At 65.6% G+C, this 55,296-nt stretch carries 56 protein-coding genes and 1 tRNA gene (2 of these 57 only partly in view); 39 read left to right on the forward strand and 18 right to left on the reverse strand.

Annotated features, from left to right (window positions below; genetic code table 11):
* The 5 genes in view from B0E49_RS18530 to B0E49_RS18550 are tightly spaced (at most 49 nt apart) and all read left to right on the forward strand, a layout consistent with a single transcriptional unit that may run on beyond the window.
* Window positions 1–67, forward strand: the final stretch of a protein-coding gene (locus tag B0E49_RS18530) for a putative hydro-lyase (RefSeq protein WP_286138135.1). The gene continues 713 nt to the left of window position 1, outside the view; the window shows 67 of its 780 coding nt (coding positions 714–780); its start codon lies off the left edge, out of view; the stop codon is at window positions 65–67.
* A 49-nt stretch (window positions 68–116) separates the two neighbouring features.
* Window positions 117–1,373, forward strand: coding sequence for an MFS transporter (locus B0E49_RS18535; RefSeq protein WP_077564049.1), 1,257 nt, complete (start codon window positions 117–119; stop codon window positions 1,371–1,373).
* Window positions 1,370–2,158: a 5-oxoprolinase subunit PxpB gene (gene pxpB / locus B0E49_RS18540; RefSeq protein ID WP_077564050.1), complete on the forward strand. Its 789-nt coding sequence runs from the start codon at window positions 1,370–1,372 to the stop codon at window positions 2,156–2,158. The genes B0E49_RS18535 and pxpB overlap by 4 nt, the downstream gene beginning before the upstream one ends.
* A complete protein-coding gene (locus tag B0E49_RS18545) occupies window positions 2,155–3,207 on the forward strand; it encodes a 5-oxoprolinase subunit C family protein (protein ID WP_077564051.1) in 1,053 nt (350 codons plus the stop codon). Before pxpB ends, B0E49_RS18545 begins: the two co-directional genes overlap by 4 nt.
* Before the next feature lie 37 nt (window positions 3,208–3,244).
* Window positions 3,245–4,018 (forward strand): LamB/YcsF family protein, encoded by a 774-nt coding sequence (locus tag B0E49_RS18550; RefSeq protein WP_077564210.1) that lies wholly within the window; start codon window positions 3,245–3,247, stop codon window positions 4,016–4,018.
* Window positions 4,019–4,152: 134 nt separating this feature from the next.
* Here B0E49_RS18550 and B0E49_RS18555 read toward each other — a convergent pair whose 3' ends face one another.
* The 3 genes from B0E49_RS18555 to thiD all read right to left on the reverse strand — a co-directional run bounded on the left by B0E49_RS18555 (window position 4,153) and on the right by thiD (window position 7,336).
* The gene (locus B0E49_RS18555; RefSeq protein WP_077564052.1) at window positions 4,153–5,031 is read right to left on the reverse strand and encodes a LysR family transcriptional regulator; all 879 of its coding nucleotides are present in this window, start codon (window positions 5,029–5,031) and stop codon (window positions 4,153–4,155) included.
* Window positions 5,032–5,103: 72 nt separating this feature from the next.
* The gene (gene hemL / locus B0E49_RS18560; protein WP_077564053.1) at window positions 5,104–6,414 is read right to left on the reverse strand and encodes a glutamate-1-semialdehyde 2,1-aminomutase; all 1,311 of its coding nucleotides are present in this window, start codon (window positions 6,412–6,414) and stop codon (window positions 5,104–5,106) included.
* Window positions 6,398–7,336 (reverse strand): bifunctional hydroxymethylpyrimidine kinase/phosphomethylpyrimidine kinase, encoded by a 939-nt coding sequence (gene thiD / locus B0E49_RS18565; protein WP_077564054.1) that lies wholly within the window; start codon window positions 7,334–7,336, stop codon window positions 6,398–6,400. Before thiD ends, hemL begins: the two co-directional genes overlap by 17 nt.
* Window positions 7,337–7,431: 95 nt before the next feature.
* On the opposite strand from thiD, the gene B0E49_RS18570 reads away from it, so the two are divergent.
* From B0E49_RS18570 to B0E49_RS18650, 17 genes are all read left to right on the forward strand, one after another.
* Window positions 7,432–7,605, forward strand: coding sequence for a rubredoxin (locus B0E49_RS18570; protein ID WP_077564055.1), 174 nt, complete (start codon window positions 7,432–7,434; stop codon window positions 7,603–7,605).
* 64 nt (window positions 7,606–7,669) lie between these two features.
* Window positions 7,670–8,080 (forward strand): response regulator, encoded by a 411-nt coding sequence (locus B0E49_RS18575; RefSeq protein ID WP_077564056.1) that lies wholly within the window; start codon window positions 7,670–7,672, stop codon window positions 8,078–8,080.
* The gene (locus B0E49_RS18580; RefSeq protein ID WP_077564057.1) at window positions 8,067–8,432 is read left to right on the forward strand and encodes a response regulator; all 366 of its coding nucleotides are present in this window, start codon (window positions 8,067–8,069) and stop codon (window positions 8,430–8,432) included. Before B0E49_RS18575 ends, B0E49_RS18580 begins: the two co-directional genes overlap by 14 nt.
* Window positions 8,433–8,446: 14 nt before the next feature.
* Window positions 8,447–8,977 carry a chemotaxis protein CheW gene (locus tag B0E49_RS18585; protein ID WP_077564058.1) on the forward strand — a complete coding sequence of 177 codons (531 nt, stop codon included), beginning with the start codon at window positions 8,447–8,449 and terminating at the stop codon, window positions 8,975–8,977.
* A gap of 24 nt (window positions 8,978–9,001) precedes the next feature.
* The gene (locus B0E49_RS18590) at window positions 9,002–11,260 is read left to right on the forward strand and encodes a methyl-accepting chemotaxis protein (RefSeq protein ID WP_077564059.1); all 2,259 of its coding nucleotides are present in this window, start codon (window positions 9,002–9,004) and stop codon (window positions 11,258–11,260) included.
* 44 nt (window positions 11,261–11,304) lie between these two features.
* Window positions 11,305–17,214, forward strand: coding sequence for a hybrid sensor histidine kinase/response regulator (locus B0E49_RS18595; RefSeq protein ID WP_077564060.1), 5,910 nt, complete (start codon window positions 11,305–11,307; stop codon window positions 17,212–17,214).
* A 166-nt stretch (window positions 17,215–17,380) separates the two neighbouring features.
* Window positions 17,381–17,980, forward strand: coding sequence for a YqgE/AlgH family protein (locus tag B0E49_RS18600; RefSeq protein ID WP_077564061.1), 600 nt, complete (start codon window positions 17,381–17,383; stop codon window positions 17,978–17,980).
* Window positions 17,977–18,393, forward strand: coding sequence for a Holliday junction resolvase RuvX (gene ruvX / locus B0E49_RS18605; RefSeq protein ID WP_077564062.1), 417 nt, complete (start codon window positions 17,977–17,979; stop codon window positions 18,391–18,393). Before B0E49_RS18600 ends, ruvX begins: the two co-directional genes overlap by 4 nt.
* On the forward strand, window positions 18,390–18,887 hold the full coding sequence (gene pyrR / locus B0E49_RS18610; RefSeq protein ID WP_077564063.1) for a bifunctional pyr operon transcriptional regulator/uracil phosphoribosyltransferase PyrR: 498 nt from the start codon (window positions 18,390–18,392) through the stop codon (window positions 18,885–18,887). Before ruvX ends, pyrR begins: the two co-directional genes overlap by 4 nt.
* Window positions 18,860–19,852 (forward strand): aspartate carbamoyltransferase catalytic subunit, encoded by a 993-nt coding sequence (locus B0E49_RS18615; protein WP_502688715.1) that lies wholly within the window; start codon window positions 18,860–18,862, stop codon window positions 19,850–19,852. Before pyrR ends, B0E49_RS18615 begins: the two co-directional genes overlap by 28 nt.
* Window positions 19,853–19,871: 19 nt before the next feature.
* Window positions 19,872–21,170, forward strand: coding sequence for a dihydroorotase (locus tag B0E49_RS18620; RefSeq protein ID WP_077564065.1), 1,299 nt, complete (start codon window positions 19,872–19,874; stop codon window positions 21,168–21,170).
* A 42-nt stretch (window positions 21,171–21,212) separates the two neighbouring features.
* Window positions 21,213–21,956, forward strand: coding sequence for a lysophospholipid acyltransferase family protein (locus tag B0E49_RS18625; protein ID WP_077564066.1), 744 nt, complete (start codon window positions 21,213–21,215; stop codon window positions 21,954–21,956).
* Between the two features lie 306 nt (window positions 21,957–22,262).
* Window positions 22,263–23,474 carry an amino acid ABC transporter substrate-binding protein gene (locus tag B0E49_RS18630; RefSeq protein WP_077564067.1) on the forward strand — a complete coding sequence of 404 codons (1,212 nt, stop codon included), beginning with the start codon at window positions 22,263–22,265 and terminating at the stop codon, window positions 23,472–23,474.
* Window positions 23,475–23,498: 24 nt separating this feature from the next.
* Complete coding sequence (locus B0E49_RS18635; protein ID WP_077564068.1) at window positions 23,499–24,362, forward strand: branched-chain amino acid ABC transporter permease; 864 nt, start codon at window positions 23,499–23,501, stop codon at window positions 24,360–24,362.
* Window positions 24,359–25,306 (forward strand): branched-chain amino acid ABC transporter permease, encoded by a 948-nt coding sequence (locus B0E49_RS18640; RefSeq protein ID WP_077564069.1) that lies wholly within the window; start codon window positions 24,359–24,361, stop codon window positions 25,304–25,306. The genes B0E49_RS18635 and B0E49_RS18640 overlap by 4 nt, the downstream gene beginning before the upstream one ends.
* Window positions 25,303–26,037, forward strand: a complete 735-nt coding sequence (locus B0E49_RS18645; RefSeq protein WP_077564070.1) for an ABC transporter ATP-binding protein — start codon at window positions 25,303–25,305, stop codon at window positions 26,035–26,037. Before B0E49_RS18640 ends, B0E49_RS18645 begins: the two co-directional genes overlap by 4 nt.
* Window positions 26,034–26,762 carry an ABC transporter ATP-binding protein gene (locus B0E49_RS18650; protein WP_077564071.1) on the forward strand — a complete coding sequence of 243 codons (729 nt, stop codon included), beginning with the start codon at window positions 26,034–26,036 and terminating at the stop codon, window positions 26,760–26,762. Before B0E49_RS18645 ends, B0E49_RS18650 begins: the two co-directional genes overlap by 4 nt.
* A gap of 134 nt (window positions 26,763–26,896) precedes the next feature.
* Here the strand turns inward: B0E49_RS18650 and B0E49_RS18655 are convergent, their stop codons facing one another.
* From B0E49_RS18655 to B0E49_RS18690, 8 genes are all read right to left on the reverse strand, one after another.
* Window positions 26,897–27,784 carry a DMT family transporter gene (locus B0E49_RS18655; RefSeq protein ID WP_077564072.1) on the reverse strand — a complete coding sequence of 296 codons (888 nt, stop codon included), beginning with the start codon at window positions 27,782–27,784 and terminating at the stop codon, window positions 26,897–26,899.
* Window positions 27,785–27,913: 129 nt separating this feature from the next.
* Window positions 27,914–27,988 (reverse strand) — tRNA-Arg (locus tag B0E49_RS18660).
* Between the two features lie 43 nt (window positions 27,989–28,031).
* Entirely contained in the window at window positions 28,032–31,904 is a 3,873-nt protein-coding gene (locus B0E49_RS18665; RefSeq protein ID WP_077564073.1) for a translocation/assembly module TamB domain-containing protein, read from the reverse strand.
* Window positions 31,904–33,781: an autotransporter assembly complex protein TamA gene (locus B0E49_RS18670; RefSeq protein WP_286138116.1), complete on the reverse strand. Its 1,878-nt coding sequence runs from the start codon at window positions 33,779–33,781 to the stop codon at window positions 31,904–31,906. The genes B0E49_RS18665 and B0E49_RS18670 overlap by 1 nt, the downstream gene beginning before the upstream one ends.
* 4 nt (window positions 33,782–33,785) lie before the next feature.
* A complete protein-coding gene (locus B0E49_RS18675; RefSeq protein WP_077564074.1) occupies window positions 33,786–34,988 on the reverse strand; it encodes a vWA domain-containing protein in 1,203 nt (400 codons plus the stop codon).
* A gap of 13 nt (window positions 34,989–35,001) precedes the next feature.
* Entirely contained in the window at window positions 35,002–35,595 is a 594-nt protein-coding gene (locus B0E49_RS18680; protein WP_077564075.1) for a GNAT family N-acetyltransferase, read from the reverse strand.
* Between the two features lies 1 nt (window position 35,596).
* The gene (locus B0E49_RS18685) at window positions 35,597–35,827 is read right to left on the reverse strand and encodes a hypothetical protein (RefSeq protein WP_077564076.1); all 231 of its coding nucleotides are present in this window, start codon (window positions 35,825–35,827) and stop codon (window positions 35,597–35,599) included.
* Between the two features lie 14 nt (window positions 35,828–35,841).
* Complete coding sequence (locus tag B0E49_RS18690; RefSeq protein ID WP_077564077.1) at window positions 35,842–36,684, reverse strand: AAA family ATPase; 843 nt, start codon at window positions 36,682–36,684, stop codon at window positions 35,842–35,844.
* A 102-nt stretch (window positions 36,685–36,786) separates the two neighbouring features.
* Between B0E49_RS18690 and B0E49_RS18695 the strand changes: the two genes are divergently transcribed.
* Entirely contained in the window at window positions 36,787–37,458 is a 672-nt protein-coding gene (locus B0E49_RS18695; RefSeq protein WP_077564078.1) for a c-type cytochrome, read from the forward strand.
* 181 nt (window positions 37,459–37,639) lie between these two features.
* On the opposite strand, the gene B0E49_RS18700 is transcribed toward B0E49_RS18695, so the two are convergent.
* Window positions 37,640–38,074 (reverse strand): DUF1841 family protein, encoded by a 435-nt coding sequence (locus B0E49_RS18700; protein ID WP_077564214.1) that lies wholly within the window; start codon window positions 38,072–38,074, stop codon window positions 37,640–37,642.
* A 103-nt stretch (window positions 38,075–38,177) separates the two neighbouring features.
* On the opposite strand from B0E49_RS18700, the gene B0E49_RS18705 reads away from it, so the two are divergent.
* Window positions 38,178–38,399 carry a hypothetical protein gene (locus B0E49_RS18705; protein WP_077564079.1) on the forward strand — a complete coding sequence of 74 codons (222 nt, stop codon included), beginning with the start codon at window positions 38,178–38,180 and terminating at the stop codon, window positions 38,397–38,399.
* 19 nt (window positions 38,400–38,418) lie between these two features.
* On the opposite strand, the gene B0E49_RS18710 is transcribed toward B0E49_RS18705, so the two are convergent.
* Complete coding sequence (locus B0E49_RS18710; RefSeq protein ID WP_077564080.1) at window positions 38,419–39,222, reverse strand: IclR family transcriptional regulator domain-containing protein; 804 nt, start codon at window positions 39,220–39,222, stop codon at window positions 38,419–38,421.
* Window positions 39,223–39,352: 130 nt separating this feature from the next.
* On the opposite strand from B0E49_RS18710, the gene B0E49_RS18715 reads away from it, so the two are divergent.
* From B0E49_RS18715 to pcaF, 3 genes are read left to right on the forward strand one after another with little or no spacing between them, the layout of a single operon-like run.
* Window positions 39,353–40,057, forward strand: coding sequence for a 3-oxoacid CoA-transferase subunit A (locus tag B0E49_RS18715; protein ID WP_077564081.1), 705 nt, complete (start codon window positions 39,353–39,355; stop codon window positions 40,055–40,057).
* A gap of 54 nt (window positions 40,058–40,111) precedes the next feature.
* Window positions 40,112–40,756: a 3-oxoacid CoA-transferase subunit B gene (locus tag B0E49_RS18720; RefSeq protein ID WP_077564082.1), complete on the forward strand. Its 645-nt coding sequence runs from the start codon at window positions 40,112–40,114 to the stop codon at window positions 40,754–40,756.
* Between the two features lie 18 nt (window positions 40,757–40,774).
* Window positions 40,775–41,980 carry a 3-oxoadipyl-CoA thiolase gene (gene pcaF / locus B0E49_RS18725; RefSeq protein WP_077564083.1) on the forward strand — a complete coding sequence of 402 codons (1,206 nt, stop codon included), beginning with the start codon at window positions 40,775–40,777 and terminating at the stop codon, window positions 41,978–41,980.
* 93 nt (window positions 41,981–42,073) lie between these two features.
* Here pcaF and kefC read toward each other — a convergent pair whose 3' ends face one another.
* A complete protein-coding gene (kefC, locus tag B0E49_RS18730; protein WP_077564084.1) occupies window positions 42,074–43,921 on the reverse strand; it encodes a glutathione-regulated potassium-efflux system protein KefC in 1,848 nt (615 codons plus the stop codon).
* Between the two features lie 114 nt (window positions 43,922–44,035).
* On the opposite strand from kefC, the gene B0E49_RS18735 reads away from it, so the two are divergent.
* Window positions 44,036–44,491 carry a MaoC family dehydratase gene (locus B0E49_RS18735; protein WP_077564085.1) on the forward strand — a complete coding sequence of 152 codons (456 nt, stop codon included), beginning with the start codon at window positions 44,036–44,038 and terminating at the stop codon, window positions 44,489–44,491.
* A gap of 112 nt (window positions 44,492–44,603) precedes the next feature.
* Here B0E49_RS18735 and B0E49_RS18740 read toward each other — a convergent pair whose 3' ends face one another.
* A complete protein-coding gene (locus B0E49_RS18740) occupies window positions 44,604–44,900 on the reverse strand; it encodes a hypothetical protein (RefSeq protein WP_077564086.1) in 297 nt (98 codons plus the stop codon).
* A 221-nt stretch (window positions 44,901–45,121) separates the two neighbouring features.
* On the opposite strand from B0E49_RS18740, the gene B0E49_RS18745 reads away from it, so the two are divergent.
* Complete coding sequence (locus B0E49_RS18745) at window positions 45,122–46,075, forward strand: LysR family transcriptional regulator (protein ID WP_077564087.1); 954 nt, start codon at window positions 45,122–45,124, stop codon at window positions 46,073–46,075.
* A 59-nt stretch (window positions 46,076–46,134) separates the two neighbouring features.
* Here the strand turns inward: B0E49_RS18745 and B0E49_RS18750 are convergent, their stop codons facing one another.
* Window positions 46,135–46,611 carry a tRNA (cytidine(34)-2'-O)-methyltransferase gene (locus B0E49_RS18750; RefSeq protein ID WP_077564088.1) on the reverse strand — a complete coding sequence of 159 codons (477 nt, stop codon included), beginning with the start codon at window positions 46,609–46,611 and terminating at the stop codon, window positions 46,135–46,137.
* 201 nt (window positions 46,612–46,812) lie between these two features.
* Entirely contained in the window at window positions 46,813–47,502 is a 690-nt protein-coding gene (locus B0E49_RS18755; protein ID WP_286138119.1) for a ComF family protein, read from the reverse strand.
* A gap of 76 nt (window positions 47,503–47,578) precedes the next feature.
* Here B0E49_RS18755 and B0E49_RS18760 point away from each other — a divergent pair, with 76 nt between their 5' ends.
* From B0E49_RS18760 to B0E49_RS18790, 8 genes are all read left to right on the forward strand, one after another.
* Window positions 47,579–48,493, forward strand: a complete 915-nt coding sequence (locus B0E49_RS18760; protein ID WP_077564089.1) for a methyltransferase domain-containing protein — start codon at window positions 47,579–47,581, stop codon at window positions 48,491–48,493.
* A gap of 138 nt (window positions 48,494–48,631) precedes the next feature.
* Window positions 48,632–49,108, forward strand: a complete 477-nt coding sequence (locus B0E49_RS18765; RefSeq protein WP_077564090.1) for a DUF2244 domain-containing protein — start codon at window positions 48,632–48,634, stop codon at window positions 49,106–49,108.
* A 104-nt stretch (window positions 49,109–49,212) separates the two neighbouring features.
* A complete protein-coding gene (coxB, locus tag B0E49_RS18770) occupies window positions 49,213–50,391 on the forward strand; it encodes a cytochrome c oxidase subunit II (protein ID WP_077564217.1) in 1,179 nt (392 codons plus the stop codon).
* 43 nt (window positions 50,392–50,434) lie between these two features.
* On the forward strand, window positions 50,435–52,063 hold the full coding sequence (ctaD, locus tag B0E49_RS18775; protein WP_077564091.1) for a cytochrome c oxidase subunit I: 1,629 nt from the start codon (window positions 50,435–50,437) through the stop codon (window positions 52,061–52,063).
* 10 nt (window positions 52,064–52,073) lie between these two features.
* Window positions 52,074–52,178 (forward strand): cytochrome oxidase small assembly protein, encoded by a 105-nt coding sequence (locus B0E49_RS20765; RefSeq protein ID WP_210411658.1) that lies wholly within the window; start codon window positions 52,074–52,076, stop codon window positions 52,176–52,178.
* Window positions 52,179–52,196: 18 nt separating this feature from the next.
* Entirely contained in the window at window positions 52,197–52,823 is a 627-nt protein-coding gene (locus B0E49_RS18780) for a cytochrome c oxidase assembly protein (RefSeq protein ID WP_077564092.1), read from the forward strand.
* Window positions 52,820–53,041 (forward strand): DUF2970 domain-containing protein, encoded by a 222-nt coding sequence (locus B0E49_RS18785; protein WP_077564093.1) that lies wholly within the window; start codon window positions 52,820–52,822, stop codon window positions 53,039–53,041. Before B0E49_RS18780 ends, B0E49_RS18785 begins: the two co-directional genes overlap by 4 nt.
* A 53-nt stretch (window positions 53,042–53,094) precedes the next feature.
* Window positions 53,095–53,976: a cytochrome c oxidase subunit 3 gene (locus B0E49_RS18790; RefSeq protein ID WP_077564094.1), complete on the forward strand. Its 882-nt coding sequence runs from the start codon at window positions 53,095–53,097 to the stop codon at window positions 53,974–53,976.
* Between the two features lie 61 nt (window positions 53,977–54,037).
* Here B0E49_RS18790 and B0E49_RS18795 read toward each other — a convergent pair whose 3' ends face one another.
* Window positions 54,038–54,265 (reverse strand): twin transmembrane helix small protein, encoded by a 228-nt coding sequence (locus B0E49_RS18795; RefSeq protein WP_174571110.1) that lies wholly within the window; start codon window positions 54,263–54,265, stop codon window positions 54,038–54,040.
* 18 nt (window positions 54,266–54,283) lie between these two features.
* Between B0E49_RS18795 and B0E49_RS18800 the strand changes: the two genes are divergently transcribed.
* Together B0E49_RS18800 and B0E49_RS18805 are read left to right on the forward strand one after the other, a co-directional pair.
* Window positions 54,284–55,024 carry an SURF1 family protein gene (locus B0E49_RS18800; protein WP_077564096.1) on the forward strand — a complete coding sequence of 247 codons (741 nt, stop codon included), beginning with the start codon at window positions 54,284–54,286 and terminating at the stop codon, window positions 55,022–55,024.
* Window positions 54,963–55,296: the 5' portion of a redox-active disulfide-containing membrane protein gene (locus tag B0E49_RS18805; RefSeq protein WP_077564097.1), read on the forward strand. It continues 401 nt past the right edge of the window; 334 of the gene's 735 nt are visible here — the first part of the coding sequence; its start codon is at window positions 54,963–54,965; its stop codon lies beyond the right edge, outside the window. The genes B0E49_RS18800 and B0E49_RS18805 overlap by 62 nt, the downstream gene beginning before the upstream one ends.

Below are 55,296 nucleotides of genomic sequence, written 5' to 3' on the forward strand. Positions count from 1 at the left end.
CATCACGCACGCACCGGGCTACATGCTGATCACGGACCGGCTCAACAGCGACCTGCCGTTCGCCTGAGCCGGCGGCCCCCTTCACGCCAGATTACATCTACAACAGGAGACAAACCATGTGGCTACAGGAAACCAGCAAGGCCGAGCGCAAGACCCTGGTCGCGGCGTTCGCCGGCTACGGCGTCGATGCGTTCGACTACATGATCTACACCTTCATGATTCCCACGCTGATCGCGCTGTGGGGCATGACCAAGGCCGAGGCCGGCTACATCGCCACCGGTGCGCTGATCACCTCGGCGATCGGCGGCTGGCTCGCCGGCATCCTGGCCGACAGGTACGGCCGCGTGCGCATCCTGCAGCTGACCGTGCTGTGGTTTACCGTGTTCACCTTTCTGAGCGGCTTCACGACCTCGCCCGAACAGCTGCTGGTCACGCGCGCGCTGCAGGGCCTGGGCTTTGGCGGTGAATGGTCGGTCGGCTCGGTGCTGATCGCCGAGATGATCCGGGCGCGCCATCGCGGCAAGGCGGTCGGCCTGGTGCAAAGCAGCTGGGCGGTGGGCTGGGGCGTGGCGGCGATCGCATTCTGGGCCGCGTATTCGCTGTTCGCGCCCGAGATGGCCTGGCGTGTGCTGTTCTGGCTCGGCATCCTGCCAGCGCTCCTGATTCTCTACATCCGGCGCCAGATCAAGGACCCCGAGGTCTATCACGCCACGCGCGCGCAGATGAAGAAGGACGGCGAGAGCAGCAACTTCCTTGAAATCTTCTCGCCCGCGCTGTTGCGCACGACGGTGTTCGCGAGCCTGCTGGCCACCGGCATGCAGGGCGCCTACTACGCCGTGACGACCTGGCTGCCGACCTTTCTGAAGACGGAACGCCATCTGTCGGTGCTGAACACCAGCGGCTACCTGCTGGTGCTGATCGCCGGCTCGTTCGCCGGCTACCTGACCAGCGCCTGGCTGTCCGACCGTCTCGGCCGGCGCCAGTGCTTCATCCTGTTCGCGATCAGTGCCGGCGCGCTGGTCGTGGGCTACACGCTGGTTCCGGTGACCGACGCGCTGATGCTGGTGCTGGGCTTTCCGCTGGGCTTCTTCCTGTCGGGGATTTTCTCGGGCATGGGGGCCTACCTGAGCGAGCTGTTCCCGAGCCGGGTGCGCGGCTCGGGCCAGGGCTTTTGCTACAACTTCGGGCGCGCGGTGGGCTCGGTCTGTCCCGCGCTGGTGGGCTACCTGAGCACGTCGATTCCGCTTGGCACGGCGATCGGCTACCTCGCGGGCGCGGGCTACCTGCTGGTCGTGATTGCCGCCCTGGCGCTGCCTGAAACGCAGGGGATGGAACTGAGCGCCGGCGACGAAGCGCTGGCCGCCAAGGCATGAGCGCTGCTGTCCGGCCAGCGCTGCCCGAGGCGCGCCTGCTGCCGCTCGGCGACGCCGCGCTCACGGTGGAGTTCGGCAGCGCGATAGCGCCTCAGATCCACGCCCGGGTGCTCGGCTTCGCCAGTGCGCTGGAAGCGCTCGCCGCGAGCGGGCGCATCGACGGCGTGATCGAATGGGTGCCGACCTTCCGCTCGGTCACGGTGTATTTCGATCCCGACCGCATCGACGCCGACACCCTGGCCGCGGAACTGCAGGCGCTCGCGCGCACCAGCAGCAGTCTCACGGTGGCTGGCGCGCACTGGCGCATCCCGGTGTGCTTCGACCCCGAGTTCGCGCCCGATCTGGACGAGCTCGCCAGCGCCCGGGCGCTGCCCCGCGAGCGCGTGGTCGAGCTCATGACGCAGACCGTGTTCAGCGTTTACATGCTGGGCTTCCAGCCCGGCTTCAGTTACATGGGCGGCCTGCCCGAGGCACTGGAAATGCCGCGCCTGGCCTCGCCGCGCAAGCGTGTGCCGGCGGGCTCGGTCGCGGTGGCGCAGCGCATGTGCGCCGCCTATCCGTGGGACAGCCCCGGTGGCTGGCGGCTGCTCGGGCGCACGCCGGTGCCGCTGTTCGATGCGGCCGATGCCGAGCGGCCGGCGCTGCTGGCGCCCGGCGACCAGGTGCAGTGGCAGGCGGTCGATCGCGCAGCCTACGAGGCGCTGCAGGCGTGCTGCGCGGCCGGCACTTTCGAGCGCGCGAGCCTGCGCCTCGACGCAGCGCAGGGTGCGGAGGTGACCCGATGAGCGCGCAGCTTGAAGTGGTGGAGAGCGGGCTGGCCGTGGCGGTGCAGGATCGCGGCCGCTTCGGCTACCGGCGGCTCGGCGTGCCGGTGTCGGGCGCGCTCGATCCGGTGCTGCTGGCGGCGGCGAACGCGCTCGTGGGCAACGCGGCCGGCGCCGCGGCGCTGGAGATCCTGCTCACGGGTCCCGCGCTCAAGGTGCGCGCGGGCCGCGTGCGCTTCTCGATTGCGGGCGAGATAGTCGCCAGGCTGCAGAGCGCCCAGGGCAAGCTGCTGCCGGTGGAACCCTGGTGCACGGTCACGCTCGGGCCCGGCGACAGCATCCGGTTCGGCGCCGCCGCCGCGCCCAAAGCGGGCGGCCCGGGCATCGCCTATGTGGGCATCAGCGGCGGGGTCGAGGTGCCGGCCGTGCTGGCCAGTCGTTCGACCTACGCGCGCGCCGCGCTTGGCGGCGTGCGGGGACGCGCCATCGCCGCGGGCGACCTGCTGCCGTGCCGCAGCGTGGCGGGCGATGCGCCGCTCGAATTCCGTGGCGCCGGACCCCTCGTGCACCCCGAGGGACCGATCCGCGTCGTGCCCGGGCCGCAGGCCGACCATTTCACCGACGAGGCGCTGCAGGCCTTTTTCAGCCAGCCGTTCACGGTCACGCGCGACAGCGACCGCATGGGCATGCGGCTAGCGGGCCCGGTGCTGACCCACAGTGCGCTCGGCGCCGACATTGCCTCCGACGGCGTCACGCCGGGAGCGATCCAGGTGCCGGCGAACGGTCAGCCCATCATCCTGATGGCCGATTGCCAGACCGTGGGCGGCTACCCGAAGATCGCGACCGTGATCCGCGCCGATCTGCCGCGGCTGGCCCACGCCCGGCCCGGCGCGCAGTTGCGCTTTGCGCGCGTGAACCTGTTGGAGGCCGCGGCCGCGCGCGCGGCGCAGGCGCAGCAGCTGGCGCTCTGGGTCGGCCGCATCGCGGGCTTTCGGCCGGCCGGCGTCATCGATGATGCCGCGCTGTACGGCGGTAACCTGGTCAGCGGCATGATTCGCGCCGATGCGTAGCATGGAGCCGCCGCCTTACTTTTCGGGAGTCACCACCATGTCGAACATCATCAACCTCAACGCCGACCTCGGCGAGAGCTTCGGCGCCTGGACCATGGGCTCGGACCGCGAGATCCTGCAGTCGGTCGGCTCGGCCAACGTGGCCTGCGGCTTTCATGCGGGTGACCCGCTGGTGATGCGCAACACGCTGCGGCTGGCCAGGGCGGCCGGGGTCAGCGTCGGCGCGCATCCCTCGTTCCCCGACCTGCAGGGCTTCGGGCGCCGGCGCATGCAGATCGAGCCGGCCGAGCTGGAGGCGCTGCTGATCTACCAGATCGCCGCACTCGACGGCATGGCGCGTACCGAAGGTATGCGCGTCGGCCACGTCAAGGCGCACGGCGCGCTCAGCAACATGGCCTGTGCCGACCTGGCGCTGGCGCGCACCGTGGCCGGCGCGGTCAAGGCCTACGACCCGGCACTGATCCTGCTCGCGCCCGCGCTGTCGTGCCTGTGCACCGCAGGGCGCGAGGCCGGGCTTGCGGTGGTGGAGGAAATCTTCGCCGACCGCGCCTACCTGGACGATGGGCAACTGGTGCCGCGCAGCCGCGCCGACGCGATGATCCACGGCGCCGCGCGCTCGCTGGCGCACGTCGAGGCCATGCTGGACGCGCAGGCGCTGATCTCGGTCAGCGGCAAGCGCCTGCCGACGGCCATCGGCAGCATCTGCGTGCACGGCGACGGCCCCGAAGCCGTCGCCACCGCGGCCTATCTGCGCGCCGAACTCGCTCGCAAGGGTTACCAGCTGCGGCCGCTCGGCGCACTCGCGGCGTAATACCGCGATGGTGTGCGAGGGTTATCGATCGCTACAAATAATATAGCTGACAGCGTACGGAGCGAAAGGGCTTCGGCTCGATTTGATTCAAAACAGCCAGCGGCGCACCAGGCCGCGGCCCGATAACCATCAGGCTACTGCGCCCGCACAAACGCCAGCGCTTCGTGCAACGCCTTCGAGAGCCCCGGCGCCACCGGGCCGCTCCAGTAGCTTGCCACCATCGGCAGCGGCGCCAGCGCGGCGTCGCAGCGCAGGATCGCGATCCGGTTGCGCGACTGCAGCTGTTCTGCTGCGGCGCGCGGCAGCGTGGCGATGCCGAAGCCGCTCTCGGCCAGCCGCACCAGCGCCGAGATCGACGACACCGTGTGCACGCGCTTGTCTGCTGCGCCGAGCGAGCGCAGCAGATCGAGCAGCGCGACGTGCGGCGCCGAGCCGCGCTGGAAGGTCATCAGGTCACGCGCCAGCAGCTCGTCGACGCTCAGCGGTCTTTTTCGCGCCATGCCCAGGGGGCCGACGAACACCATCTCGAGCGGCGCCAGCACCTCGTTGGCAATCTGTTCACCAAGCGCGGGCAGCGCGGCGAACGCCAGGTCCAGGCTGCCGCGGCGCAGCTGCTCGACCAGCACCGGCGTGGTCTCGATGGTGAGCTCCAGTTCGAGCTGCGGATTCGATTTTTTGAGCTGATCGACCATCGGGATCAGCCAGGTGTGCAGCGCGGTCTCGATGCCGCCGATGCGCAGCGACAGCGGCAACTGCTCCGGGCTGCCCAGCTCGGTCTTCATTTCTCGCTGCAGCGCCAGCAGGCGCTCGGCGTACTGCAGGAAGCGCGCGCCCGCAGGGGTCAGCTTGAAGCCGCGTTCACGCCGGTCCAGCAGCGTGATCCCGAGTTCCTGCTCCAGCGCGGCCACACGGTTCGACACCGCCGACTGCGTCAGGCACAGCTTTTCGGCGCCGCGCGTGATGCTCTTGAGCCGCGCGACCCAGACGAAGGCTTCGACGAAGCGCAGGTTCATGGCGCCGCTCTCATTCTCCGAAAATCAAGCAGAAAGTGCCCGTAGCCTTTGGGGGGTGGGCACTGTGCGCTGCTATTTTGATAGCGACCTGAACACGTCGTGGGCCACGCTAACCGTCTCGGCAATATCCTGCTCGCTGTGCGCGGCGCTGACAAAGCCGGCCTCGTAAAGGGCCGGCGCGATGTAGATGCCGCGATCGAGCAGGCCATGGAACAGGCGGTTGAAGCGCGCGCCGTCGCTCTTCATAACCTGCGTGTAGTTCTGCGGCAGGGCATCCAGCAGGAAGAAGCCGAACATGCCGCCCTCGCTGTCGGCGCTGAAGGCCACGCCCGTGTCGCGCGCGGCGCCGGTGAGGCTGTCGACCAGCGCGCGTGTCTTGCGCGACAGGTCTTCAAAAAAGCCCGGCCTGGCGATCTCCCGGAGCGTGGCCAGGCCGCAGGCGGTGGCCACCGGGTTGCCCGACAGCGTGCCGGCCTGGTACACCGGGCCGAGCGGGGCCAGCTGTTCCATGACGGCGCGCGAACCGCCAAATGCGGCCAGCGGCATGCCGCCGCCGATCACCTTGCCCAGCACCGTCATGTCCGGCGCGAACCCCGGGATACTTTGCGCATAGACGCTTTGCGCGCTGCCCAGCGCGACGCGGCAGCCGGTCATCACCTCGTCGAATATCAGCAGGGCGCCGTACTGGCTGCACAGTTCGCGGCAGCGCTGCATGAACGGCACCGAGGCGCGCACGAAATTCATGTTGCCCGCAATCGGCTCGATGATCAGGCAGGCCAGCTCGCGGCCGTGCAGCGCGAACGCTTCCTCCAGCTGGTTGACGTTGTTGTACTCCAGCACCAGCGTGTCCCGCACCACCTCGGGCGGCACGCCCGCGCTGGTCGGGTTGCCGAAGGTGGCCAGGCCCGAGCCGGCCTTGACCAGGAGCGCGTCGGCATGGCCGTGGTAGCAGCCCTCGAACTTGATGAACTTGCTGCGGCCGGTGGCGCCGCGCGCCAAGCGGATCGCGCTCATGCCGGCTTCGGTCCCCGAGCTGACCAGGCGCAGCATCTCGATGGAGGGCACGAGGCGGATGATGGCTTCGGCCAGCTCGACCTCGCGCTCGGTCGGTGCGCCGAACGAGAAGCCTTCCAGCAGCGCCTTTTGCACCGCCTCCAGCACCGCCGGGTGGCCATGGCCCAGGATCATCGGGCCCCAGGAGCCGATGTAGTCGATGTAGCGCTGGCCGTTGGCATCCCAAAAATGGGCGCCTTGCGCGCGCTGCACAAAACGCGGCGTGCCGCCCACGGCCTTGAAGGCGCGCACCGGCGAGTTCACGCCGCCGGGGATGAAGCGTTTGGCGCGCTCGAACAGCGCTTCGTTGTGATCAGTGTTTGGTTTCATGGGGAGGCATGGCAAAGCCTTGCAAATCGCCGGTTTCGGCTTCGGTCACATCATCGGCATCGGCCTCGGGCTGGGCCCAGAACAGGCGGTCCGGCAGCACATTGCCCATGCCGGGGCGAAAGCCGCCATCGAGGCAGCGGTCCAGATAGCTCAGCGCCTCGCTGGTCGCCGCCGCCAGGTCGCTGCCGCTGGCAATCAGGGCCGCGAGCGCGGCGGCCAGCGTGTCGCCCGCGCCGCAGAAAGTGGCCTCGAAACGCTCGAACTTCTCGCCGCCGAGCACGGCCTGCGGCGAGGCCAGCACATTGTCGATGAACTGCTCGGGCAAGGGGATGCCGGTGACCAGTGTGTACGTGACGCCCATCGCCGCCGCCGCCCTGGCAATATCGCGCGCGCCGGGGCTTTCGTCGCCGCTCCAGTCCGGCAACAGCCAGCGCCACAGCGTGCTGTGGTTTCCAACCAACACGGTGGTCTGCGGCAAAAGCAGCTCACGAAAGGCATCGAGGTACAGGTCGATCTGTCCCTCGTCCCACCACGACAGGTTGGGCATATAGGCCACAAGTGGTACATCGGCGTAGTCCGAAGCGATTTCGGCGATGGCGCTGAGGTTCTCGGGGCTGCCCACAAAACCGACCTTGATCACCTGCACCTGGATGTCTTCGAGGATGGTTCGGGCCTGCTCGGTCACGGCTTCCTCGTCGAAGGCGATGTGCTCGAAAATCTCGGCCGTGTCTCGTATATAGGCGCCTGTCACGACGGGCAAGGCATGTGCGCCGACCGACGCGATGGCGCTCACATCGGCCGCCAGGCCGCCCGCGCCGCTGGGATCGCTGGCGTTGAACACCAGCACGCAGGCCGGGCTCGAATCTTCGTCCTCGTCAGCGAGGGTGGTTGGGGATAAATCCTGGGGTTTGTGGTTTGTCATAGGCCAAGTCTCGACAAATATCGGCTGATGGTGCTAACTTGGTCACATGAAGCCTAGATACAATTGTTGCATTCTATTCGAAGGCCCCTTAAGCTGTGACTGACTTTAAAACGTGGATGTGTTTGATTTGCGGATGGATTTATGACGAAGCGGCCGGAGATCCCGACCATGACGTTGCGCCCGGGACCGTCTGGGCACAGGTTCCCATGAACTGGACCTGCCCCGAGTGTGGCGCGCGCAAGGAAGACTTCGAAATGGTCCAGATATAAAACATATCGCGCGCAAGGCCTATCGGCCAAGGTCGTTGAAGAAATAATTCGGGAGCAGCTGCCAATGATCACGACTGGATCGGGTTTCAAAGTTCTGGTAATCGATGACAGCAACACCATTCGGCGCAGCGCCGAAATCTTTCTCAAGCAGGGTGGCCACGACGTGGTACTGGCAGAGGATGGTTTCGATGCACTGGCCAAGGTCAACGACCATCAACCCCAACTGATTTTCTGTGACATCCTGATGCCGCGGCTCGACGGCTACCAGACCTGCGCCATCATCAAGCGTAACGCCAGGTTTGCCGGCGTTCCGGTGGTCATGCTGTCGTCCAAGGATGGCGTCTTCGACAAGGCGCGCGGCCGCATGGTGGGCTCGCAGGACTATCTGACCAAACCATTTACCAAAGACCAGCTGCTGCAAGCCGTGCAACAGTTTGGCGAAGCCCGTTCAGGAGTGATTGATGCCGGTTCATAAAGTGTTGGTGGTGGACGATTCCAAAACCGAGTTGATGGTGTTGACCGAGATGCTGGAAAAAAATGGCATGTCCGTGAAAACCGCCGAGAACGCCGAGGAGGCCTTTCGCCGGCTCGCCCAGGAAAAGCCGGACCTGATTTTGATGGATGTCGTGATGCCCGGGAAAAACGGATTCCAGGTGACGCGCGCGATCTCGCGTGATCCGCAGTACGCGGATGTGCCCATCATCATGTGCACCAGCAAAACCCAGGAAACCGATCGGGTCTGGGGCATGCGCCAGGGCGCACGGGACTACATCACCAAGCCGGTGGATGCCAGCGAGTTGATGGCCAAGATCAAAGCCTTGAGCTGACGCACATCACCCGCATGGCCAATCGCGAAGCCCTCCGACAATTTCAGAGCCATTTGGCGAGCCGCTTGAGCGCGGCCCGGACCACGGGCGTCGCCGCCTCCTGGCTGGCGGTGGAAGCGGCCAATGTGAAGTATCTTTTTCCATTGAGTCAGTCGGGGGAGATCTTCCCCTGGGCCAATACCCAGCCTGTACCTTACACCCAGCGCTGGTTTCTCGGCGTTGCCAATTTGCGCGGCGGCCTTTACGGCGTGATTGACCTGGGCAGTTTTGTCGCTGGCACGGTGCCCGCCTCCCGCGCGGAACCGGTCCGTGATCAGGCGCGGCTGGTGGCCCTGAATTCGGTGCTCGACGTCAATTGCGCGTTGCTGATTGACCGCCTTGTTGGCCTTCGCAGCATGGATTCATTTATTGATTCTGCGCCTGCCCCCGACACAGCGCCCGGCTATTTCGGCAGCGGGTACACCGACGCCGATGGCGCGCACTGGCAGGAAATCAACCTGCAGTCGCTCTCGCAACAACCCCGATTCCTGAGCATCAGCGCTTGAATGTCTTCGCAAGGTCGCACTACCATGTCCCTCGTCAATCAAATTGAAAAACCGTTCCAGGCCAGCGCTTCGGCAGTGATCGACGTCACCATGGCGGGTAGCGTGGACATGAGGGCGGACCGGGCCGAAGCCGTGGCGTCGGAACACGCTCATTCCGAAGACTTCAGCGACAGCCGCATGCCGCCCGGGGACGCGGAACAGGAGTCTTCGGACGCAGGGCTGCTCAGCATTCCCTTGCTGGGGACTCGCACTGCGGCGCAGCACCAGCGGATTCTTGCGATATTGCTGGGCTTGGCCTTGGTGGTGCTGGCGCTGGTCACTTTCTTCGCACTGAACCAGGCCGACAGGGTGGCCCAGCAGGTGGCGGCCACCGGCCAGTCACTGATGCAGTCGCAGCGCCTGGCCAAGTCGGTGTCACAGGCGCTGGTGGGCAGCGCGCCGGCATTTCCGGATGTGAAGGAAAGCGCCGATGTGCTGGCCAAAACGGTGCGCGGGCTCAAGAGCGGCAGCGACTCGATGCGGCTGACCGCGGTGAGCGAGGCCGACGCATCCGAGCTTGACAAAATTACTCCCTTGATGGAGCGCGCCGAGAAGAACGCCAAGATCGTGCTGGGCCAGCAAAAGATTCTGACCCAGGTCGGCAGCGCGCTGCGGACCATCAATCGGCAGTCTTCCGATCTGCTGGAAATCGCCGAGACGGTTTCATCGCTCAAGCTGCAGCAAAATGCGCCCTCGACGGAAATTTCCGCCGCCGGCCAGCTGGTGATGCTGACCCAGCGCATTGGCAAATCCGCCAATGAGTTCCTGACTACCGAAGGGGTGAGCCCCGAGGCGGTGTTTCTGCTCGGCAAGGATTTGAATTCCTTCAAGGAAATTTCACAGGGCCTGCTCGATGGCAGCCCGGAGCTGCGCCTGACGCCAGCGAAGGACCCGCAGACCCGTGAGCAGCTCGCGGCCCTGATGAAGCTGTACGAGCAGACGCGCACCGAGGCCGGCGCCATTCTTGGCAATTTGCAGGGGTTGGTGGCGGCGCGTGAGGCGCAAGCGGCCATCATCTCCGACAGCGAGCCCCTGCGGCGCGATCTGGAAGGCCTGCAGAGCCAGCTTTCGTCCCGCAGCGGGCTCAGTTCGGGCTCCCTGGTGGCACTCATTTTGTCTGCACTTTTCGCTTTGGCCTGTGCGGCCGGGCTGGCTTACGTTCAGCTGCAGGACAGTCGTCAGCGCCAGGGGCTGGCCGACCAGCAACGGCTTGAAGCCGAGCGCCAGGAGCAGGAGGCCAAGCGCATCAACGATGCCAACCAGGCGGCGATTTTGCGGCTCATGAACGAATTGCAAACCGTGGCGGAAGGCGACCTGACCCAGGAAGCCACCGTGACGGAGGACATCACCGGGGCCATCGCCGATTCCGTCAACTACACCGTGGAGGAGTTGCGTTTGCTGGTGGGCAACGTGCAGACCACGGCGTCGCGTGTCGCCCAGACCACCGCCCAGGTGGAGAACACTTCCACCGAATTGCTGGCGACTTCCGGCGAGCAGTTGCGCGAGATTCATGCGGCCGGCCAGTCCGTGCTGGACATGGCCGGCCGGATTAACCAGGTGTCTTCGCAGGCGCAGGAGTCGGCCTCGGTGGCCCGGCAGTCCTTGCAGGCGGCCGAGTCGGGTCTGATGGCCGTGCAAAACGCCATCGGGGGCATGAACTCGATCCGCGACCAGATCCAGGAAACCTCCAAACGGATCAAGCGGCTGGGTGAGTCCTCGCAGGAGATTGGCGAAATCACGGAGCTGATCTCCGACATTACCGAGCAGACCAACGTGCTGGCCCTGAATGCTGCCATTCAGGCGGCCTCGGCGGGCGATGCCGGTCGCGGCTTCTCGGTGGTGGCAGAAGAAGTGCAGCGCCTGGCGGAGCGTTCCGCCGACGCGACACGCCAGATCTCCGCACTGGTCAAGGCCATTCAGACCGATACGCAGGATGCGGTCGCCGCGATGGAGCGTTCCACCCACGGTGTGGTCGAGGGCGCCAAGCTGTCCGACAACGCCGGCACGGCGCTGTCGGAAATTGACCGTGTGTCGCGCAGGCTGGCGGAGCTGATCGAGCAGATCTCGCATGCGGCGTCGCAGGAGGCAGCGTCCGCCAACGTGGTGGCGGGCAACATCCAGCATATTTTCGCGGTGACGGAGCAGACCGGTGAAGGCACGCGCTCGACGGCACAGCAGGTCCGTGAGCTGTCCCGCATGGCCGAGGAACTGCGCCAGTCCGTGTCCCGATTCAAGATCAGCTGATTTCTGCCCTTCACGTATCCGTTATTGCCCGAGTGGATCCCTCCATGCAGTTCAACCAAGCCGGTTCCGCAGCCCTCGCCACCGATCCCGACCAGGCGGCCCACGATCTCGGGCCGCTGGCGTGGGTGCTGGACGAGATTCGCAAGTCGCTGGATGGCGCCACCCGATCCCTCAAGCGATTTGCACGGGAGGCCGAAACCGCCAGAGGATCGAATCTCGCCGACATCGATACCGGCCAATTGCGCATTGCACGCCAGCAACTTCATCAATCCGTGGGTGCGATGGAGATGGTGGGCCTGGGGGCGCCGGCCCATGTGCTGCGCGCCATGGAGGCCGCCGTACAAAGGTTCTTCCAGCATCCGGAGTTGTGCACCGACGAGGCAGCCACCAAGGTCGAGCGTGCCGGCTTCGCACTGACCGAGTATCTGCAAGCGGTCTTGAGCGGCAGGCCGGTATCGTCCGTGGCCCTGTTTCCCCAGTACCGGGACGTGCAGTTGCTGGCCGGCGGCGATCGCGTGCATCCGGCCGACCTGTGGCCGATGCAGTGGCACTGGACGGACCCCGTTCTGGCGCCCGGCCAGCCGGCGCGCCACTACGACGCGGTGGCCCGCAGCGAGGTCGATGAAGCGGTACTGAAGATCATGCGGAGCGGCGACGTGGCGGCCGCACAGGGTTTGCGCGACCTCAGCCTGAGCCTTGCCGCCGCGCAAACGGCGCCGCAGCCGGCGTCTTTCTGGAAAATTTGCGCTGCGTACTTCGAAGCCCTGGCGGCAAAGCTGGTTCCGGTCGATATCTATGTCAAGCGGGCCGCTTCGCGCATCCTGCTGCAGTACTCCACGCTCGCGCGCGGTGATCAGGGTGTGTCGGACCGGCTGGCGCAGGACCTGCTCTTTTTCTGTGCGCAGGCCGTGCCGACCCGTCCGGATGAGGCGCCGGCGCTGTCGGCCGTTCGTCTGGCCTATGGATTGGCGCATTTCGAGCCGGTCGACTATGAGGTGCGTCGGTTTGGCCGCTATGACCCGGCGTTGCTGGGCCAGGCCCGCAAGCGTATTGAGACGGCCAAGGAGAGCTGGTCGGCGTTGTCCGGCGGCGATGTCAGCAAACTCAGGAATGTGGCCGACCACTTCAATCTGGTGAGCGAGTTGCTGGTCAGGCTGCACCCGGTCAGCGAGTCGATGGCGCAGGCCCTGGTAAACACCGTCGACGCCACGGTTCGTTCCGGCAGACCCCCGGCCACCGAGCTGGCGATGGAGGTGGCCACCTCCATCCTGTATCTCGAGGCGGCCTTTGAAGATATGGAGCTCGGCGAACAGGAACTGGGCGCCCGGACGGCCCGGTTGGGCGACCGGCTCGAGCGCGTGCGCAATGGCGGACAGCCCGAGCCGCTGGAGCCGTGGATGGAGGAGCTGTATCGCCGCGTCAGCGACCGCCAGACCATGGGGACCGTGGTCGGTGAACTGCGCACGGCATTGTCCGAAATCGAGAGGGCACTCGACCAGTTCTTCCGCGACCCGCGCGACAAAACGGTGCTGCGGGACGTGCCCGGCCAGTTTGCGCAAATGCGCGGCGTGCTTTCGGTTCTGGGCCTGGAGCAGGCGTCGCTCGCGGTGCTGCGCATGCGTGACAGCACGGAGCAGATGCTGGTCACCGATATCGACAAGGCACACGTCCACGCCGCAGGAACCTTCGACAAGCTGGGCAACAATCTGGGCGCGCTCGGCTTCCTGATCGACATGCTGAGTTACCAGCCGGCGCTGGCCAAGAAGCTGTTTGTCTACGACGACATAGGGGGTGAGCTCAAGCCCCTGATGGGGCGCGCCGCGCCGCCGGCCGCGGTGGCGCCGGCCGCGGCGTCCGCCCCCGTCAGCGCCGACTTGCTGTCGCAGGAGTTGCGCTTGGTCGTGAGCGGTGCGGGTCCGGACCTCGCGCAGGCGGGCCTGACGGCCAAACTCGATGCGCTGGCGGCCCGCGCCGCACTGGCCGAGCAGCCGGGTCTGGCCAGGTCGGCACGCAATGCGTCAGCTGCGATGTCGGCACAGGATGGCAGCGCTGCCGCGGATGCCATGGCGCAGCTGGCTGCGGCCGCGAGCCCGGCACCGGCAATGGACGCGCCCGCCGTGGCGCAGCCCGATATCGAAGAGGACGATCTGCGCGGCATCTTCCTGGACGAGGCGCGCGAGGTCCTGCAAAGCGGTCTGGCAGCAGTGGGGTCGCTGGCCGAGGACACCCACGACCAGAGCCGGCAAACAACGCTGCGCCGCGCCTTCCATACCCTCAAAGGCAGTTCGCGGATGGTCGGATTGCATGAATTCGGCGAAGCCGCCTGGGCAATGGAGCAGTTGTTCAACACCCGGCTGGCCGATCACACACCCGTCGACGCTGCACTGCAGGATTTGTCCCAGGACGTGCTGCTGGGTTTTGGCCGCTGGGTGGAAGCGATCGCCACCCAGCACGACACCGCCTGGCGGGCCGCAACTTTTGTCACCGCCGCAGATGCGCTGCGAACCGAAAATCGGCACCTCGCACTGGTGCTGCCTGGCGATGCGGCGGCTGCGGCCACCCCGCAGCAGGCGGCAGTCCCCGAGCTGGTGGCGCCCGAGGTGGATCCAGATGTCGAGAACACGCAGTCTGCGCAAGAAGCCGCCGGGAGCCTGCCTGCCGAATCGACACGCGCACCGCTGACAGATTTTGGCGAGATTGACTTTGCCGGCCTCATGTCGGTCTCCGAGGCGACGCTGCCCGCGCCACTGGCGGGAGAGGCTGTCCCGTTCGATCTGGACAGCCTGTTCTCCACCGAGCCCTATCGGGAGACCCAGCCACCCGCAACAACCGCTGTGCCGGAGCCCGACGAGTGGGTCGCTTTCGCGACCGCTTTGGAAGCTGGGCTGCCCGCGGTGCCCGCGCATGAACCGGCGTTGACGGGTGCGCCTGCCGAGCCCGAATCGGCCCGGCCGGAACCACCTTTGGGGTCGGAGCCTGAGAGTCCGGCGGGCGCGGCCAGCGACGAGCCGGTCAAGGTGATTGGTCCGCTACGCATCGGTATCCCGCTGTTCAACGTTTATCTGAACGAAGCCGACGAGTGGTCGCGCCGGCTGGTCACCGAGTTGGCCGAGTGGGCCATGGAATTGCACCAGCCGCTCCCCGATTCCACCGTCGCGCTGGCGCATTCGCTGGCGGGCAGCTCTGCCGCCGTCGGTTTCCATGCGCTGTCGGAGCTCGCGCGTGGCCTGGAACATGCGCTGTTGCACGTGCAGTTGCAGACGCGCGGAACGCCCTGGCAGGGCAAAGTCTTCAACGACGCCGCCGATGACATCCGGCGCTTGCTGCATCAGTTCGCCGCCGGTTTCCTGAAGGATCCCAATGAGGAGGTGTTGTTGGCGCTCAGCGGTGTTCTGGCTGCGGAGCCGCCGGCCGAGGCCGCCGTTCAGGACACTGCGCAAGAAGAGACGCCAGCGCAGGATGCCGCGCCCCTCACCAATGTGGTTGAGCTGGGTCGCCTGGCCCCGGTGCCGATGCGATTTTCGGCGCCCCCGCAAACACCTGCCGAAACCCGCACGATCACGCAGGAGCGGCACGACGATATCGACGCGGTCGACGCCGTAGACCGCGATTTGTTCCCGATCTTTGAAGAAGAAGCGGCGGAACTGCTGCCCCAGTTGGGCGGAGCCTTGCGCCAGTGGTCGGCCCGCCCCGCCAATCAGGGTGCGCGCAGCGAAGTGCTGCGCACCCTGCACACGCTCAAGGGCAGCGCGCGGCTGGCCGGTGCGCTGCGGCTGGGCGAAATGGCCCACCTGCTGGAGTCCGACATCGAGCATCTCGGCACGGACGAACTGCAAACGCAGCAACTGGAGCCGCTGCTGGCGCGTTTTGATGCGATGCAGGGTATTTTTGACCACTTGCGGCAGGCGCAGGCCATGGCCGAGCCCGCGCACCTGTTGCCATTGGCAACAACCCTGCAGGAGGCGGCGCCGCCGGCCACGCCAGCCGCCGCGACTGCCGTCGAATCCGGTACGGCGGCAGCGCCGCCAAAGCGCGGCGTGATTGCCTTGCCGGCCAGCAACGTGCTGGCGCCGCTGCGCCAGGCCTCGAATCACGCCGTGCGGGTGCGCTCCCAGTTGCTGGACCGGCTCGTGAACCAGGCCGGCGAGGTCATGATCACGCGCACGCGGCTGGAGTCCGAGATCGGCCAGTTGCGCGCCTCCCTGGGCGACCTCACAGGCAACCTGGACCGCTTGCGCCAGCAGTTGCGCGACATCGAGTTGCAGGCAGAAACGCAGATGCAGTCGCGTCTGGCCCAGGCCAAGGATTCGCAGCAGACCTTCGACCCACTGGAATTCGACCGCTTTACCCGGGTGCAGGAACTGACCCGCATGATGGCCGAATCGGTGAACGACGTCGCTACCGTGCAGCGCAGCCTGCAGCGCACGGTCGAGGCCACCGAAGATGATTTGAATGCCCAGGCGCGCCAGACCCGCGAGCTGCAGCGCGACCTGCTGCGCACGCGCATGGTGGAGTTCGAGGGCATTTCGGACCGCCTGTACCGTGTGGTGCGGCAGGCTTCCAAGGAAACGGGCCGGCAGGTCAAGCTCGACATCATGGGCGGCTCCATCGAGATGGATCGCGGCGTGCTGGACCGCATGACCCCCGCGTTTGAACACCTGCTGCGCAATTGCGTCGCGCACGGCATCGAAGACGCCGAGGTGCGCACCCGGCTCGGCAAGGATCCTGTGGGCACCATCACGATTGGCCTGCATCAGGCCGGCAACGATGTCTCGGTCGAATTTCGCGACGATGGCGCCGGGCTGGATGTTGCCGGCATTCGCGAAAAAGCGCTGGCACAGGGCCTGATTTCGGCGCACCAGGCGCTGTCGGATGCAGAGGCCGCCGATTTCATTTTCATGCCGGGTTTTTCCACGGCGGCCCAGGTGAACGAGCTGGCCGGGCGCGGTATCGGCATGGATGTCGTGCGTGCCGAAGTCAACGCACTGGGCGGGCGCATCGAGACCACGACCGAGGCGGGCAAGGGCGCCGGCTTCAAGCTGGTATTGCCTTTGACCACGGCGGTCACCCAGGTGGTCATGCTGCGCACGGGCAGCCAGTTGATCGGCGTGCCTTCCAACCTGGTGGAAATTGTGCGCCGTGCCACCGCCAGAGAATTGCAGCAGGCCTACAACAGCGGCACGTTCGATTTTGGCGGGGAGTCGATCCCGTTTTTCTGGTCGGGCGCGCTATTGCAGACCTCCGGCAGAAGCAGCGAAACCCAGGGCAAGACACTGCCGGTCCTGGTGCTGCGCAGCGCGGCGCAGCGTGTGGCGCTGCACGTCGATGAAGTGCTGGGCAACCAGGAGGTGGTGGTGAAAAACCTTGGGCCGCAGCTGTCCCGCTTGCCCGGGCTGGCCGGCATGACTGTACTGGCCTCGGGTGCGGCGGTACTGATTTACAACCCGGTAGCGCTGGCCTCGGTGTATGGCGAGCAGGCCCGGTCGATGAGCGCCGACCAGGCGCAGCCCGACATTCTGGAGCACGCGGGCTCGGGTGCTGCGGGAGGGGCCGCTGCGCTCGCGTTGCCACCCCAAGTCCCCTTGATCCTGGTGGTCGACGATTCCATCACGGTGCGCCGTGTGACGCAGCGCCTGCTGCAGCGCGAAGGCTATCGGGTGGCGCTGGCCGTGGACGGTTTGCAGGCGCTGGAGCGGCTGGCCGAGGAGCGTCCGGCGCTCGTGCTGTCCGACATCGAAATGCCGCGCATGGATGGTTTCGATCTGGCGCGCAACATCCGGGGCGACCAGCACATGCACGATTTGCCGATCGTCATGATCACCTCGCGCATTGCCGAGAAACACCGCGAGCACGCCAAGCAACTGGGCGTCAACCACTACCTGGGCAAGCCCTATTCGGAAGAAGAGTTGCTGAGCCTGGTGCGGCGCTATTGCGCCACGGAAATTCCGGCCTGATCAGCGTGTAACACAGGCATATGGGAGGCTCTTCGCTATTTAATTGATAGCGACCGGGTGACCCTCGAATCGCGCGGTGAGCTGCGCGCACCTGCTGCACGGCCAGCCAGCCCCGGGCCTTTGCAGGAAGGGGCGGCGTCCTGACGGCGAGGGTAAAATTGGCGTCATGCCCGCGGACTCTGCCCCCATCAACCTGACGCATCACTTCCTGATCGCCATGCCGGGGTTGCGCGACGCGACATTTGCCAAAAGCGTCATTTACCTGTGCGAGCACAGCGAACGCGGCGCGCTTGGGCTGATCATCAACAAGCCCAGCGACCTCAACCTCAAAAACCTGTTCGACAAGGTCGAGTTGTCGCTGCAGCGCGACGACCTGGTCGAGGTGCCCGTGTTCCAGGGCGGACCGGTGCAGACCGAGCGCGGCTTTGTGCTGCACGAAACCATGCTGACGGGCGACGCCAGTTCCAGCGAGACCGCCTATGCCTCCACCATGTCGATTCCGGGGGGGCTGGAAATGACCACCTCGAAGGATGTGCTGGAGGCCTTGTCGACGGGCGCCGGGCCGCGCCGCGTGCTGGTTTCGCTGGGCTACTCGGCCTGGGGCGAGGGCCAGCTCGAATCGGAACTGGCCGAGAACAGCTGGCTCACGGTCGGGGCGGACACCGCCGTGATTTTCGATACCCCGGTGGAGCAGCGCTACGACCGGGCGCTGGCGCTGCTCGGCCTTGAGGCCTGGACGTTGTCGCCTCAGGCGGGGCACGCATGAGCTCGTTGGTCCGACCCGACGTACCTCCCCATCTGCAAACGTTTCTGGCTTTCGATTTTGGACTCAAGCGTACCGGCGTGGCCGTCGGCAACCGGCTGCTGCGCAGCGCACAGCCGCAGGCCACCATCAAGGCCGAAGGCGACGCACGTTTTGCGCTGGTACAGGCGCGCATCGAAGAGTGGCAACCCGATGCACTGGTGGTCGGCGTTCCCTTTCACCCGGATGGCGCCGCCCATGAGAACACCGCACGCGCGCGCAAGTTCGCGCGCCAGTTGCGGGGCCGCGTCAAGCTGCCGGTCTTTGAAGTGGATGAGCGCTACAGCACCACCGAAGCGCTGGCGGCCGGTGCCAAAGACGCCGACGCGGCGGCGGCCTGCATTATTCTGGAGCAATTTTTGAGGAGCATTCCATGAGCACTCTCGCGCTCAATGCCGAAGCGCTGTACCGCGAACTGCTGCGCGGCGTGGGTCATTTGTGCAATCCGCAAACCCGGCTCGTGGGCATCACCTCGGGCGGCGCCTGGCTGGCGCAGCGGCTGCAAAAAGACCTGAACTGGCCGCATGAGTCCGGTGTCATTTCGTCGGCCCTGCACCGCGACGATTTTGCGCAGCGCGGCCTGTCGTCGGGTGGACAGACGGTGCTGCCGTTCGATGTGAACGGGGCTGACATCATCGTGCTCGACGACGTGCTGTATACCGGCCGCACCATCCGCGCGGTCCTCAACGAACTTTTTGATTTCGGCCGCCCTGCCAGCGTCCGGCTCGCAGTGCTGGTGGACCGGGGCGGGCGCGAGTTGCCGATCCAGGCGGACTTTGCGGCCGCGCGGGTCACCCTGCCAGCCTCCCAGTCGCTGGCGCTGGCGCGCGACGAGGCCGGCGTATTCAGCTTTCATGTGGAGGACCACTGACCGTGCAGAACCAACGCAATCCGCAACTCAACAAGAACGGCGAGCTGGTCCATTTGCTGTCCATCGAGGGGCTTCCCAAAAGCACCCTGATGCATATTCTCGATACCGCGGCCAACTTCGTCAGCGTGAGCGACCGCGAGGTCAAGAAGGTCCCGCTGCTGCGCGGCAAGAGCGTGTTCAACCTGTTCTTCGAGAACTCCACGCGCACCCGCACCACCTTCGAGATCGCGGCCAAGCGCCTGTCCGCCGACGTCATCAACCTCGACATCGCGCGCTCCTCGGCGTCCAAGGGCGAGTCGCTGCTGGACACGATTGCCAACCTCAGCGCCATGGCGGCTGACATGTTCGTCGTGCGCCACAGCGAATCGGGTGCGCCGTACCTGATTGCCCAGCACGCGGCGCCGCATGTGCATGTGGTCAATGCGGGCGACGGGCGCCACTCGCATCCGACGCAGGGTCTGCTGGACATGTACACCATCCGGCACTTCAAAAAGGATTTTTCCAACCTCACGGTGGCCATCGTCGGCGACGTGCTGCACTCGCGCGTGGCGCGCTCCGACATTCATGCGCTGACCACGCTGGGCTGCGCCGAGGTGCGCGTGGTCGGCCCCAAGACGCTGGTGCCCGCGGACATGGCGCCCATGGGCGTGCGCGTGTGCCACACGCTGGAGGAAGGCATCCGCGGCTGCGATGTGATCATCATGCTGCGCCTGCAGAACGAACGCATGAGCGGCGCGCTGCTGCCCTCCAGCCAGGAGTTTTCCAAGAGTTACGGACTCACCACCGCCAAGCTGGAACTGGCCAAACCCGACGCCATCGTGATGCACCCCGGGCCCATCAACCGCGGCGTGGAGATCGACTCGGCCGTGGTGGATGGCCGGCAAAGCGTGATCCTGCCGCAGGTGACCTTTGGCATCGCGGTGCGCATGGCGGTGATGAGCATCGTGGCCGGCAACGAGGCATGAGCGATAAGGCGGACACAGCATGAAGATATTGATCAAGAACGGCCGGGTCGTCGACCCCGCCACGAATTTCGATGAAATATGCGATGTGGCCATTGCTGCAGGCCGCATCATAGCTATTAAAAATGTAGCGGACAGTTTCTTGCCAAACCGGATTCTGGATGCGTCGGGCTGCGTGGTGGCGCCCGGCCTGGTGGACCTGGCCGTGCGGCTGCGCGAGCCCGGCCATGAGCATGAAGGCATGCTGGAGTCCGAAATGGCCGCGGCCGTGGCCGGCGGCATCAGCAGCCTGGTGTGCGCGCCCGATACCGATCCGGTGCTCGACGAGCCGGGCCTGGTGGAGATGCTGAAAATGCGCGCCGAAAAGCTGCACCAGGCCCGCGTCTTTCCGCTCGGCGCCCTGACGCGCAACCTGCAGGGCGAGGTGCTGACCGAGATGGTCGAGCTGACCGAGGCCGGCTGCGTGGGCTTCGGGCAGGCCGAGGTGCCGCTGGCCAACACGCAGGTGCTGCTGCGCGCGCTGCAGTACGCCGGCACCTTCGGCTACACGGTCTGGTTGCGCCCGCAGGAGCTGTATCTGGGCACGGGCGTGGCGGCCAGCGGCCCGCTGGCCACCCGCATGGGCCTGGCGGGCGTGCCGGTGGCGGCCGAGACGATTGCGCTGCACACCATCTTCGAACTCACCAAGGCCACCGGCGCGCGCGTGCACATTTGCCGCCTCAGCAGTGCGGCCGGCGTGGCCCTGGTGCGCCAGGCCAGGGACGAAGGCCTTGGCGTGACCTGCGACGTCAGCATCAATTCGCTGCATCTGACCGACACCGACATTGGCTACTTCGACAGCCGGGCCCGCCTGAACCCGCCGCTGCGCCAGCAGCGCGACCGCGACGCGATCCGCGAGGGCCTGGCCGACGGCACCATCGATGCCCTGGTGTCCGACCACACACCGGTCGATGAAGACGCCAAGGCGCTGCCATTTGCCGAGGCCGAGGCCGGCGCCACCGGCGTCGAGTTGCTGCTGAGCCTGGCGCTCAAGTGGGGTCAGGAAAGCGGCGTGGGCCTCACGCGCGCGCTGGCGGTGCTGACCAGCGAGCCGGCGCGCGTGCTGGGTACGGCACTGGGCACCTTGCAGGCCAGCGCCGGCCAGCTGGTGGCGGGCGGCGTCGCCGATGTCTGCATCTTCGACCCCCAGGACGAATGGACGGTGCGGCCCGAGGCGCTGTGCAGCCAGGGCAAGCACACGCCGTTTTCCGGTTACGCGCTGCCCGGGCGGGTGCGCTGCACCATCGTGGGCGGACAGGTGGCATTTGAACGTGCCGCCTAGAGCCGCCACGCTGCGGCCCAGCCCTGCGCAGCGTTCGCGGGCATGAACCAGCTCAGGGCGGGGTGGAAACTGCTGCGCGGGCTGGTTCATGTCCTGGCCGGCCTGTGCACCATCGTGCTGCTGTTCCCGCGCCTGTCCCAGTCGCAAAAAGATGTGCGCGTTCAGGCCTGGGCCCTTGAGCTGCTTGAACACTTTGCCATCAAACTGGTAGTTCGCGGGCAGCCGCCCGCCATCGGGCCGATGCTGCTGGTGTCCAACCACATCTCGTGGCTGGACATCGTGGTGATGCATGCGGCGCGCCACTGCCGCTTTGTCTCCAAGTCCGACGTGCAGGGCTGGCCGCTGGTGAGCACCCTGGCCAACGCGGCCGGCACGCTCTACATCGAACGCGCATCGCGGCGCGACGCGATGCGCGTGGTGCACCACATGGCCAAAGCCCTGCGCGCCGGCGACGTGCTGGCGGTGTTCCCCGAAGGCACGACCGGCGACGGCGGGCAGCTGCTGCCGTTTCATGCCAACCTGATTCAGGCGGCCATTTCAGCGCAGGCGCCGGTACAGCCACTGGCGTTGCAATTCGTCGACGCGGCCAGCGGCCGGCCAAGCCGTGCGCCGAGTTATGTTGGTGACGAGACGCTGGGCGGGTCCATCTGGCGCACGCTCAGTGCACGGGGCCTGGTGGCCGTGGTGTCGTTCGGCGAGCCGCAGCGGGCGCACGGCCGGGACCGGCGCGCCTGGGCGGCCGATTTGCGCGCGGCGGTCGCCGAGTTGCAGAAAATCCGGCGTTAAAACAGCGTCGCAAGACACCGGCGCCCTCCATGTTTTCCCTGATAGGCGAGGGGTTTCACCGCATGGTTCTTGACGTTGCTTCAAGCTTGGAGTGCTATAAAAAATATAGCTTATGGTGAATAACTGGTGCGGGCTACAGCCATTATTTTTTTAAAATCCGAATAAATGAGAGGCATTTTCCGATGTCGCCGAATGGCCCTCAACACGGCTGGATCGTTTGCATTCATATGATTGAAAGCGTAAGCTCGCCTCCCCGGAGTGCCGTGGGTGGCAACTCCTACAGAATCCAACCAGAAAGGATGCGCCATGTCGCCAAACCGTTCGCGCCTGCTGTTCAGTCTTCTCGCCGCCTGCATTGCCGCGGCTCCCGCAGGTGCGGCACTGGCCCAGGATGTCGTCCTGGGCGCCTCGGTGCAGTTGACTGGCCCGGTCGCCAACACCGGCCGCTATTACCGCGATGCCTATCAGCTCGCGATCGACAAGATCAATGCGGCGGGCGGCGTCAAAATTACAGGCCAGTCGCACAAGCTCGCGCTCAAGCTGTACGACAACCAGTCCGACGTGAACCTGAGCGTGCGCCAGTACACGCAACTGGTGTCGCAGGACAAGGTCAATCTGCTGCTGGGCCCGTTCGCCAGCAATTTCGCGCTGGCCGACTCGGCCGTGTCGGAAAAATACAAGGTACCGATGGTGCAGGGCGGCGGCGCGTCGGACCAGATCTTCGCGCGTAATTTCAAGTACGTCTTCGGCACGCTGGCGCCGGCCAGCAACTATTTTGGCAGCACCATCGACATGCTGAAGGCGCTCAAGACGCCGCCCAAAACCGTGGCGCTGCTGTACGCCGATGACGCCTTCGATGTGTCCGTGGCGGAAGGCACCCGGCCGATGCTGAAAAAGGCCGGCTTCGACGCGGTGATGGACGAACGCTACAGCAGCAACACCAGCGACTTCAATTCGCTGCTGTCGCAGATCAAGAGCAAGAACGTCGACGTGGTGCTGGTGGCGGGTCACGAAACCGAGATCCTGAATTTCGTGCGCCAGGCCAAGAGCCTGGCCGTGGCGCCCAAGATGTATTCATTCACGGTGGGTGTGCCGAGCGAGGACTTCCGCAAGGCCCTGGGCAAGGACGCCGACTATGCGTTCGGCATGACCGCCTGGCTGCCGACGCCGGCCCTGAAGGACCGCTGGTTTGGCGACGCCGAGCAGTTTGCCAAGGAGTACAAGGCCAGGTTCGGCTACGACCCCGACTACCATGCCGCCTCCGGCGTGGCTGACGTCGAAGCGCTGGTGCAGGCGATGGAAGACGCCGGCAGCATCGAGCCGCAAAAGGTGCGCGATGCGCTGGCCAAGATCAAGTTCGACAGCCTGTACGGTCCGATCGCCTTTGCCGCGAATGGCCAGATCAACTTGCCCCAGGTGGTGATTCAGGTGCAGGGCGAACACCTGGCGGAAATTTACAACGCCAAGGGATTTGTGAAACAGCCGAAGTATCCGATGCCGGCCTGGAACGCGCGTTAAGCCCCCAGCCGCTCGGAACTTCAGGTGGATCTGCTCGCACAAATCCTCGTCAACGGGACTCTCCTGGGCGGGCTGTACGCCGTGATGGCGCTCGGCCTGGCCCTGGTCTGGGGGGTGCTCAACATCGTCAATCTGGCGCATGGCGCCTTCATCATGGTCGGTGCCTATGTCTCGTGGCATCTGTACACCTACCTGCACATCGATCCGTTCCTGGGGCTGCCCATCACCGCCGTCGTCATGTTCGCGCTGGGCTACGCGCTGCAGCGCGGCCTGCTGAACCTGGTCGTGCGCGCACCGATGTTCAACACCCTGCTGATCACCTTCGGTCTCGAGGTGGTGCTGACTTACCTTGCGCAACTGGCGTTTTCGGCGGATTTCCGCACCATCAACCCGCCTTATGCCGGTAACAGCCTGGCCTGGGGGCCGGTGGTGTTGCCGGTGGCGCGGCTCGGCGCGTTCTGCATGGCGATTGTGCTGACGCTGGGCATGTGGCTGTTTTTGCTGCACACGCGGCTCGGGCGCGCGATCCGTGCCACGGCGCAGAACCTGGTGGCGGCGCGCCTGTACGGCGTCGAGCCGCGGCACCTGTACGCCGTGACCTTCGCCATCGGCATCGCGCTGGCGGGCGCGGCCGGCGGGCTGTATGGCACGGTGTCGCAGATCAACCCGTACATCGGGGCCTCGCTCACCGCCAAGTCGTTTGCCATCGCCATCATCGGCGGGCTGGACAACCCGCTGGGCGTCATCGTCGGTGGGCTGTTCCTGGGCATCGTGGAATCGTTGACCACCCTGTACATCGGCCCCACTTTCGCCGATGTCGCCAGCTTCGGCATCCTGGTGCTGGTGCTGATCGTGCGGCCCACGGGCCTGCTGGGGAAAACCGCATGAAGGCGTGGCACATCGGCTTGATTGGGGCCGCGGTGCTGGTGCTCGCTGGCGTGCCCTGGTATGGCTCGGACGTGCTGATCCAGTTCGGCATCAACGCACTGCTGCTGGCCGTGCTGGCGCAGGGCTGGAACATCATCGGCGGCTACACCGGGTACGCCTCGTTCGGCAATTCCGTGTTTTACGGACTGGGCGCCTACGGCGTCGCCATCGCCATGGTGCAGTGGCATTTGCCGTTCGAGGTCGGCATGGTGTTCGGTGTGCTGCTGGCGGTGGTTTTTGCCGTGCTGCTGGGGATTCCCGTGCTGCGCCTCAAGGGCCATTACTTTGCGATTGCCACACTGGCGCTGTCGCAGGTCATGGCAGCCATTGTTTCCAACATCCCTCTGGCGGGCCAGAACATCGGCCTGGTGTTGCCGCCGCTGAACAACGACCGGCTGTTCTACGAACTGTCGCTGGGCCTGCTTGTCATCGCCACATTGACCATCTTCTGGCTCACGCGCAGCCGCTTCGGCTTCGGGCTCATCGCGATTCGCGAGAACGAGGAGGGCGCGGCCGTGATGGGCGTGAACACCACGCTGTACAAGGTCATGGCGTTTGCGCTCTCGGGCATTTTCAGCGCGCTGGCCGGCGGCATCCACGCCTACTGGATCACCTTTCTGGACCCGGACAGCGCCTTTGACATCAGCCTGAACGTCAAGATGATCATCATGGCCGTGTTCGGCGGCGCGGGCACAGTACTCGGACCCATTGTCGGGGCGCTGTCGCTGTCGGCCATTTCCGAATTCCTGTCGAGCGAGGTGACCAGCATTGCCGGCCTGTTCTTCGGCATCGTGATTGTTGCGGCCGTGGTGCTGATGCCGCGCGGCCTGGCCGACATGCTGCGGCGCTTTCGGAAAACCGGCTGGCGCTATTTCAGCGAAAACATCCGGGCACACCGTCTATGACCGCGCTACTCGAAGTCCGCCACGCGACCCGGCGCTTTGCCGGGCTGGTGGCCGTCAGTGACGTCAGCTTCACGCTCGCGCCAGGCGAAATCCTGGGGCTGATCGGCCCCAACGGCGCCGGCAAGACCACGCTGATCAGCCTCATCAGCGGCACGCTGGCGCCGAGCGAGGGCGAGGTGCTGTTCCAGGGCGAATCGATCAACCGCCTGCCGGCGTTTCGCCGCGCGCGCTTAGGGATCGGCCGCACGTTCCAGATCATGCGGCCGTTTCCCGGCCTGTCGGTGCTCGACAACGTGGCGGTCGGCGCGCTGTTCGGGCGCGGCGGCGGCCAGGCGCAACTGGCCAAGGCGCGCGAGCAGGCGCGCAGTTGCCTCGAATTCGTGGGCCTGGGCAAATTCATAGCCCAGCGCGCCGATGAGCTCGGTGGCCCGGGCCGCAAGCGGCTGGAGCTGGCCAAGGCGCTGGCGATGCAGCCCAAGGTGCTGCTGTGCGATGAAGTCATGGCCGGCCTGAACCACGTCGAGATCGACGAGGTCATCGACGTCATCCGCAAGGTGCGCGACCAGGGCATCAGCGTGCTGGTGATCGAGCACGTGATCAAGGCCATCAAGAGCCTGTCGGACCGCCTGTTGGTGCTGCACCACGGCGAAAAGATCGCCGACGGCACGCCCGATGAAGTGCTGGCCAACCCGACCGTGGTGCAGGCTTATCTCGGAAAGAAACGCACATGAGCGCTCCAGCAGGTCGCACGCCCTTGTTGAAGGTCGAAAACCTTGGCGCCGGCTACGGCGGCATGCCCGTGCTGCACGAGGTGGCGCTGGAGGTGTATCCGGCGGAGATGGTGGCGCTGGTGGGCAGCAACGGCGCCGGCAAGACCACGCTGCTGCGCGCGCTCTCGCGCATGTTGCCCTGCACCGGCAGCATCGTCCTGAACGGGCAGGAGATCGCCGGCATGACGCCCGACCAGGTGTTCGGCCTGGGGCTGGTGCAGGTGCCCGAGGGGCGCCAGCTGTTCGACCGCATGACCGTGCAGGACAACCTGCTGATGGGTAGCTACCGGCGCCACGACAAGGCCGCCGTCGCGCGCGACCTCGACAAGATGTATGCGCTGCTGCCGCGCCTGGCCGAGCGCCGGCGCCAACTGGCCGGCAGCATGTCGGGCGGCGAGCAGCAGATGTGCGCGATGGCGCGCGCGCTGATGGCCGCGCCGGTGCTGATGATGGTCGATGAAATGAGCCTGGGCCTCGCCCCCGTCGTGGTGGACCAGCTGATGGAGGTGCTCGCCGCCATCCAGCGCGACGGCGTGACCGTGCTGCTGGTCGAGCAGGACGTGCAGCTCGCGCTATCGGGTGCCGACCGCGGCTACGTAATGGAAACCGGCCGGGTCGTGCACAGCGGCCTGGCGAGGGACCTGATCGATGACCCGGCGGTGCAGCAGGCTTATCTGGGGTTGTAGCGGTCGCTCTTGAAAAGATAGCGACTTGTGCAGGATGGATAAGGGCTTACGCGCTATTTCATGCTGAATGAAGCCAAGCCATGATGCCTGGTTTCCGGACAGGAATCGCGCGCGCAAGGGCCCTGCGCGCGGGGTCAGCGTTGCCGCGCCCCCACGCCGCTGACGGCCAGCAGCCCCAGCAGCACGAAAACGATACCGAGCAACTCCATGGCCGACGGCTGCTCATGCAGGATCAGCCACGCCAGCAGCACGCTGACGATCGGCACGCCCAGGCTGGACACGCTGGCGGCTGTGGTGGACAGCCGTTGCAGCACGATCGCCCATAGCCACCACGCCAGGCTCGATGCCAGCACGGCGCTGTAGGCGAGCGCGCCGATGAACGGCCAGTCCCAGTCGATCGGCCGCTGCGGCACCGCCAGCGCGACGAGGCCGAGCGCGGCGCCACCGATCAGCATCTGCCACGCGGTAAGACCCAGCACGGACACGCCTTGCTGCTGGCGGAACAGGCGCTTGCTCAGCACGGTGCCCGCGGCCCAGGCGGCACCACCGGCAATCGCCAGCGTGGTACTCAGGACGCTGCCCATGGCGTGCCACGGCGCGATGATGCACAAGAGCCCGAGCGCAGCCAGCACCAGGCCGAGCCAGTGGCGCGCACTCGGCTTGTCGCCGAGCAGCAGCCACGCCAGCAGTACCGCCCAGAACGGCATGGTGTAGGCCAGCAGCGCCACGTGGCCCGCGCCGCCACCCAGCAACGCCAGTTGTTCCAGCCCCTGAAACGCGGCGGTCTGGCACAGCCCGATCAACACCGTTGGCAACAGCGGTGGTGGCCGCAGGGATTGCCGGGCGAGCAGCAACACCGCAAACAGCCCCGCCGCCCCGAGCAGGTAGCGCAGTGCCGCAAAGTCGAGTGGCCCGGCATGCGCCAGCACCTGCTTCATCACGACCCAGCTGTACGCCCAGATCAAAATGGTGGCCAGCAGCGCAGACAGCGCGCCGCGCCGGGATGATGCAAGAGATGCCATGGGGCAATGTCGGGCTGGTGAAGGGTATGAAGGATGTCGTGAATCTGCTATGGGAAAAATAGCAAGCCACGCCCGATTGACAATGGCTTGAGGCTGGTTTCCCGTGTAACCCGGTGCCACGCCAGGCCCTGGTCCCCTCGACAGGAATCGGACCTGTATCTGGCGCTTAGGAGGCACCCGTTCTATCCATTGAACTACGAGGAGGCAGCCGGAATTGTAGGGCCAGCAGGCGTTTGGTTCGGGGCGCTCAGTCGTACGGCACCGTGAAAATCAGGTCGATCGCGCTTTGCTCGCCGGTCTGCGCGCGCAGGGTGAAGCGCCGCGACAGATCGTAGAAGATGGAGAAGGTGCCCACTGCGCCGGCCAGACTGCGCTCGTAGGCCACGTAGAAGCCGCGCGACAGCCGCTTGCCGAGCGTGACGGCCGCGGCGCTGCTGCTGCCGTCGGCGTTGCTGGCGGCGCCCCGAAACGACAATTCATCCAGGCCGAGGGACTGCGCCAGGCCGCCGGACAAGCCTTTGCCATTGCCGCCCAGGAGGGCCAGCGCAGCCTGCTGCAACATCACGGTTTCGGCGCCGCCTTCGGCGCCCGAATGGCCGAGCACCAGCCAGGCCAGCTTTTCCGCGTCGGGCAGGTCGGGGTCGGCGTACAGGCGGATGCGCGGCGACAGCGCCGTGCCGCCGATTTGCACGCCGACCCGCACCGTCAGATTCGGCCGGATCGCCAGAATGTCGAGCGCCGGGTTGTCATAGGGGCCGGTAAAGCGCAGCACGCCTTCTTCGATGTCGAGCTGCTGGCCATAGGCCCTGTAGCTGCCGCGCACGGTGCGCACTTCGCCGGTGAGCCGGGGCGGCGCTTGCGTGTTGCCGGCACTGGCGAGCTGCAGCGTGCCCGCGAGCCGTGTATCGAGTCCGCGGCCCTGCACGCGAAAGTCGCCGCCCAGGTCCAGCGTGATCGCCACGTCGGTCGCAAGGCGCGACCCGGGCGGGGCTGCGGCGGGTGGGGCGGCCGCGTTGTCGGGGCCGCGGGCGGCTCCCTGCGCCGCACTCTTGCCTGAGGATTTGACCACCACGTCGCTGCCCAGCGTCGGCGCCGTATCGTCGGGCACGACAAACAGCGCCTGATCGGCCTTGAGCGCGCCGCGGATCTCCAGCGTGGCGTCGCTCAACCCGGCTTGCAGTGTCCCCGAAACGGTCAAGCGCCGATCGGTGCGGGACAGGACGCGCAGGCCTTGCGCCTGGGCCTGCAGCGTCATGCGGATTTTGGACAGGCCGGGCTTCGCGGCAGTGCTGTCCGGCAGCCATTCGGCGAAGCCCTTGAGCGTGAGCTGGCCGCCGCTGCTGGTGCCCACGCTGGCGCCCTGCAGGCTGAATTCCTGGATGTCCATGCGTTGGCCGGTGAAGCTGGCGCGCAACTTGCCGTGGCTGAACTCGATGCCATCGACCACCGAGCGCAGCGCCAGGTCGTCGGCCGTCAGCGTGCCGCGCCATTGCGGCGATGCGCGGGTCCCGGCCAGGGCGACGTTGGCGTCCAGCGTGCCGCGCACGCGCCAGCCCGGCGGCGCCAGCACCGACCAGACGCCGACCTGCGGCAAGCGCGCCCGTACGCTGCCCGTCAGGGGCGCATCGGCCGGCCAGCGCCAGCCCTCGCCCGTGTGCGCGTTGCCGCGGCTGAGCCGGGTGGCGAAGTCGGCCTGGACCTGCCCCGCGCGCTCGCTGTCCCAGCGCAGGGCGCCGTGCAGGGCCTGGCCATCGGCCGTCACGGTGATGGAGGCTTGCTGCACGCCCGCGTCAATGCCTTGCAGCGCGCTGATGCTCCCTTTGACCGCGACATTTTCATCGGCCTGGACCCGGATGTCACCGCTGCGCCGCAACAGCGAGGCCCGCAGCTTGAGGGTGTCGGTGGCCTGCACATCCCAGTCCCCGTCAAACAACATCGTGCCGCGCAGGCCCAGCTTGGCCAATTGTTCGTTGCCGAGCAGGTCGAGCCAGGCCAGAGGCAGCGCGCGCAACTGGCCCTGCGTCTGGAGTTCGCTGTGAGACCCGTCAACACGCCAGCGCACGGGCTGCCAGCTGAGCGTGGCCGCGCCCGGCAGCGGGCTGCTCAAGCTGGCCTCGCCCGCGCCGAGCGTGCCTGCGCCGTTGCCGGGGCTCCAGCCGATGGTGAGCGGCTCGCGCAGCTGCACCGTCCAGTGGCCGGGTTGCGGGCTGTTCTGCGCCTGCAGCGTGGCCGACTGGATCCGTGCCTGCCAGTCGCCGTTGGTGCCGCGGCCGCCGGTGGCCCGGGTTTGCAGATTGAAGCGGCGCGTGCCCGTTTGCAGCCCGCCGCTGGCGTGCAGGTTCAGCGCGCCGAGGTGCCCCGCCAGATCGGCATTGAGTTCACTCAGGTGCAGCGCCTGCTCAGGCGTTTGGTCGGGAGCCCGCAGGTCCATCCGGGGCACGCGCAAGGCGGCCTGCAACGCCAGTTGCGCACCCCGGTGTTGCCAGCCACCCTGCCAGTGGCCCGTGAGCTCCCCGTGGCCCTGCACCGACGTGCTTGAGAGGGATGGGGGCAGGCCGGGCAGCTTCGCGAGCCAGCGCGAGGCCTTGTCGACATCCGCGAGGTGCAGCGCAAAGTCGCCGGCGCCCGCCTGCGCGCTGAGATGACCGGCGATATCGGCTTGCCCGCCCGGCAGGCTCAGGTGCAACTGGCCGCGGCTCGCCTTGCTGGCCAGTTGCACATCCAGCTGGCCTTGCAGCAGGGCGTCGTCTGTCTGCACTTTCAGGGTTTGCAGGCGCAGCGTGCCATCGGCCCATTGCCCCCCGGCTGACGCGCTGCGCAAGTGCAGGCCCTGCAGGCGTGATGCGGCGGGTTGCTTGCCCGATGGCTGCAACTGCGCGTCGAACGCAATGGCCTGGCCCACGGCCCTGGCGTCGAGCTTGCCGCCCAGCCGCGCGGCGGCCAGCGACGAGTACAGCGCCGCGGGGTTGATGTTTTGCAGCTGTGCGCTGCCTTGCCAGCCGGGTGCAGCGCCCGCCGTGCCAGAGCCGGCAAATTGACCCTGCATCTGCAGGCGCCCGCCGGCGAGGTCGGCCGCGAGCGATTCGATGCGCCACTGGCCGGCGTCGAAGCGGACCTGGCCCTGCGCGCCGTCCAGCGGCAGGCGGCCCTTGTCCCAGGGGCCGCTCAGCCGATTGGCAACGCGCCCCTGACCCCGCCAGCCGTTGCCGTCGGGCTGGACCTGCGCGCTTCCCGTCAGCAAGGTTTGGGGTGCCTCGGGCCACAGCACGGAGAGGTTCAAGTCGCTAAACGTCGCATCGGCGCGGGCCACGGGTTGCGTCGCCCAAGGATTGATTTGCGCTGACACCGTGGCCTGCATGGCTAGGCGGGCCGCGTTCCCGGTGCCGGGCGGGGCAGCAGAGGGCGCCGGTTGCAGCAGGGCCTGCACGTTCAGCAAGGCATCCGGGCCCGCGAGGTCGCCGCTCGCAGAGGCATCCGCCACCAGCGGCAAGGCCTGGGTGCTGCCCGGCACGGGGGCGGTCAACGTGCCGTGCACTTGCAGCGCCAGCGTCAACGGCGCGCGCGCCAGCAAACTGGCCTGGGCGCGGTACTGGCCGGCTGCCACCTGGACACCGTCCACGCTCAGTTCGTGGCGGCTGCCGTCGAACCGGTAGCGGCCCGCTAGATGGCTGGCCTGCAGCGCGGGCGAGCCGTTCCAGTGCAGCGCATCGATGGCAAAGGCCAGCCCGACCCGAAACGGCAACACGACGCTTTGCGGCGTTGGTGCGGCCGTCGCCGGACTCTGGTCGTCGATGCTGAGCTGCGCGATGTGCAGGGTGTCCAGCTGCAACCGCCGTTGCAGCAAGGCCGCCGGCTGCCAGGCCAGCTCGATCTGGCGGGCTTCGACGACCAGGCCCTTGCTTTCCCAGCGCAGGTGTCCGATGCGCCCGCCCCGGCGCACGGAGCCCTGCACCTGCTCGGCGACCAGAGTTTGCCCGGCCGGCAAATAGCGCGATGCCTGCTGCAGCGCGCTGGCCAGCGAGGTGTCGGTGCCGCTCCAGACCCACAGGCCCGACAGCAGGCCCGCCACCACGAGCAGCGGTGCCAGAACCAGCCATAGGATGATGCTGCGCAGCTTCATCAAAAGGTAAACCCCACGCTCAGGTGCAGACGCAGGCGCCGGACGGCCACGCCATACGCCAGATCGATCTGCAGTGGCCCCACCGGGCTTTTCCAGCGCACGCCGGCGCCGATGCCCACCTTGCCCCGGAGTTCGGCCGGTTTGTCGGCGACGGCGCCTGCATCGACGAAAACGGTGCTCTCCCAGTCGGTGAGCTGGTCGTTGACGGTGATGGGGTGCTGCCATTCAACGCTGCCCACCGCAAGGTAACGCCCCGCAACGGTCTGTCCGTTGGGCAAGGTGGTACCAATGCTGCGATAGTCGTAGCCGCGCACCGTGGTGCCGCCGCCGGTCAGGAACAGCTGGGTGCTCGGCAGATTGGCCTGCTCACGCGCCAGCACGGCGCCGCCCTCGGCCCGCAGTTCGATGCGCCCGGCGCGCATAGCTGCGGGGGTTCCGTCCTGGCTGCTGGCCAGCGGCACATAGCCCAGCCAGCGGATGTCTGTGCGCACGAACGGTTGCCGGTCTGCGCCCAGCGTGACGCCACCGCCCAGTTCCACCCCCAGCCCGTAGCCACGCGAGGGGAAGGGCAGGGCGTCAAAATTGCGCTGGGTCCAGGCGTAGTTGGCGCTGAGGGCCTCTGCCGTGGTGGGGGTACCCACATCGTTGGGCTGGGCCCGGTCGTATTGCAGGTAGTAGCTGCGGTCGATGCGCTCACCGCTTTGGGTGCGGCCCGCGCGCAGGCGCTGGCTGGTGACTTCAAAACTGCCCGACTCTTCCCGCTGCACCAGTGCCGAGGTGACCCAGCGCCAGTTGTCGTCGTCGGGCGGTGAGGTGAGCTCGGTTCCGATCGATTTGGTGACGCGATCGAGCGAGAGCTTGGAGACGGCGCGCCAGCCGATGCCGGGCAGCTGCTGGTTCGTATGCTCCACCGACAGACGCGCTCCGCTGTCGGTGCTGGCGCCGATGCCGAGCACGATTTTTTTCAGTTTGGCCTCGCGCACCTGTACCAGTACGGGCGCCGCGGCCGGGTCGCCCGTGGTGTCCAGCGACACCACCGCCGAGTCAAAATAACCACTGTCGGTCAGGCGTCGCTGCGCCTCGACCAGCCGGGTTTGGTCGTAGTCGGCGCCCGGTGCCAGGCGTGCCAGCCGCCGCACCAGGTCGTTGCCGTAGCGCTGCGTGCCGCTGATCTGCAAAGCGCCCAGCCGGTACAGCGGGCCGGAGTCGAGCGTTACGCTCAGGCGCGCGGTCTTCGTCTCGGGGTCGATGTCGGCGCGGGTGCTCGAGAGCCGGCCCACCGGATAGCGCCGGGTGGTGAGTTCGCGCAGCGCCTGCGTCTTGGCGGCGTCCCACGCCGCCTGCGTGAACGTCATGCCCGCGCCGAGCAGCCAGCCGGCCTGGATGGCCCGGCGCTGCGCCGCTGCCGCCTCGTCGGTCGCGATCGGGCCGGCGAATTCGAAGCTGACGCCGCTCACCCGGACCGGCTCACCGGGTTGCACCGTGATGACGACCAGGCGCGGTGAGCGGGGGTTGCCCCGCGTCTCGCGCAACTCCAGATGGATGTCGGGCGAAAAATAGCCCAGGGTGCCCATGAGCTCGCGCACGTTCGGCTCGGCCATGCCGACCAGGCGCGCCAGTTCGCTGTCGTCCAGATCGGTGAGGCTTTGGTAACGCCGCAGTTCAAGGTGGCGCAGCAGGTAGTCCTGCACGGGTTTGGGCGCCTGGACTTCAATCTCGAACGCGTGCGCGGTGCTGTCGCCGGCAGGTGCAGCTGGCGCCCCCTCAGACGGCAGCGTCTGTGCCTGCGAGCCTGCCGCAGCGACGGCCATCAAAATAAAAAAGGCTGGCACTAACACCAGCCTTTCGAGCAGTTTGCCCACCCAGCGCTTGATCATCCGGCTATTTTGACAGCAGGCGCATGGCCTCTTCGAGTCCCTTGAGGGTCAGCGGAAACATGCGGTGGTTCACCAGCTGCTGGATCACGCTGATGCTCTGGCGGTATTGCCACACGCCCTGCGGCTCGGGATTGATCCAGACGAACTTGGGGAAGGCGTTGGTCAGGCGCTGCATCCATTCGGCGCCGGCTTCCTCGTTGTTGTATTCCACGCTGCCGCCCGGTTGCAGGATCTCGTACGGGCTCATGGTCGCGTCGCCGATGAAGATCAGCTTGTAGTCCTTGTTGTACTTGCGGATGATGTCCCAGGTGGCGAACTTTTCGCTGAAGCGGCGCCGGTTGTTCTTCCACATGAAGTCGTACACGCAATTGTGGAAGTAATAGAACTCCATGTGCTTGAACTCGGTCTTGGTGGCCGAGAACATTTCTTCCACGCGCGCGATGTGCTCGTCCATGGTGCCGCCCACGTCCATCAGCAGCAGCACCTTGACATTGTTGTGGCGCTCGGGGCGCATCTTGATGTCGAGCCAGCCGGCGTTGGCGGCCGTCTTGCTGATGGTCTCGTCCAGGTCCAGCTCTTCCTCGTGGCCTTCGCGCGCGAACTTGCGCAGTCGCCGCAGCGCGATCTTGATGTTGCGCGTGCCCAGCTCCTGCTGGTCGTCGTAGTCCTTGTAGGCGCGCTGGTCCCAGACCTTGACGGCGCTCTTGTTGCGGCTCTTGTCCTGCCCGATGCGAATGCCCTGCGGGTTGTAGCCATAGGCGCCGAATGGCGAGGTACCGCCCGTGCCGATCATCTTGCTGCCGCCCTCGTGCCGCTCTTTCTGTTCTTCGAAACGCTTCTTGAGCGTTTCCATCAGCTCGTCCCAGCCCATCTTCTCGATCCTGGCCTTCTCTTCGGGGCTGAGTTCGAGCTCCAGGTTCTTGCGCAGCCACTCGAGCGGGATGTCCTTGGTGAAGTCGGCAATCAGCTCCACGCCCTTGAAGTAGGCGGCAAAGGCGCGGTCGAACTTGTCGTAGTGCTTCTCGTCCTTCACCAGCGTGGTGCGGCTGAGGTAGTAAAAGTCGTCGATCTTGTAGCCGCTGCCGTCCGCGTTGTCGCTGGCCGGCCCCACGACCCCCATCTGCAGGGCTTCGAGCAGCGTCAGGTATTCCTTGACCGAGATCGGCAGCTTGGCCGAGCGCAGGGTGTAGAAGAAGTCGATCAGCATGGTGCCTGTCCTCCTAGCGCGGCTTGTCCAGCAGGTACAGCAGTTGGGTACGCACTTCCGGCCACTCGCCGCTGCGCAGGCTGTACATCACGGTGTCGCGGATGCTGCCGTCGCGGCGCAGCGCGTGGCCGCGAATCACGCCGTCCTTGCGCGCGCCCAGGCGTTCGATGGCGCGTTGCGAGGCATGGTTGAAGTTGTCGGTGCGCCAGCCCACCACATGACAGTGCAGCGTCTCGAAGGCGTGGGTCAGCATCAGCAGCTTGCAGGTGGTGTTGACATGGGTGCGCTGGCAGCGTTTTGCGTACCAGGTCCAGCCGATTTCCACGCGGCGCACGGCGGGCAGGATGTCGTGGTAGCTGGTGCTGCCCAGCACCGTGCCGGTGGCTTCGTCCGTCACGGCAAAGGCGAAGCGATTGCCGGCCTCGCGCATGGCCAGCGCCTCCGCAATGTACTGGCGCGTCTGGCCCGGCTCCGGCACGGACGTGACGCGGATGCGCCAGAGTTCTCCATCTGCGGCAGCAAGGCGCAGGCCTTCTTCATGCTCCAGCGACAACGGCACCAACCGGATGCCGCGTGCCGCCAGCGTGGTGGGTTCCACGAATGCCATCTCAGTTCTCCGGGGCTTTCGGGTTGCGGGGGGCGCCGCGCCAGCGCCGCGTCAATTGCAGTCCAATGCCGCCACCCAGACCTACCAGCACGATGCCGAAAACGGTCGCGGTCTCATAACCCGGTGCCAGCGGGTCGAGGCCGATCACCCTGGCCAGGCCGTAGCCCAGCAGCGCGCCGGCGACAAAGCCGATGGCGTCCGACAGGCCTTCGATCCACAGCGACTTGTGCATGGCAGCGCGGGTGCTCAGCGGTTGTGCCGCTGCATGAACACCAGTTTCTCGAACAGGGTCACGTCCTGCTCGTTCTTGAGCAGCGCGCCCACCAGCGGGGGCACCGCCACCTTGTCTTCCTTGCTTTGCAGGGCTTCGAGCGGAATGTCCTCGGCCACCAGCAGCTTGAGCCAGTCGAGCAGCTCGCTGGTCGAAGGTTTTTTCTTCAGGCCCGGCAGGTTGCGCACGTCGTAGAAGGTTTTCATGGCGGCCGTGAGCAGCTCTTTCTTGAGGCCGGGGAAGTGCACGTCCACGATCAGCTTCATGGTGTCGGCGTCGGGGAACTTGATGTAGTGGAAGAAGCAGCGGCGCAGGAACGCATCGGGCAACTCCTTCTCGTTGTTCGAGGTGATGAACACCAGCGGGCGGTTTTTCGCGCGCACCAGTTCGCGCGTCTCGTAGCAATAGAACTCCATGCGGTCGATCTCGCGCAGCAGGTCGTTCGGGAACTCGATGTCGGCCTTGTCGATTTCGTCGATCAACAGCGCCACCGGCTCATCCGCCGTGAAGGCCTGCCACAACACGCCCCGAACGATGTAGTTGTGGATGTCCTTGACCTTCTCGTCGCCGAGCTGCGAGTCGCGCAGCCGACTGACCGCGTCGTACTCGTACAGGCCCTGTTGCGCCTTGGTCGTGGATTTGATGTGCCACTGCAGCAGCGGCATGTTCAGGGCCTGCGCCACTTCTTCGGCCAGCATGGTCTTGCCGGTGCCGGGTTCGCCCTTCACGAGCAGCGGGCGCTTGAGGGTGATGGACGCGTTGACGGCCAGCATCAGGTCCTGGGTGGCGACGTAGTTTTGGGAGCCTTGAAACTTCATGGGGTGTGCCGGGGCGAAGGTGTTGAATGGGGGTGGAGCTTGTGCCGCATATAATCGTTCGCTGATTACAGGCCCGAATTCTTACTGGATTGTGCGCGAAAAATGAACAAGTTGTTGACCGCCGTATTTGCCCTTGCTGTCGCTTGCGTGACCGCCACTGCCTCTGCCCAGGAAATCAAGGGCGATGCCGTGGCCGGCTCGAAAAAGGTGGCCATGTGCGTTGGCTGCCATGGCATTGCGGGCTACAAGACCAGCTTCCCCGAGGTCTATCAGGTTCCGAAGATCGCAGGGCAGGGTGCCCAGTACATCGTGTCCGCCTTGAATCAGTACAAAAAAGGCGACCGCAAATTTCCCAGCATGCGCGCCATCGCAGCGTCGCTGAGTGACCAGGACATCGCCGATGTGGCGGCTTACTACAGCACGCTGGGTGTGGTGGCCGGCGCCACACTGCCCGACAAACCCAGCATTGAACCCAGCCCGAAAGTGGCGGCTATCCTGGCCAAGGCCAATTGCATTGCCTGCCATGGCGCCAATTTTGCCAAGCCCATCGATCCGACCTACCCGCAGCTCGCCGGACAGCATGCCAGCTACCTGTACGTGGCCCTGAAGGAGTACAAGGAGGGCAACAACAACCCCCACTTCGGCCGCGCCAACGCCATCATGGCAGGCATTGCCAAGCAGTTTTCCGATGCCGACCTCAAGGCGGTGGCGGAATACGTGGGCTCCCTCGACGGCGACATCAAGACGGTGTCGGAATCCAGATTCATCAAGTAGCCGCGTCCCGCCGTCAGAAAAAAGCCCGCAGTAGCGGGCTTTTTTACGGGTCATCGTTGACCCCCGCTCCTGCCCTTCCCCCCAAAAGGGGAGGGAGTCAGGTCCGGCGGTTCTCTCAAGTGCCGCGCGGTCTTGCTCTTGCCCCTTCACCCTCTGGGGGAAGGCGGGGATGGGGGCCGGACTAATCCCGGGTCGCGCGCCGCTGCACGCAGTCGATATAGGCCGCGCCATCGGGGGGGCGGCCCGAACGCTGGCTCTCCCACATCATCCGGCCCAGGCATTCCATGGCCTCGTGGTGCGCGTCGTGCAGAGACTGGCGCCGCCGGCTGAGCAGCTCCACCGCCTGGCGGATGCCGCGCGGCTGGTCGATGGAGCACTGCTCGCTGATCGACAGGTGCATCGACAAATGCAGGAACGGGTTGCTCTTGCCGCCTTCCACGTCGTAGGTTTTCTCCAGCGCGGCATCGGCATCGGCCAGGTCGGCATGGTACTCGGGATGCTCGTCGATCCACTGGCTTGCTATGATTTCAATAGCTTCCAGTGCATGTCCCTGCAGGGCTTTGGCATAAACCGAGCAAAAGAAACGGCGGACATCGGCTTGGGACGGGCTGAACATGGGCAAAGCGTATCACGCACGAAGGCCCGGCGGCCGGCGCCATGACGCGCGGGTTTGCGGTTACCCTTGCCAGCTACCCCAACAACAAAACGAGGAGCTTCAAATGAACGTGGCGCGTATCGCAGGTATCGTCTTGATCGTGGCAGGTGTCGCGGGTCTTCTGTGGGGCGGCTTCAGCTACAACCAGGACACCACGGCGGCCAAGCTCGGCCCCTTGCAGCTGACGGTCAAGGAGCAAAAGACCGTCGATATTCCCAAGTGGCTGAGCCTGGGCGCGATTGCGCTCGGCGCCATCGTGCTGGTGCTGGGCGCGCGCAAGCCCTGACCCCCGGCGGCCTGGACGTTCAGGCGCGCCGGCTGCTGAGCAGGCGCGAGATCGCCTGGGCCGCTTCCAGCAGGGCCGGGCGCATGCTGTCCTGCATCACGCGCGCAGAGGTCCGGTTCGCCTGACCGCTGATGTTCAGCGCCGCGACCGTGCGGCCGGCCTGGTTGGTGATGGGCGCCGCGATGGAGATCAATCCCTCTTCGAGCTCCTGGTTCACCAGACACCAGCCCTGCCGGCGCGCCTGGTCGATTTGCGCCAGCACGTCGTCGATGTCGGTCAGCGTGTGCCGGGTCAGTGGCTGGATCTTCGAGGCGGCCAGAATCTTGCGCACCTGCGCCTGTGGCGCATCGGCCAGCAGCATGCGCCCCATAGAGGTGCAATAGGCCGGCAGGCGCGAGCCCACGCCGAGCGAAATGCTCATGATCTTGTGCGTCGATACGCGCAGCACATACACGATGTCGGTGCTTTCCAGCACGGCGGCAGAGCTGGACTCCTTGATCTGCTCCACCAGGCCTTCCATCACCGGCTCGGCCAGGTTCCAGATCGGCATCGACGACAGGTAAGCAAAGCCGAGGTCGAGAATGCGCGGCGTCAGGCTGAAATATTTGCCGTCGGTCTCCACATAACCCAGGGTCAAAAGCGTGAGCAAGATGCGCCGCGCCCCGGCGCGCGTGAGCCCGCTGCGCGCGGCGACCTCGGTCAGCGTCTGCTGCGGCGCCTGCGCGCTGAACGAGCGGATCACCTCCAGCCCGCGCGCGAACGACTGCACATAGCTGTCGCCGGGCTGCGGTGTTTTCGCGGCGGCGGATTGAGTGGTTGCCATGCTCGTGTAAATCTCCTAGAATTCATTATACGAACACTTGTTCTTATTATGAACAAATAATGAGCCCTCTCGCCAGATTGGCGAAGCGGGTCAGACCGGCCACCCTTATTCCCTGTTTTGGAGATTTTTCTTGATCAACAAGATTGCTGCCTCTGTGGCCGACGCGCTGGCGGATGTGCAAGACGGCGCCACCGTCATGATTGGCGGCTTCGGCACGGCCGGCATTCCCGATGAACTCATCAACGGCCTGATCGCGCAGGGCGCGAAGGATCTGACCGTGGTCAACAACAACGCCGGCAATGCCGACGTCGGGCTGGCGGCGCTGCTCAAGGCGGGCCGCGTGCGCAAGGTCATCTGCAGCTTTCCGCGCCAGGCCGACTCGTATGTGTTCGACGCGCTGTACCGCAGTGGCAAACTCGAACTCGAACTGGTGCCGCAGGGCAACCTGGCCGAGCGCATCCGCGCGGCGGGCGCGGGCATCGGCGCCTTCTTCACGCCCACGGGCTACGGCACCGAGCTCGCCAAGGGCAAGGAAACCCGCGAGATCAACGGCAAGCACTACGTGCTGGAGCTGCCTATCTACGGCGATGTGGCCCTGATCAAGGCCGAACGCGGCGACCGCTGGGGCAACCTGACCTACCGCAAGGCCGCGCGCAATTTCGGCCCGGTGATGGCGACCGCCGCGAAGAAAACCGTGGCCACGGTGCACGAGATTGTCGAGCTGGGCGAGTTGAATCCGGAGCATATCGTGACGCCCGGCATCTTCGTGCACCAGATCGTGAAGATCGACCGCGTCGCGACGCAGGCCGGCGGCTTCAAGCAGGCCGTGGCGTGAACATCCTCCATCCATATATGAATCAAATCGGCCTGTAGCCCAAAGAGAATCCGCATGAGTAGCTATCAAAAACGCAGCAAAGACCAGCTCGCCGCGCGCGTGGCGCAAGACATTGACGAAGGCGCCACGGTGAATCTCGGCATCGGCATGCCGACGCTGGTGGCCAACCACATCCCCGCCAGCCGCGAGGTCATCCTGCACAGCGAGAACGGCATTCTCGGCATGGGCCCGGCGCCAGCCGCAGGTGAGGAAGACTACGACCTGATCAACGCCGGCAAGCAGCCGGTCACGCTGCTGCCCGGCGGCGCGTTCTTCCACCATGCCGACAGCTTTGCCATGATGCGCGGCGGCCATCTGGACATCTGCGTGCTGGGCGCGTTCCAGGTCAGCGCCACGGGCGACCTGGCGAACTGGCACACCGGCGCGCCCGACGCCATCCCCGCCGTCGGCGGCGCGATGGACCTGGCGATTGGCGCGCGCCAGACCTGGGTCATGATGGACCTGCTCACCAAAAAGGGCGAGAGCAAGATCGTCAAAACCTGCACCTATCCGCTGACCGGCATCGCCTGCGTGAAACGGATTTACTCCGAACTCGCCACGCTGGCCTGCACGCCGCAGGGCCTCAAACTGATTGATAAAGTCGAAGGCCTGGCGCACACCGAGCTCGAAAAGCTGGTCGGCCTTTCCATCCAGCCCTAACCCAACCAGGAGATCCCCATGTCAAACCAGGCCTTCATCTGCGACGCCATCCGCACCCCCTTTGGCCGCTACGGCGGCGCCCTCTGCAGCGTGCGCACCGATGACCTCGGCGCGATTCCCTTGAAGGCGCTGATGGCGCGTAACCCGACGGTGGACTGGCAGGCCGTCACTGATGTCCTCTATGGCTGCGCGAATCAGGCCGGTGAAGACAACCGCAACGTGGCGCGCATGGCCAGCCTGCTGGCCGGCTTGCCGATCGAGCTGCCGGGCGCCACCATCAACCGCCTGTGCGGCTCCGGGCTCGACGCGCTGGGCAGCGCGGCGCGCGCCATCAAGGCGGGCGAGGCTTCGCTGATGATTGCCGGCGGCGTCGAGAGCATGAGCCGCGCGCCCTTCGTCATGCCCAAAGCCGAGAGCGCCTTCAGCCGCGCCAACGCGGTGTACGACACGACCATCGGCTGGCGCTTCGTCAACAAGCTGATGAAGGCGCAATACGGCGTGGACTCGATGCCCGAGACGGCGGAGAACGTCGCCACCGATTACAAGATCAGCCGCCAGGACCAGGACAAGATGGCGCTGGCCTCGCAGCTCAAGGCCGTGGCGGCGCAAAAGTCGGGCTATTTCGACGCCGAGATCACCCCCGTAACCATAGCCCAGAAAAAGGGCGACCCGGTCGTGGTGAGCCGCGACGAGCACCCGCGTGACACCTCGATGGAGGTGCTGGCCAAACTCAAACCCATCGTGCGTGCCGACGGCACCATCACCGCGGGCAACGCCAGCGGCGTCAACGACGGCGCCTGCGCGCTGCTGCTGGCCGACGAGGCCGGCGCCGCCAAATATGGCCTCACGCCCAAGGCCCGCGTGGTCGGCATGGCCACGGCCGGCGTGGCCCCGCGCATCATGGGCATGGGCCCCGCGCCGGCCTCGCAAAAGGTGCTGGCCTTGAGCGGCCTGACCATCGCGCAGATGGACGTGATCGAACTCAACGAAGCCTTCGCCGCGCAGGGCCTGGCGGTGCTGCGCCAGCTCGGCGTGCCCGACGACGACCCGCGCGTCAACCCGAACGGCGGCGCCATTGCGCTGGGCCATCCGCTCGGCGCCTCCGGGGCGCGCCTGGCGACCACGGCCGTCAACCAGCTGGTCAAGAGCGGTGGCCGCTACGCGCTGTGCACCATGTGCATCGGCGTGGGGCAGGGCATTGCGGTGATCCTGGAGCGGGTCTGAGCCGACGCGCAACGAGAGATTGGCGTTGCTCTTAATTCAGGAGCAATAAGCCAAGGTGGCGTATGGGCTGCAGTGTGATTTGGTTTGAATTCTTCAACTGCCAGCCACCCCTTGCACCTCACGCTGCGCCTGTTGCTCGCGCTGTGCCTGCTGCTCGCGCTCCGCGGCCAGCTGTTCCTCGAACTGCTGGCGCCCGCGCTTGACCACCGCGATCAGCTTGGCGCGGTCCTTGTAGTACGGGTGCATCTCTTCGAACAGCGCCAGGTTGTGCTGGCGAAAACGCCGGGCGCTCTGGCGCGCCGCCTCTGAAGTCTGGCCCAGCAGCTCCAGCACGGTGCGCGCGCTGCGCAGGCTGGACTCGAACAGCTCGCGCTCGACCCGCATCACGCCGCGGTCGCGCAACTGGTTCCAGTGCGTGACGTCTCTGGCCCTGGCCACCAGCTCCAGATGCGGGAAGTGTTCGTGCACCAGATCGACGATTTCCAGCGACTGCTCCACGCCATCGACCGCCAGCACGAAAATCTTCGCCTGGGCCGCGCCGGCGGTGCGCAGCAGGTCGAGCCGGGTCGCGTCGCCGTAGAACACCTTGGAGCCGAACGCGCGCGCCGCCTCGATCATCTCGGCATCGTGGTCCAGCACGGTGGCGGGGATGCCTTCGGCGGCCAGCACGCGCCCGACGATCTGCCCGTAGCGGCCGAAGCCCGCGATGATGATGGGCGCGTTCTGCGGCTCCGAGATTTCTTCCAGCACCGGCACATTGCAGTTCGCGTAGCGCGGCAGCAGCCATTTGTCGACAGCCACCAGCAATAGCGGGCTGATCAGCATCGACAGCGCCACGGCGCCGATCAGGAGCGACGCCGTCTCGGGTGGAAACACGTTCGCGCCGGCCGCGGCCTGGAACACGACAAAGGCAAACTCGCCGCCCTGCGCCAGAAGGAGCGTGAACACCGGGCGCTCCTGGAACGGCACGTCCATGGCGTGCGCCAGCGCATAAATCACGACCAGCTTGAGCGCCAGAAAGCCGAACAGGATGGCCGCCATCAAGTCTGGCGATCTGATGAGCACGCCAAAGTCGATGCTCATGCCCACCGCCATGAAGAACAGCCCGAGCAGCAGGCCCTTGAATGGTTCGAGGTCGGTTTCGAGTTCGCGCCGGTACTCGCTCTCGGCCAGCAGCACGCCGGCCAGAAAGGCGCCCAGCGCCATGGACAGGCCGACGAACTGCATCAGGGCCGCGATGCCGACGACCAGCAGCAGCGAGGCTGCAGTAAAAATCTCGGGCGTCTCGCTGCGTGCGATCCAGCGCAAGAGCGGGCGCAGCAGCAGCCGGCCGCCGAGGATGATGCCGCCGATAACTGTTACTATTTTGATAGCTTCCAGAGCACGATGAGTCGCGACCACAGCCTCGTTCGGCTCCGTTACCACGGCGAGCAGCGGCAGCAGCGCCAGGATCGGGATGGCAGCCACGTCCTGAAATAGCAGGATGGAGAAACCGGCCTGCCCGCTGGTGGTGCGCAGCAGGTTGCGCTCGCCCATCACCTGCAGCGCAATCGCCGTGCTGGACAGCGCCAGTCCCAGCCCGATCACCACGGCCGTCTGCCAGCGTACGCCGAAGGCCACGGCCGTGGCGCCGATGGCCAGCGCACAAATCAGCACCTGGGCGCTGCCCCAGCCGAAGATTGGGCGGCGCAGGCTCCACAGGCGATCCGGTTCGAGTTCCAGCCCGACCAGGAACAGCATCAGCACCACGCCGAATTGGGCAAAGCCCAGGATGTCCTGCACATTCGTCACCAGCCCCAGTCCCCAGGGACCGATGGCAATGCCCGCGACCAGGTAACCGATGATGGCGCCCAGGCCAAGCGCCCGCGACAGCGGCACCACGATGACGGCGGCGGCCAGGTAGATGAAGCTGTTGGTGAGCCAGGCGGGCGCGTGTTCCATGGGGTGTTCCGGTTTTGTTGGGATGGGCGCTATGACTGCGGATTAAGCCACTGCCCGCCCCGGCGTGTCACGGGCTGGACATCGCGGGCACGCCCCAGCCCTTACAGTGGCGCCATGAAAACCTTCCAAACCCTTTCCGAACTGGCGTCCCTGGTGGGCCAGGAGGTCGCGGTCAGCGACTGGATCACCATCACGCAGCAGCAGGTCAACCTGTTCGCCGAGGCCACCGGCGACCACCAGTGGATTCATGTGGACGTGGAAAAAGCCAGGGCGGGCCCGTTCGGCGGGCCGATTGCGCACGGGTTTTTGACGCTGTCGCTGCTGCCGAGGTTTTTCGAGTCCTCGTTCGAGGTCGTGCAGTCGCGCATGGGCGTGAACTACGGGCTCAACAAGGTGCGCTTCATGGCGCCGGTGCCGGTCGGCAGCCGCTTGCGCGCGCGCATGAAGTTGCTGGCGTGCACGCCGATCGACAACGACGGCATCCAGATGACCTGGGAGGTGGCGATCGAGCGCGAGGGGCACGCCAAGCCGGTGTGCGTGGCCGAGTCGCTGTCGCGGCGCTATCCCTGAACCGCCAACGCAGGTCTGGTTGCCGGTAGCCGGAAAGAAAAAGCCCGCAGCGGTTTCCCGCTGCGGGCTTTGGTGCTGGCGCACCCGTCAGGGCGCGCTGGCAGCCACCGGCTTACATGATGCTGGCTTCGCCGTGGGCGATCTGGCCGGCGCGCAGCGCGATAGCCGTCTCATTGCGCACCGTGGCGCGGTCAACGCCCGAATTCACCAGGGCAGCCACACGCGAGCCAGCCGGTTCGAATTGGGCGCTGTGGGCCGCTTGCACGGCCTCGGCCTTGACTTCCGCCACGGGGCGCGTGGAGTTGAACGTGCTGCGGTTTTGCAGGTCGAAGTCGGCGCTGCCGGCATGAGCGCCCATGCTGGCCAAGGCGGCAAAAGCGGTAGCGGCGAAAATCTTGGTGGCATTCATGATGAATTTCCTTTGACAGTAGTTAGACATTTCCGGGCAGGGCGGGCTCTATTCGATTTGTCCCGTCTCGTCCAGCCTCGGTGAGTCGCCTATTGGGGTTCCGGCTCATCGATGGGTGAACTATAGGGTAAGTACTGACGTCAAAAAATAGCATAGTTGTTAATTAACAATTGTTAAAACTGGAATAATAGGTGCCTTGAAGCAAGCTTTCGGGGGCATATATGGACCGACTTCTATCGATGCGGGTGTTCCAGCAGGTGGTTGATCAGGAGGGTTTCGCCGCGGCGGCACGCTCGCTGGACCTGTCTGCGGCCGCCGTGACCCGCTTGATCACCGATCTGGAGCAGCACCTGGGCACCCGGCTGCTGCAGCGCACCACGCGCAAGCTCTCGCTCACGGACGCCGGGCAGTCCTACCTCACGCGGGTGCGCAGCATCCTGAGTGCGGTGGACGAGGCCGAGGCATCCGCGCGTGAGCAAACCGGCGAGATGGCGGGGTTGCTGCGCATTCACACCCAGCCGGTGATGGCCGTGTACATCCTGGCGCCACTGGTGACCGAGTTCCGCCGCCGCTACCCGAAGGTGGTGCTGGACATCACGGTGGATTCGGTCGCGATGCCGCCGATCGAGGAGTTCGATCTGACGATCCTGGGCGCGGGCGCGCATTACGACGCCAACGTGGTGGCGCGGCCGGTGATCGTCTCCGAAGGTCTGCTGTGCGCCTCGGCCGCTTATTTGCGTCATGCCGGAACACCGCGCCAGCCCGAAGACCTGCAGCAGCACGCCTGCCTGCGGCTGCGCCAGACGGGCGCGCGGCAGCACACATGGCGTCTGATCAACCCGCAGGAGGCCGACCGGGAGGTGAGCGTCGAGGTCACGCCGGCGCTGGTGGCGAATCACACCGACACCTTGCTGCGCGCGATGCTGGACGGGGCGGGCATCAGCGCGCAGCCGCTGGACCTGGTGGCCAACTACCTGCGCGACGGCCATCTCAAGCGCGTGCTGGCGCCCTGGATTACCGGGCGCTTCACCCTGTACGCGGCGCTACCCAGCCGCAAGTACGTGCCGGCCCGCGCCCGGGCCTTCATGGAGTTCCTGATCGAGCAGACGCGCCTGAAGGCCGCGCAGGCCGAGCAGACGGGGCCCGTGGAGTCAGGCGACTCGGCGCCGCCGTGACATAGGCGGCCGGGATGTGGCGACGGCAGTATGGGGCGGCTGGTGCCCGCCCGCCGCCGTCAACCCCCGGCGGCCATCGCGAAGCGGTTTTGTCGCCAGGCCTCGAACACCGTCACCGCCACGGCATTCGACAGGTTCAGGCTGCGCTGGCCGACCCGCATGGGCAGTCGCAGGCACTGCGCCGGGGCGAAGGATGCACGCAATGTCGGCGTCAGGCCCCGTGTTTCCGAGCCGAACACCAGCCAGTCGCCGGACGCGAAAGCCACGTCGTAGGGGCTGCGCGTGGCGTGCGTGGTCAGCGCGAACATGCGCCCGGGCGCCGGCTGTTCTGCGGCCACGAAGCTGGCCCAGTCGGCGTGCCGGCGCACCTGCGCGTACTCGTGGTAGTCCAGTCCGGCGCGCCGCAGCAGCTTGTCGTCCATCGAAAACCCCAGCGGCTCGACCAGGTGCAGGCTGCAGCCGGTATTGGCCGCCAGCCGGATGATGTTGCCGGTGTTGGGCGGAATTTCGGGCTCGACCAGGACGATGTGAAACATGCGGTGATGTTAAGCCGCCGCCGGCCGCCGCGACGGGCCGCCCCGAGCAAGGCCAGCCCCCTCGGGGGCCGGGCCGAAGCGTGATGCCTCGGCACGTGCATAGCGTAGGCCCGGCATGGGCTCGCTGCGCTGTACAGCTGCGCGCACGGACGCTATGCGAGCCCAGCGCAGTACGCGAAGCGACAAGCGTGGGGGCCACCTTCAGCCCGGGTCATCAGTGCGGGCGACCACCAGCGCCGTGATGTGGGCGGCACCGGCCTGGCGCAGGGCGTGCGCTGCGGCGAACAGCGAGGCGCCGCTGGTCATCACGTCATCGACCAGCACCACCCTTTGGCCGTGCACGCGCGCAGCGCGCAGCGGCTCCAGCGCGAACGCCCCCGCGACGTTGCGCTGGCGCTCGGCGCGCCCCAGCGGGCGTTGCGACGGCGTATCGCGAATGCGCAGCAGCAGCGCGCCATCGGTTTTGCCCGGCGCGAGCTCGCGCGCGAGCGCCAGCGCCTGATTGAAGCCGCGCTCGCGCAGGCGCTGCCTCGACAGCGGCATGGGCAGCAGCAGATCGCAGCCTTCCAGCGCGGGCTCCACCCAGGGTGCGCTGCGCAAGAGCGTGGCAAGCACCGCCGACAAGCCAGGGTTGCTATTGAATTTATAGCTTGTGATGCAGTCCGACCAAGGATAAGCGTAGGAAACGGCGGCGAGGCAGGCATCCAGCGGGGGTGGCGATTTGAGGCATGCGCCGCATTGACGCGGTGGCCCATCGCGGTACGGCGGCACGGGCAGCGCACAGGTGGGGCAACGCGGCACCGGCTGGGCGAATCGCACCACGCAGGCTTCGCACACCGGCTGCGCGGGCCAGGCGCGGCACACCATGCACTGGCTCGGCAGTGTGGTCATTGCCCTGGTGAACAAATCGCGAAACATCGAATCAATATACTCGCGACGCTGCCGCCTGCGCGGCGCCCACGCCGCCATGTCTCAAGAACAATCACGCCCCCCCACGATCGACCCGCCAGCCGCCGCGCGCTGGGCCAGGGCCGCCCCCGCGCTGTCGCCCTGGCTGCACGAAGAGGTGGCGAGCCGCATGGAAGACCGCCTGCAGTGGATCAAGCTGCAGCCCACCCGGTGGGCGCACTGGGCGCCGGTGCGCGGCGGCTTGCAGGCGCACGCGCTGCTCGCCCGCCGCTATCCGGGTGCTGAATGTTTTGTGGTTGAAGCCCAGGAACGGCGGGCGCAGGTAGCTATGAAATCAATAGTAAAACCGTGGTGGAATCCCGCCGGCTGGGCGGCCGCGCCGACCCGCTTCGAGATGCCGCTAGATGCCAGTGTGCAAATGCTCTGGGCCAATATGGCGCTGCACGACGTTTGCGCACCCGAGGCGCTGATCGCGCAGTGGCATCGCGCGCTGGCAACCGACGGGTTCCTGATGTTTTCCTGCCTCGGGCCGGACACCCTGCGCGAACTGCGCGGCCTGTACCAGGCGCTGGGCTGGCCCCCCGCGGGCCATGAGTTCACCGATATGCACGACTGGGGCGACATGCTGGTGCATGCCGGCTTTGCCGAGCCGGTGATGGACATGGAGCGCATCACACTCACCTACGAAACCCCGGCGCGGCTGTTGCAGGACTTGCGCGAACTCGGCCGCAACCTGCATCCACAGCGTTTTGCGGCGCTGCGGGGACGGCGCTGGCAGCAACAGCTGGAGCGCGAGATGGCTGCACGGCTGGCCGATCCGCAGCACGAGGGCCGGCTGGCGCTGACCTTCGAGATCATCTACGGCCATGCCCTCAAGCCGGCGCCGCGCCTGACGATCCGGCCGGAAACCTCCCTCTCGCTCGATGAAATGCGCGCGGCGCTGCGCCAGCGCAAAAAGGCGGCCCAGGCTTGACCGCAGCGCGCTCTACCGACGCAAGGGTTACAAGTGTGTCGGCTACAATCGTCGCGAGTTGATTTTTAAGGGAATGTCCCCGGATTTCCTGCTGCGCTGGCGGTATCTGGCGAGGCGGCAGGCAGATGGACTTGGCGCGTGTCAAACTTGGTGTTTCGCTTCGCGACGATTCAGGGCCAGAACATCCACTGGTTCCTGAAACGCAACTGCTCGGTGTCCCCGGCCCAGCTGGCTTGGGTGTACCTGTCGTTGTGCGTGGTGTCGCTGGGTATCGGTGCGGTGTTCTGGTTCCAGGGCGCCACGCTGGTCATGCCGTTTGCCTGGGTCGAGTTGCTGGTGGTGGGGGTTTCCTTTTGGGTTTACGCCCGTCATGCCACCGATGGCGAGAAGATCTCGCTGCAGGGTGCGCAACTGGTGGTTGAACTGGAGAGTGCCGGCAAGCTGGAGCGCGCGGAGTTCAATCGCGAGTGGGTGCGGGTCGAGCCCCGCACCGGTGACAGGTCGTTGATCGAGGTGTCGGGTCAGGGGCGGACGGTTCAGGTGGGGCGCTACGTGCGCCCCGAATTGCGTCCGGCGCTGGCGCGCGAGATCAGGATGGCGTTGCGTGGTGCCTGAAGCGGGTCCGCTGGAGCCCGCAGGCTGGACAGGCGCCGCAGACAGGGCGTCGGGGCAAGAGAAAACAAGATTGGTTTAATTGAGGCAATGAAGAAGTGAACATGATCAAAAACATTTTCAGCAAGTTGGCTTCAGGCCTTCGAATCCCCGGCCTCTGGCTGGCAGCCTGGGCCAGCACGGCGGCTTATGCGGCCAAAGATCTCCCGGGCGGCCCGTCACTGTGGGAGTTGAACCTGCAGCCCGCGGTCACCAGCATTGCCGAAGAACAGCGCTGGCTCCATGACGGCTTGATGATCGTGTGCGCCGTGGTCTTCGTGGGCGTGTTCGGCGTCATGTTCTATTCCATCTGGAAGCACCGCAAGTCCGTGGGACACAAGGCTGCCAGTTTCCACGAGTCGGTCACGGTCGAAATGGCCTGGACGATCATCCCGTTCGTCATCCTCATCCTGGTAGCGCTGCCGGCGACCAAGGTGATCGTGGCGGAAAAAGACACCACCAATGCGGATCTGACCGTCAAGGCCACCGGGTACCAGTGGAAGTGGGGGTATGACTACCTCAACGGGGAAGGCGAGGGCATTGGGTTTCTCTCCACGCTGAATCCGACGCACCGCGAGATGTCGAGCAATGGCGCCAAGGGCGTAATACCGGACAACTACCTGCTCGACGTGGACAACCCGCTGGTGGTGCCGGTCGACAAGAAGATCCGCATCATCACCACGGCGAATGACGTGATTCACTCGTTCTCGGTGCCGGCTTTCGGCATCAAGCAGGATGCCATCCCTGGTTTTGTCCGCGACACCTGGTTCCGGGCCAACAAAGTCGGCACCTACTACGGCGAATGCACCGAATTGTGCGGCAAGGAACACGCCTACATGCCGATCCAGGTCAAAGTCGTGAGCGCGCAGGATTATTCCAAATGGGTCGATGGCGAGAAAAAGAAGATGGCCGCAGCGGCGGACGATCCGAACAAGGTCTGGACGCTGGCCGATCTCGTGAGCCGGGGTGAAAAGGTGTATACCGCCAACTGCGCGGCCTGCCACCAGGCCAACGGCAAGGGTGCGGGGCCGATCAAGCCGCTGGACGGCTCGCCCGTGGTGCTCGACGCCGATAAAAACGCCCAGATCAAGACGGTGCTGGAAGGCCGCCTGAATGGCGCCATGCCTTCGTGGAAGGCGCTCAGCGACACCGATATCGCCGCCGTGATCACGTATACCAAGAACCACTGGTCGAACAAGACCGGGCAGGTGGTGCAGCCGACGGACGTCAAGGCCGACCGTAGCTGAAGTCGCCGGAAATCATTGAAGAAGTATTGAGAAGGAAATCCCGATGAGTGCAGTTCTTGACAATCACGGACACGGCGACCATACGCTTGACGACCACCACGCTCATATCCCGACGGGCTGGCGCCGCTGGGTCTTTGCGACCAATCACAAGGACATCGGCACGATGTACCTGCTGTTTGCTTCCACCATGCTATTGGTGGGTGGCGCGATGGCCATGGTGATCCGCGCCGAGTTGTTCGAACCGGGCCTGCAATTCGTCACCCCCGAGTTTTTCAACCAGCTCACCACCATGCATGGCCTGATCATGATTTTCGGCGCCATCATGCCGGCCTTCGTGGGTTTTGCGAACTGGATGGTGCCGCTGGAAATCGGTGCCTCCGACATGGCGTTTGCGCGCATGAACAACTTCAGCTTCTGGCTGTTGGTGCCGGCGGCCGTGATGTTGGTAGGGGGGTTCTTCATGCCTGGCGGTGCGCCGTCGACGGGCTGGACGATGTATGCCCCGCTGTCGCTGCAGATGGGCATGTCCATGGACTCCACCATTTTGGCGATACACCTGATGGGCGCCTCGTCCATCATGGGTTCGATCAACATCATCGTGACCATCCTGAACATGCGCGCGCCGGGCATGACACTCATGAAGTTGCCGATGTTCTGCTGGGCCTGGCTGATCACCGCCTATCTGCTGGTTGCCGTGATGCCGGTGTTGGCCGGAGCGGTCACCATGACGCTGATGGACCGCCACTTCGGCACCAGCTTCTTTAATTCGGCCAACGGCGGCGACCCGATCATGTACCAGCATATCTTCTGGTTCTTCGGCCACCCCGAGGTTTACATCATGATCCTGCCGGCCTTCGGCATCATCAGCATGGTGATACCGGCGTTCGCGCGCAAGAAGCTGTTTGGCTACGCCTCGATGGTGTACGCCATTGCGTCGATCGCGATCTTGAGCTTCATCGTCTGGGCGCACCACATGTTTGCCACGGGCATGCCGGTCACGGGTCAGTTGTTCTTCATGTACGCCACCATGCTCATCGCGGTGCCCACGGCGGTCAAGGTATTCAACTGGACCGCCACCATGTGGCGCGGCTCGATGACTTTCGAGACCCCCATGCTGTTCGCCGTGGGATTCATTTTCGTGTTCGTCCTCGGGGGCTTCAGCGGCCTGATTCTGGCGCTGGCACCGGTCGACCTGCAGCTGCATGGCACTTACTATGTGGTGGCCCATTTCCACTACGTCCTGGTGGCGGCCGCCCTGTTCGCCATGTTCGCCGGCTACTACTACTGGTGCCCCAAGTGGACCGGCGTGATGTACAACGAAACGCGCGGCAAGATTCACTTCTGGTGGTCGCTGATCTCGTTCAACATCGCGTTCTTCCCGATGCACTTCCTGGGGCTGGCGGGCATGCCGCGCCGCTATGCGGACTACCCGATGCAGTTTGCCGACTTCAACATGGTGGTTTCCATCGGCGCGCTCTTCTTCGGTGTCGCACAGGTGTATTTCTTCTTCTTCATCGTATTGCCGACCATGCGCGGCAAAGGCGAAAAAGCGCCGCAAAATCCGTGGGAAGGCGCCGAAGGCCTCGAGTGGGAAATTCCCTCTCCCGCCCCGTTCCACACCTTCGAGACACCGCCCAAGCTCGATGCGACGGCGACCCGCATCATCGGTTGAGTGACGAGCCATGACGCCTGAGCAAAAGAAAAACAACCTGCGCCTGGGGCTGATCCTGGCGACGGTCGCTTTGGCGTTTTTTGTCGGCTTGCTCGTCAAGACCGCCTATTTCTGACGTAGCGCGCCACCCGCCATGAGCATTCGACGTGAAAACCTCAAGATGATGGCCAAACTGGCCGTCGTCACTGCGGTGATGTTCGGCTTTGGCTTTGCGCTGGTGCCCTTGTACAAGGCCATCTGCGAGGCCACGGGCGTCAATATCCTGGCACGCGGCGAAAATGATGTGCCCACGCCCCTGAATGCCGGCGGCAAGGGTGCCAGGGCGCTATCGAACAGCCAGGCCGACCTGAGCCGCACCATTACCGTGGAGTTCGATGCGAATGCGCGCGGACCATGGTCGTTCAAGCCGGCCGAGCGTTCGATGCAGGTGCACCCGGGCGTGCTGACCACCGTGATGTACGAGTTCCAGAACACGCAGGACCGGCGCATGTCGGCGCAGGCCATTCCGAGTTATGCGCCGCGCCAGGCCGCCGCGTACTTCAACAAGATTGAGTGTTTCTGCTTCAGCCAGTGGACCCTGAATGCGGGCGAAAAGAAGGACTGGCCGGTGGTCTTCGTGATCGACCCCAAGCTGTCGAAAGACGTGACCACCATCACCTTGTCCTACACGTTTTTCGAGGTGGGCGCAAAAACGCCCCCGCCTCCGGCAGATTCCGCCGATGCCGCCGGGCAGGTTGATGTGAGGCCGAAGAACTCATGAGCGCCCCTGTCGTCAAGCCTGCTGCGCCGCGCAAGGGCTCGTTCTGGCACAGCGTCAAAACCATCGGCTGGGCGTTCCTGGGCATCCGCAAGAAAAGCGGCTACCAGGAAGACCTGGCCAGAGCCAACCCCTTTCACATCGTTGCGGTGGCGATCGGGGCGGTCGCGATCTTTGTCATCGTGCTGATCAGCATCATCAAATGGGTCGTGCTCAAGTAGTCCGGCCCGATCATTTAAAGTCCAAAGAAAACTCGAGAGATTCAGGAGCAGACATGAGTTCAACACCCACCAGCACGGCCCCTTATTACTTTGTGCCAGCGCCTTCGCGTCATCCGGCCATGGCCGCGCTTGGCCTGTTCTTTGTGATCCTGGGGGGCAGTCAGTGGCTCAATGCTCATACTTGGGGGATGTACCTGTTCATTTTCGGCATTCTGTGGTGGCTGGGCGTGCTGTACCAGTGGTTCCACGATGCCGTCCATGAGAGCGAAGGCGGCAGTTATGGCCACAAGGTGGACTTGTCTTTCCGCTGGAGCATGAGCTGGTTCATTTTCTCGGAAGTGATGTTCTTCGGCGCTTTCTTTACCGCCCTGTGGTGGGCGCGCGCGCACTCGGTGCCGGCGCTGGGCAATGTGGAAAATGCCCTGTTGTGGCCCGACTTCAAGGCGGTCTGGCCCAGCATGGCGGCGGGCACCACGGCGTCTCCGGCGAACCTCGTCGCACCCTTTGCCACCATGACGCCCTTCTGGCTGCCGACCATCAATACCGCGCTGCTGCTATCGTCGGCCGTCACGGTGACCATCGCCCACCATGCGCTGCGCGCCGGCCATCGCGGACGCACCATTGCGTTCATGTGGGTCACCGTGCTGCTGGGGGCAACCTTCCTGTGCGTGCAAGGCTACGAGTACTTTCATGCCTATACCGAGATGAACCTCAAGCTCACGTCCGGTGTCTATGGGTCGACCTTTTTCATGCTCACGGGTTTCCACGGCTTCCATGTGTTCGTGGGAATGCTGATGCTGCTGTTCATTACCTTGCGTTTGATGAAAGGCCATTTCACTGCGGAGCGGCACTTCGGCTTCGAAGGAGCGGCCTGGTACTGGCACTTCGTTGACGTGGTCTGGCTCGGTCTGTACACGCTGGTGTACTGGCTGTAACGCGCGCCAGTCGAAAAAAGCGCCGTGAGGCGCTTTTCTGCTTTGCTGGGGGGTTGGTCAATTATTGGCCGGGAGCAATGCCGGTGGGCTGGATGTACCCGAGCTTCCAGGCAAGCAAAATGCACAGGAACAGCAGGATGGAAAACCCGATGCGAAACGCCAGTGCGCGCGCCATGTTGCGGCCCCGGCGTTTATCGTCTTGCGCCGTTCCCCCGCGCATCATGAAAAATAATGCGGAGCCCAGGCTGCCAAGAATGGCGACGAATGCGAGGATGACAAGGTATTTCATGGAGCCCATTATCCTGTGATGGCACGCTCTTCGCTGTTGCGGTTCTGGCTGTTGAGCCTGTGCGCGCTGATCGGCATCGGCGTCACGCTGTCGCTCGGCCGCTGGCAATTGTCCAGGGCGGCCCAGAAGGAGGCGCTGCAGAGACAAATTCACCAAGGAAAAATACGCGAAACCATTGATACACGGGAGCTTCTTGCTACGCAAAATATAGCATCCGAGTTGTACCGGCCGGTCACACTGCGCGGTACCTGGCTGGCGCAGCGCACGGTATTCCTCGACAACCGGGAGATGGATGAAAAAGCCGGCTTTTTTGTGATCACGCCCTTGCGGCTGGAGCACAGCGAGGCGGTGATTCTGGTGCAGCGGGGCTGGGCCATGCGCAACTTCCTCGACCGCACCGCGCTGCCCCGGATTGATACACCGGCCGGCACGGTGCAGGTGAGCGGCCGGATTGCCCCGCCGCCTTCCAAGCTTTTCGAGTTCAAGGGTGCCGATACGGGTGTCATACGGCAAAATCTGGATCTGCCGCAGTTTCGTATTGAGACCGGCCTGCGGCTGCTGGACGTCACGGTACTGCAGACCGGTGCCCCGAGCGAGGGTTTGCAGCGTAACTGGCCGCCGGTCAATTCGGGGGTTGAAACCAACTACGGTTACGCATTTCAATGGTTTTCCCTGAGCGCCCTGATTGCAATTCTTTATGTCTGGTTCCAAATTGTCCGACGCTTTATCGCCCCCACTCGCCGGCGCCCCCCGGTCTGAGTCCCATGACCAGCCGCTGGGGCTGACCGTGCACTCGATGCCGACGCCACAGGAGTCGATGCCGACCGATGCACAGCGCACCAGGCGCGGCCGCTGGCAAATGATGGCCGTCATGCTCGTGTGCGCGGCGCCGGTGATCGCTTCCTACTTCACCTACTACGTGATCCGCCCCCAAGGCCGGGTCAACTTCGGTGCGCTGATCGAGCCGCAGCGCCCGATACCTGCGGTAACCGCCCGCACACTGGCCGGCCAGAGCGTGCCGCTGCGCTCGC

This window comes from Polaromonas sp. C04 (assembly GCF_002002705.1).
GTDB lineage: Bacteria > Pseudomonadota > Gammaproteobacteria > Burkholderiales > Burkholderiaceae_C > Rhodoferax_A.

Coding starts and splice junctions, on each gene's coding strand:
- ruvX (WP_077564062.1), top strand. CDS start 17,977: ATGAGCTCGTTGGTCCGACCCGACGTACCTCCCCATCTGCAAACGTTT.
- pyrR (WP_077564063.1), top strand. CDS start 18,390: ATGAGCACTCTCGCGCTCAATGCCGAAGCGCTGTACCGCGAACTGCTG.
- B0E49_RS18785 (WP_077564093.1), top strand. CDS start 52,820: ATGAGCGCCCCTGTCGTCAAGCCTGCTGCGCCGCGCAAGGGCTCGTTC.
- B0E49_RS18675 (WP_077564074.1), bottom strand. CDS start 34,988: ATGCTGATCGACTTCTTCTACACCCTGCGCTCGGCCAAGCTGCCGATC.
- B0E49_RS18740 (WP_077564086.1), bottom strand. CDS start 44,900: ATGAATGCCACCAAGATTTTCGCCGCTACCGCTTTTGCCGCCTTGGCC.
- B0E49_RS18620 (WP_077564065.1), top strand. CDS start 19,872: ATGAAGATATTGATCAAGAACGGCCGGGTCGTCGACCCCGCCACGAAT.
- B0E49_RS20765 (WP_210411658.1), top strand. CDS start 52,074: ATGACGCCTGAGCAAAAGAAAAACAACCTGCGCCTGGGGCTGATCCTG.
- B0E49_RS18705 (WP_077564079.1), top strand. CDS start 38,178: ATGAACGTGGCGCGTATCGCAGGTATCGTCTTGATCGTGGCAGGTGTC.
- B0E49_RS18585 (WP_077564058.1), top strand. CDS start 8,447: ATGGCCAATCGCGAAGCCCTCCGACAATTTCAGAGCCATTTGGCGAGC.
- B0E49_RS18625 (WP_077564066.1), top strand. CDS start 21,213: ATGAACCAGCTCAGGGCGGGGTGGAAACTGCTGCGCGGGCTGGTTCAT.
- B0E49_RS18545 (WP_077564051.1), top strand. CDS start 2,155: ATGAGCGCGCAGCTTGAAGTGGTGGAGAGCGGGCTGGCCGTGGCGGTG.
- B0E49_RS18735 (WP_077564085.1), top strand. CDS start 44,036: ATGAAAACCTTCCAAACCCTTTCCGAACTGGCGTCCCTGGTGGGCCAG.
- B0E49_RS18700 (WP_077564214.1), bottom strand. CDS start 38,074: ATGTTCAGCCCGTCCCAAGCCGATGTCCGCCGTTTCTTTTGCTCGGTT.
- B0E49_RS18665 (WP_077564073.1), bottom strand. CDS start 31,904: ATGAAGCTGCGCAGCATCATCCTATGGCTGGTTCTGGCACCGCTGCTC.
- hemL (WP_077564053.1), bottom strand. CDS start 6,414: ATGAAACCAAACACTGATCACAACGAAGCGCTGTTCGAGCGCGCCAAA.
- B0E49_RS18575 (WP_077564056.1), top strand. CDS start 7,670: ATGATCACGACTGGATCGGGTTTCAAAGTTCTGGTAATCGATGACAGC.
- B0E49_RS18750 (WP_077564088.1), bottom strand. CDS start 46,611: ATGTTTCACATCGTCCTGGTCGAGCCCGAAATTCCGCCCAACACCGGC.
- B0E49_RS18640 (WP_077564069.1), top strand. CDS start 24,359: ATGAAGGCGTGGCACATCGGCTTGATTGGGGCCGCGGTGCTGGTGCTC.
- B0E49_RS18645 (WP_077564070.1), top strand. CDS start 25,303: ATGACCGCGCTACTCGAAGTCCGCCACGCGACCCGGCGCTTTGCCGGG.
- B0E49_RS18650 (WP_077564071.1), top strand. CDS start 26,034: ATGAGCGCTCCAGCAGGTCGCACGCCCTTGTTGAAGGTCGAAAACCTT.
- B0E49_RS18680 (WP_077564075.1), bottom strand. CDS start 35,595: ATGGCATTCGTGGAACCCACCACGCTGGCGGCACGCGGCATCCGGTTG.
- B0E49_RS18555 (WP_077564052.1), bottom strand. CDS start 5,031: ATGAACCTGCGCTTCGTCGAAGCCTTCGTCTGGGTCGCGCGGCTCAAG.
- B0E49_RS18710 (WP_077564080.1), bottom strand. CDS start 39,222: ATGGCAACCACTCAATCCGCCGCCGCGAAAACACCGCAGCCCGGCGAC.
- B0E49_RS18760 (WP_077564089.1), top strand. CDS start 47,579: ATGTCTCAAGAACAATCACGCCCCCCCACGATCGACCCGCCAGCCGCC.
- thiD (WP_077564054.1), bottom strand. CDS start 7,336: ATGACAAACCACAAACCCCAGGATTTATCCCCAACCACCCTCGCTGAC.
- B0E49_RS18685 (WP_077564076.1), bottom strand. CDS start 35,827: ATGCACAAGTCGCTGTGGATCGAAGGCCTGTCGGACGCCATCGGCTTT.
- B0E49_RS18790 (WP_077564094.1), top strand. CDS start 53,095: ATGAGTTCAACACCCACCAGCACGGCCCCTTATTACTTTGTGCCAGCG.
- B0E49_RS18720 (WP_077564082.1), top strand. CDS start 40,112: ATGAGTAGCTATCAAAAACGCAGCAAAGACCAGCTCGCCGCGCGCGTG.
- B0E49_RS18800 (WP_077564096.1), top strand. CDS start 54,284: ATGGCACGCTCTTCGCTGTTGCGGTTCTGGCTGTTGAGCCTGTGCGCG.
- B0E49_RS18780 (WP_077564092.1), top strand. CDS start 52,197: ATGAGCATTCGACGTGAAAACCTCAAGATGATGGCCAAACTGGCCGTC.
- kefC (WP_077564084.1), bottom strand. CDS start 43,921: ATGGAACACGCGCCCGCCTGGCTCACCAACAGCTTCATCTACCTGGCC.
- pcaF (WP_077564083.1), top strand. CDS start 40,775: ATGTCAAACCAGGCCTTCATCTGCGACGCCATCCGCACCCCCTTTGGC.
- B0E49_RS18795 (WP_174571110.1), bottom strand. CDS start 54,265: ATGAAATACCTTGTCATCCTCGCATTCGTCGCCATTCTTGGCAGCCTG.
- B0E49_RS18550 (WP_077564210.1), top strand. CDS start 3,245: ATGTCGAACATCATCAACCTCAACGCCGACCTCGGCGAGAGCTTCGGC.
- B0E49_RS18535 (WP_077564049.1), top strand. CDS start 117: ATGTGGCTACAGGAAACCAGCAAGGCCGAGCGCAAGACCCTGGTCGCG.
- B0E49_RS18690 (WP_077564077.1), bottom strand. CDS start 36,684: ATGAAGTTTCAAGGCTCCCAAAACTACGTCGCCACCCAGGACCTGATG.
- ctaD (WP_077564091.1), top strand. CDS start 50,435: ATGAGTGCAGTTCTTGACAATCACGGACACGGCGACCATACGCTTGAC.
- pxpB (WP_077564050.1), top strand. CDS start 1,370: ATGAGCGCTGCTGTCCGGCCAGCGCTGCCCGAGGCGCGCCTGCTGCCG.
- B0E49_RS18590 (WP_077564059.1), top strand. CDS start 9,002: ATGTCCCTCGTCAATCAAATTGAAAAACCGTTCCAGGCCAGCGCTTCG.
- B0E49_RS18595 (WP_077564060.1), top strand. CDS start 11,305: ATGCAGTTCAACCAAGCCGGTTCCGCAGCCCTCGCCACCGATCCCGAC.
- B0E49_RS18745 (WP_077564087.1), top strand. CDS start 45,122: ATGGACCGACTTCTATCGATGCGGGTGTTCCAGCAGGTGGTTGATCAG.
- B0E49_RS18630 (WP_077564067.1), top strand. CDS start 22,263: ATGTCGCCAAACCGTTCGCGCCTGCTGTTCAGTCTTCTCGCCGCCTGC.
- B0E49_RS18655 (WP_077564072.1), bottom strand. CDS start 27,784: ATGGCATCTCTTGCATCATCCCGGCGCGGCGCGCTGTCTGCGCTGCTG.
- B0E49_RS18600 (WP_077564061.1), top strand. CDS start 17,381: ATGCCCGCGGACTCTGCCCCCATCAACCTGACGCATCACTTCCTGATC.
- B0E49_RS18755 (WP_286138119.1), bottom strand. CDS start 47,502: ATGACCACACTGCCGAGCCAGTGCATGGTGTGCCGCGCCTGGCCCGCG.
- B0E49_RS18580 (WP_077564057.1), top strand. CDS start 8,067: ATGCCGGTTCATAAAGTGTTGGTGGTGGACGATTCCAAAACCGAGTTG.
- B0E49_RS18695 (WP_077564078.1), top strand. CDS start 36,787: ATGAACAAGTTGTTGACCGCCGTATTTGCCCTTGCTGTCGCTTGCGTG.
- B0E49_RS18670 (WP_286138116.1), bottom strand. CDS start 33,781: ATGATCAAGCGCTGGGTGGGCAAACTGCTCGAAAGGCTGGTGTTAGTG.